The 57,671-nt window shown below is 24.5% G+C and carries 63 protein-coding genes, 1 tRNA gene, 3 rRNA genes and 4 pseudogenes (2 of these 71 cut by a window edge); 49 read left to right on the top strand and 22 right to left on the bottom strand.

All coding sequences use genetic code 4. The features are described 5' to 3' along the window. From AACL24_RS10750 to AACL24_RS10740, 3 genes are all read left to right on the top strand, one after another. On the top strand, nucleotides 1–949 hold the end of the coding sequence (locus AACL24_RS10750; protein ID WP_339046740.1) for a DEAD/DEAH box helicase. It extends 2,336 nt beyond the left edge of the window; the window shows 949 of its 3,285 coding nt (coding positions 2,337–3,285); its start codon lies off the left edge, out of view; its stop codon occupies nucleotides 947–949. A 132-nt stretch (nucleotides 950–1,081) separates the two neighbouring features. Next, nucleotides 1,082–1,540 carry a hypothetical protein gene (locus AACL24_RS10745; protein WP_339046739.1) on the top strand — a complete coding sequence of 153 codons (459 nt, stop codon included), beginning with the start codon at nucleotides 1,082–1,084 and terminating at the stop codon, nucleotides 1,538–1,540. Between the two features lie 28 nt (nucleotides 1,541–1,568). Beyond that, nucleotides 1,569–1,922: an HU family DNA-binding protein gene (locus AACL24_RS10740; RefSeq protein WP_339046738.1), complete on the top strand. Its 354-nt coding sequence runs from the start codon at nucleotides 1,569–1,571 to the stop codon at nucleotides 1,920–1,922. A 104-nt stretch (nucleotides 1,923–2,026) separates the two neighbouring features. Here AACL24_RS10740 and AACL24_RS10735 read toward each other — a convergent pair whose 3' ends face one another. Beyond that, entirely contained in the window at nucleotides 2,027–3,223 is a 1,197-nt protein-coding gene (locus tag AACL24_RS10735) for a lipoprotein (RefSeq protein ID WP_339046737.1), read from the bottom strand. Nucleotides 3,224–3,482: 259 nt separating this feature from the next. Here AACL24_RS10735 and AACL24_RS10730 point away from each other — a divergent pair. Continuing rightward, nucleotides 3,483–4,311: pseudogene (locus AACL24_RS10730) on the top strand (IS5 family transposase). Between the two features lie 288 nt (nucleotides 4,312–4,599). Here AACL24_RS10730 and AACL24_RS10725 read toward each other — a convergent pair. Both AACL24_RS10725 and AACL24_RS10720 read right to left on the bottom strand, forming a co-directional pair. Continuing rightward, complete coding sequence (locus AACL24_RS10725; protein WP_339045908.1) at nucleotides 4,600–5,007, bottom strand: transposase family protein; 408 nt, start codon at nucleotides 5,005–5,007, stop codon at nucleotides 4,600–4,602. Between the two features lie 23 nt (nucleotides 5,008–5,030). Beyond that, complete coding sequence (locus tag AACL24_RS10720) at nucleotides 5,031–5,453, bottom strand: transposase family protein (RefSeq protein ID WP_339045912.1); 423 nt, start codon at nucleotides 5,451–5,453, stop codon at nucleotides 5,031–5,033. Nucleotides 5,454–5,906: 453 nt separating this feature from the next. On the opposite strand from AACL24_RS10720, the gene AACL24_RS10715 reads away from it, so the two are divergent. Beyond that, nucleotides 5,907–7,175: a hypothetical protein gene (locus AACL24_RS10715; RefSeq protein WP_339046736.1), complete on the top strand. Its 1,269-nt coding sequence runs from the start codon at nucleotides 5,907–5,909 to the stop codon at nucleotides 7,173–7,175. Here AACL24_RS10715 and AACL24_RS10710 read toward each other — a convergent pair. Both AACL24_RS10710 and AACL24_RS10705 read right to left on the bottom strand, forming a co-directional pair. Further along, nucleotides 7,162–8,400, bottom strand: coding sequence for an IS256 family transposase (locus tag AACL24_RS10710; RefSeq protein WP_339049413.1), 1,239 nt, complete (start codon nucleotides 8,398–8,400; stop codon nucleotides 7,162–7,164). The two genes, AACL24_RS10715 and AACL24_RS10710, sit on opposite strands and share 14 nt — an antisense overlap. A 47-nt stretch (nucleotides 8,401–8,447) precedes the next feature. After that, the gene (locus AACL24_RS10705) at nucleotides 8,448–8,708 is read right to left on the bottom strand and encodes a hypothetical protein (protein WP_339046735.1); all 261 of its coding nucleotides are present in this window, start codon (nucleotides 8,706–8,708) and stop codon (nucleotides 8,448–8,450) included. A gap of 467 nt (nucleotides 8,709–9,175) precedes the next feature. Between AACL24_RS10705 and AACL24_RS10700 the strand changes: the two genes are divergently transcribed. Continuing rightward, entirely contained in the window at nucleotides 9,176–9,394 is a 219-nt protein-coding gene (locus AACL24_RS10700) for a hypothetical protein (RefSeq protein WP_339046734.1), read from the top strand. 130 nt (nucleotides 9,395–9,524) lie between these two features. Here the strand turns inward: AACL24_RS10700 and AACL24_RS10695 are convergent, their stop codons facing one another. The 4 genes from AACL24_RS10695 to AACL24_RS10680 are packed head-to-tail and all read right to left on the bottom strand — an operon-like array spanning nucleotide 9,525 to nucleotide 11,537. Continuing rightward, complete coding sequence (locus AACL24_RS10695; protein ID WP_339046733.1) at nucleotides 9,525–10,220, bottom strand: hypothetical protein; 696 nt, start codon at nucleotides 10,218–10,220, stop codon at nucleotides 9,525–9,527. A gap of 12 nt (nucleotides 10,221–10,232) precedes the next feature. Beyond that, nucleotides 10,233–10,457, bottom strand: coding sequence for a hypothetical protein (locus tag AACL24_RS10690; RefSeq protein WP_339046732.1), 225 nt, complete (start codon nucleotides 10,455–10,457; stop codon nucleotides 10,233–10,235). Nucleotides 10,458–10,488: 31 nt separating this feature from the next. Continuing rightward, nucleotides 10,489–11,259 (bottom strand): ParA family protein, encoded by a 771-nt coding sequence (locus tag AACL24_RS10685; protein ID WP_339046731.1) that lies wholly within the window; start codon nucleotides 11,257–11,259, stop codon nucleotides 10,489–10,491. Between the two features lie 8 nt (nucleotides 11,260–11,267). After that, entirely contained in the window at nucleotides 11,268–11,537 is a 270-nt protein-coding gene (locus AACL24_RS10680; RefSeq protein WP_339046730.1) for a hypothetical protein, read from the bottom strand. Nucleotides 11,538–11,694: 157 nt separating this feature from the next. On the opposite strand from AACL24_RS10680, the gene AACL24_RS10675 reads away from it, so the two are divergent. Beyond that, nucleotides 11,695–12,524, top strand: a protein-coding gene (locus AACL24_RS10675) for an IS5 family transposase (RefSeq protein ID WP_339045885.1) whose coding sequence is annotated in 2 segments (ribosomal slippage) — nucleotides 11,695–12,091 and nucleotides 12,091–12,524 — 831 coding nt in all. Because the reading frame shifts where the segments join, the coding sequence is not laid out codon by codon here. Between the two features lie 177 nt (nucleotides 12,525–12,701). Here the strand turns inward: AACL24_RS10675 and AACL24_RS10670 are convergent. Beyond that, nucleotides 12,702–12,953, bottom strand: a complete 252-nt coding sequence (locus tag AACL24_RS10670) for a helix-turn-helix domain-containing protein (RefSeq protein ID WP_339046729.1) — start codon at nucleotides 12,951–12,953, stop codon at nucleotides 12,702–12,704. Nucleotides 12,954–13,024: 71 nt separating this feature from the next. Between AACL24_RS10670 and AACL24_RS10665 the strand changes: the two genes are divergently transcribed. The 4 genes from AACL24_RS10665 to AACL24_RS10650 all read left to right on the top strand — a co-directional run bounded on the left by AACL24_RS10665 (nucleotide 13,025) and on the right by AACL24_RS10650 (nucleotide 15,290). After that, a complete protein-coding gene (locus AACL24_RS10665) occupies nucleotides 13,025–13,582 on the top strand; it encodes a hypothetical protein (protein ID WP_339046728.1) in 558 nt (185 codons plus the stop codon). Nucleotides 13,583–13,851: 269 nt separating this feature from the next. Then, the gene (locus tag AACL24_RS10660; RefSeq protein WP_339046727.1) at nucleotides 13,852–14,349 is read left to right on the top strand and encodes a hypothetical protein; all 498 of its coding nucleotides are present in this window, start codon (nucleotides 13,852–13,854) and stop codon (nucleotides 14,347–14,349) included. Nucleotides 14,350–14,436: 87 nt separating this feature from the next. Next, nucleotides 14,437–14,859 (top strand): transposase family protein, encoded by a 423-nt coding sequence (locus tag AACL24_RS10655; protein ID WP_339045912.1) that lies wholly within the window; start codon nucleotides 14,437–14,439, stop codon nucleotides 14,857–14,859. 23 nt (nucleotides 14,860–14,882) lie between these two features. Then, the gene (locus AACL24_RS10650) at nucleotides 14,883–15,290 is read left to right on the top strand and encodes a transposase family protein (protein WP_339045908.1); all 408 of its coding nucleotides are present in this window, start codon (nucleotides 14,883–14,885) and stop codon (nucleotides 15,288–15,290) included. 266 nt (nucleotides 15,291–15,556) lie between these two features. Here the strand turns inward: AACL24_RS10650 and AACL24_RS10645 are convergent, their stop codons facing one another. Continuing rightward, nucleotides 15,557–15,952: a hypothetical protein gene (locus tag AACL24_RS10645; protein ID WP_339046248.1), complete on the bottom strand. Its 396-nt coding sequence runs from the start codon at nucleotides 15,950–15,952 to the stop codon at nucleotides 15,557–15,559. Nucleotides 15,953–16,271: 319 nt separating this feature from the next. On the opposite strand from AACL24_RS10645, the gene AACL24_RS10640 reads away from it, so the two are divergent. Beyond that, nucleotides 16,272–16,460 carry a RepB family plasmid replication initiator protein gene (locus tag AACL24_RS10640; RefSeq protein ID WP_339046725.1) on the top strand — a complete coding sequence of 63 codons (189 nt, stop codon included), beginning with the start codon at nucleotides 16,272–16,274 and terminating at the stop codon, nucleotides 16,458–16,460. A gap of 52 nt (nucleotides 16,461–16,512) precedes the next feature. Then, the gene (locus AACL24_RS15600; protein ID WP_422398050.1) at nucleotides 16,513–16,815 is read left to right on the top strand and encodes a RepB family plasmid replication initiator protein; all 303 of its coding nucleotides are present in this window, start codon (nucleotides 16,513–16,515) and stop codon (nucleotides 16,813–16,815) included. A 363-nt stretch (nucleotides 16,816–17,178) separates the two neighbouring features. Here AACL24_RS15600 and AACL24_RS10630 read toward each other — a convergent pair whose 3' ends face one another. Beyond that, nucleotides 17,179–17,499 carry a hypothetical protein gene (locus AACL24_RS10630; RefSeq protein WP_339046711.1) on the bottom strand — a complete coding sequence of 107 codons (321 nt, stop codon included), beginning with the start codon at nucleotides 17,497–17,499 and terminating at the stop codon, nucleotides 17,179–17,181. A gap of 89 nt (nucleotides 17,500–17,588) precedes the next feature. After that, nucleotides 17,589–18,194, bottom strand: coding sequence for a ParA family protein (locus AACL24_RS10625; protein ID WP_339049442.1), 606 nt, complete (start codon nucleotides 18,192–18,194; stop codon nucleotides 17,589–17,591). A gap of 86 nt (nucleotides 18,195–18,280) precedes the next feature. Between AACL24_RS10625 and AACL24_RS10620 the strand changes: the two genes are divergently transcribed. The 6 genes from AACL24_RS10620 to AACL24_RS10595 all read left to right on the top strand — a co-directional run bounded on the left by AACL24_RS10620 (nucleotide 18,281) and on the right by AACL24_RS10595 (nucleotide 23,350). Next, nucleotides 18,281–18,703, top strand: a complete 423-nt coding sequence (locus AACL24_RS10620; RefSeq protein ID WP_339045912.1) for a transposase family protein — start codon at nucleotides 18,281–18,283, stop codon at nucleotides 18,701–18,703. A 23-nt stretch (nucleotides 18,704–18,726) separates the two neighbouring features. After that, on the top strand, nucleotides 18,727–19,134 hold the full coding sequence (locus tag AACL24_RS10615; RefSeq protein ID WP_339045908.1) for a transposase family protein: 408 nt from the start codon (nucleotides 18,727–18,729) through the stop codon (nucleotides 19,132–19,134). A gap of 307 nt (nucleotides 19,135–19,441) precedes the next feature. Beyond that, entirely contained in the window at nucleotides 19,442–20,032 is a 591-nt protein-coding gene (locus AACL24_RS10610) for a hypothetical protein (protein WP_339046721.1), read from the top strand. Nucleotides 20,033–20,174: 142 nt separating this feature from the next. Continuing rightward, nucleotides 20,175–21,437 (top strand): hypothetical protein, encoded by a 1,263-nt coding sequence (locus tag AACL24_RS10605; protein ID WP_339046719.1) that lies wholly within the window; start codon nucleotides 20,175–20,177, stop codon nucleotides 21,435–21,437. A 162-nt stretch (nucleotides 21,438–21,599) separates the two neighbouring features. Further along, on the top strand, nucleotides 21,600–21,815 hold the full coding sequence (locus AACL24_RS10600; RefSeq protein ID WP_339046717.1) for a hypothetical protein: 216 nt from the start codon (nucleotides 21,600–21,602) through the stop codon (nucleotides 21,813–21,815). A gap of 521 nt (nucleotides 21,816–22,336) precedes the next feature. Continuing rightward, the gene (locus AACL24_RS10595) at nucleotides 22,337–23,350 is read left to right on the top strand and encodes a DUF2130 domain-containing protein (RefSeq protein ID WP_339046715.1); all 1,014 of its coding nucleotides are present in this window, start codon (nucleotides 22,337–22,339) and stop codon (nucleotides 23,348–23,350) included. Here the strand turns inward: AACL24_RS10595 and AACL24_RS10590 are convergent. The 3 genes from AACL24_RS10590 to AACL24_RS10580 form a co-directional block, all read right to left on the bottom strand. Continuing rightward, nucleotides 23,339–23,710 (bottom strand): hypothetical protein, encoded by a 372-nt coding sequence (locus AACL24_RS10590; RefSeq protein ID WP_339046713.1) that lies wholly within the window; start codon nucleotides 23,708–23,710, stop codon nucleotides 23,339–23,341. The genes AACL24_RS10595 and AACL24_RS10590 overlap by 12 nt on opposite strands. 173 nt (nucleotides 23,711–23,883) lie before the next feature. Beyond that, on the bottom strand, nucleotides 23,884–24,204 hold the full coding sequence (locus tag AACL24_RS10585; RefSeq protein ID WP_339046711.1) for a hypothetical protein: 321 nt from the start codon (nucleotides 24,202–24,204) through the stop codon (nucleotides 23,884–23,886). Between the two features lie 89 nt (nucleotides 24,205–24,293). Beyond that, nucleotides 24,294–24,899, bottom strand: coding sequence for a ParA family protein (locus AACL24_RS10580; RefSeq protein ID WP_339049442.1), 606 nt, complete (start codon nucleotides 24,897–24,899; stop codon nucleotides 24,294–24,296). 86 nt (nucleotides 24,900–24,985) lie between these two features. Between AACL24_RS10580 and AACL24_RS10575 the strand changes: the two genes are divergently transcribed. The 5 genes and pseudogenes from AACL24_RS10575 (at nucleotide 24,986) to AACL24_RS10555 (ending at nucleotide 26,814) form a co-directional block, all read left to right on the top strand. Continuing rightward, nucleotides 24,986–25,408: a transposase family protein gene (locus AACL24_RS10575; RefSeq protein WP_339046709.1), complete on the top strand. Its 423-nt coding sequence runs from the start codon at nucleotides 24,986–24,988 to the stop codon at nucleotides 25,406–25,408. Between the two features lie 23 nt (nucleotides 25,409–25,431). Next, nucleotides 25,432–25,839: a transposase family protein gene (locus tag AACL24_RS10570; protein ID WP_339045908.1), complete on the top strand. Its 408-nt coding sequence runs from the start codon at nucleotides 25,432–25,434 to the stop codon at nucleotides 25,837–25,839. Between the two features lie 202 nt (nucleotides 25,840–26,041). Beyond that, on the top strand, nucleotides 26,042–26,314 hold the full coding sequence (locus AACL24_RS10565; protein ID WP_339046707.1) for an IS3 family transposase: 273 nt from the start codon (nucleotides 26,042–26,044) through the stop codon (nucleotides 26,312–26,314). A 69-nt stretch (nucleotides 26,315–26,383) separates the two neighbouring features. After that, a pseudogene (locus tag AACL24_RS10560) lies at nucleotides 26,384–26,515 on the top strand (transposase); the annotation flags it as partial. Next, nucleotides 26,515–26,814: a hypothetical protein gene (locus AACL24_RS10555; RefSeq protein ID WP_339046705.1), complete on the top strand. Its 300-nt coding sequence runs from the start codon at nucleotides 26,515–26,517 to the stop codon at nucleotides 26,812–26,814. The pseudogene AACL24_RS10560 and the gene AACL24_RS10555, both read left to right, overlap by 1 nt. 139 nt (nucleotides 26,815–26,953) lie before the next feature. Here AACL24_RS10555 and AACL24_RS10550 read toward each other — a convergent pair. Next, nucleotides 26,954–27,779 (bottom strand): annotated as a pseudogene (locus AACL24_RS10550) (IS5 family transposase). A gap of 340 nt (nucleotides 27,780–28,119) precedes the next feature. Between AACL24_RS10550 and AACL24_RS10545 the strand changes: the two are divergent. The 15 genes from AACL24_RS10545 to rrf all read left to right on the top strand — a co-directional run bounded on the left by AACL24_RS10545 (nucleotide 28,120) and on the right by rrf (nucleotide 48,664). Continuing rightward, nucleotides 28,120–28,195, top strand: a tRNA-Phe gene (locus AACL24_RS10545). A gap of 131 nt (nucleotides 28,196–28,326) precedes the next feature. Further along, nucleotides 28,327–29,520 carry an N-acetylglucosamine-6-phosphate deacetylase gene (gene nagA / locus AACL24_RS10540; protein WP_339046703.1) on the top strand — a complete coding sequence of 398 codons (1,194 nt, stop codon included), beginning with the start codon at nucleotides 28,327–28,329 and terminating at the stop codon, nucleotides 29,518–29,520. A 27-nt stretch (nucleotides 29,521–29,547) separates the two neighbouring features. Beyond that, nucleotides 29,548–30,297, top strand: a complete 750-nt coding sequence (gene nagB, locus AACL24_RS10535) for a glucosamine-6-phosphate deaminase (protein ID WP_339046701.1) — start codon at nucleotides 29,548–29,550, stop codon at nucleotides 30,295–30,297. A gap of 16 nt (nucleotides 30,298–30,313) precedes the next feature. Further along, nucleotides 30,314–31,063, top strand: coding sequence for a triose-phosphate isomerase (gene tpiA / locus AACL24_RS10530; RefSeq protein WP_339046699.1), 750 nt, complete (start codon nucleotides 30,314–30,316; stop codon nucleotides 31,061–31,063). Nucleotides 31,064–31,104: 41 nt separating this feature from the next. Next, nucleotides 31,105–32,481 carry a hypothetical protein gene (locus tag AACL24_RS10525; protein ID WP_339046697.1) on the top strand — a complete coding sequence of 459 codons (1,377 nt, stop codon included), beginning with the start codon at nucleotides 31,105–31,107 and terminating at the stop codon, nucleotides 32,479–32,481. Nucleotides 32,482–32,498: 17 nt separating this feature from the next. Beyond that, on the top strand, nucleotides 32,499–34,034 hold the full coding sequence (gene gpmI, locus AACL24_RS10520; RefSeq protein WP_339046695.1) for a 2,3-bisphosphoglycerate-independent phosphoglycerate mutase: 1,536 nt from the start codon (nucleotides 32,499–32,501) through the stop codon (nucleotides 34,032–34,034). A gap of 191 nt (nucleotides 34,035–34,225) precedes the next feature. Beyond that, complete coding sequence (locus AACL24_RS10515; RefSeq protein WP_339046693.1) at nucleotides 34,226–35,158, top strand: hypothetical protein; 933 nt, start codon at nucleotides 34,226–34,228, stop codon at nucleotides 35,156–35,158. A 38-nt stretch (nucleotides 35,159–35,196) separates the two neighbouring features. After that, nucleotides 35,197–37,527 carry a hypothetical protein gene (locus AACL24_RS10510; RefSeq protein WP_339046691.1) on the top strand — a complete coding sequence of 777 codons (2,331 nt, stop codon included), beginning with the start codon at nucleotides 35,197–35,199 and terminating at the stop codon, nucleotides 37,525–37,527. 119 nt (nucleotides 37,528–37,646) lie between these two features. Continuing rightward, nucleotides 37,647–38,951, top strand: a complete 1,305-nt coding sequence (eno, locus tag AACL24_RS10505; RefSeq protein WP_338957874.1) for a phosphopyruvate hydratase — start codon at nucleotides 37,647–37,649, stop codon at nucleotides 38,949–38,951. A 106-nt stretch (nucleotides 38,952–39,057) separates the two neighbouring features. Further along, entirely contained in the window at nucleotides 39,058–40,110 is a 1,053-nt protein-coding gene (locus AACL24_RS10500) for an ATP-dependent 6-phosphofructokinase (protein ID WP_339046689.1), read from the top strand. Nucleotides 40,111–40,128: 18 nt separating this feature from the next. Further along, a complete protein-coding gene (gene pyk, locus AACL24_RS10495; protein ID WP_339046687.1) occupies nucleotides 40,129–41,535 on the top strand; it encodes a pyruvate kinase in 1,407 nt (468 codons plus the stop codon). Between the two features lie 43 nt (nucleotides 41,536–41,578). After that, nucleotides 41,579–43,513, top strand: a complete 1,935-nt coding sequence (thrS, locus tag AACL24_RS10490; protein ID WP_339046685.1) for a threonine--tRNA ligase — start codon at nucleotides 41,579–41,581, stop codon at nucleotides 43,511–43,513. Between the two features lie 311 nt (nucleotides 43,514–43,824). Beyond that, nucleotides 43,825–45,345: ribosomal RNA gene (locus AACL24_RS10485) — 16S ribosomal RNA — on the top strand. 192 nt (nucleotides 45,346–45,537) lie between these two features. Continuing rightward, nucleotides 45,538–48,475 (top strand): 23S ribosomal RNA (locus tag AACL24_RS10480). 82 nt (nucleotides 48,476–48,557) lie between these two features. Continuing rightward, nucleotides 48,558–48,664, top strand: a 5S ribosomal RNA gene (gene rrf, locus AACL24_RS10475). The 16S, 23S and 5S rRNA genes sit together here, the layout of an rRNA operon. A 113-nt stretch (nucleotides 48,665–48,777) precedes the next feature. Here rrf and AACL24_RS10470 read toward each other — a convergent pair. After that, the gene (locus AACL24_RS10470) at nucleotides 48,778–49,050 is read right to left on the bottom strand and encodes a hypothetical protein (RefSeq protein ID WP_339046683.1); all 273 of its coding nucleotides are present in this window, start codon (nucleotides 49,048–49,050) and stop codon (nucleotides 48,778–48,780) included. 266 nt (nucleotides 49,051–49,316) lie between these two features. Here AACL24_RS10470 and AACL24_RS10465 point away from each other — a divergent pair, with 266 nt between their 5' ends. The 3 genes from AACL24_RS10465 (at nucleotide 49,317) to AACL24_RS10455 (ending at nucleotide 50,905) form a co-directional block, all read left to right on the top strand. Next, complete coding sequence (locus AACL24_RS10465) at nucleotides 49,317–49,739, top strand: transposase family protein (protein WP_339045912.1); 423 nt, start codon at nucleotides 49,317–49,319, stop codon at nucleotides 49,737–49,739. A 23-nt stretch (nucleotides 49,740–49,762) separates the two neighbouring features. Next, complete coding sequence (locus AACL24_RS10460) at nucleotides 49,763–50,170, top strand: transposase family protein (RefSeq protein WP_339045908.1); 408 nt, start codon at nucleotides 49,763–49,765, stop codon at nucleotides 50,168–50,170. 318 nt (nucleotides 50,171–50,488) lie between these two features. Continuing rightward, nucleotides 50,489–50,905 carry a hypothetical protein gene (locus AACL24_RS10455; RefSeq protein ID WP_339046681.1) on the top strand — a complete coding sequence of 139 codons (417 nt, stop codon included), beginning with the start codon at nucleotides 50,489–50,491 and terminating at the stop codon, nucleotides 50,903–50,905. Nucleotides 50,906–51,057: 152 nt separating this feature from the next. Here the strand turns inward: AACL24_RS10455 and AACL24_RS10450 are convergent. The 4 genes and pseudogenes from AACL24_RS10450 to AACL24_RS10435 form a co-directional block, all read right to left on the bottom strand. After that, nucleotides 51,058–51,886 (bottom strand): annotated as a pseudogene (locus tag AACL24_RS10450) (IS5 family transposase). A gap of 180 nt (nucleotides 51,887–52,066) precedes the next feature. Further along, nucleotides 52,067–52,240 (bottom strand): hypothetical protein, encoded by a 174-nt coding sequence (locus AACL24_RS10445; RefSeq protein ID WP_339046679.1) that lies wholly within the window; start codon nucleotides 52,238–52,240, stop codon nucleotides 52,067–52,069. Between the two features lie 3 nt (nucleotides 52,241–52,243). Then, a complete protein-coding gene (locus tag AACL24_RS10440; protein ID WP_339046677.1) occupies nucleotides 52,244–52,537 on the bottom strand; it encodes a hypothetical protein in 294 nt (97 codons plus the stop codon). A gap of 2 nt (nucleotides 52,538–52,539) precedes the next feature. Beyond that, nucleotides 52,540–52,731 carry a hypothetical protein gene (locus AACL24_RS10435; RefSeq protein ID WP_339046675.1) on the bottom strand — a complete coding sequence of 64 codons (192 nt, stop codon included), beginning with the start codon at nucleotides 52,729–52,731 and terminating at the stop codon, nucleotides 52,540–52,542. 344 nt (nucleotides 52,732–53,075) lie between these two features. On the opposite strand from AACL24_RS10435, the gene AACL24_RS10430 reads away from it, so the two are divergent. From AACL24_RS10430 to AACL24_RS10400, 7 genes are all read left to right on the top strand, one after another. Then, nucleotides 53,076–53,866 (top strand): IS5 family transposase gene (locus AACL24_RS10430; protein ID WP_339049441.1). Its coding sequence is split into 2 segments (ribosomal slippage): nucleotides 53,076–53,433 and nucleotides 53,433–53,866, totalling 792 coding nucleotides; the frame shifts between segments, so codons are not numbered across the junction. A 671-nt stretch (nucleotides 53,867–54,537) separates the two neighbouring features. Beyond that, complete coding sequence (gene infC / locus AACL24_RS10425) at nucleotides 54,538–55,080, top strand: translation initiation factor IF-3 (RefSeq protein ID WP_174480738.1); 543 nt, start codon at nucleotides 54,538–54,540, stop codon at nucleotides 55,078–55,080. Between the two features lie 16 nt (nucleotides 55,081–55,096). After that, nucleotides 55,097–55,285, top strand: coding sequence for a 50S ribosomal protein L35 (gene rpmI, locus AACL24_RS10420; protein WP_174480739.1), 189 nt, complete (start codon nucleotides 55,097–55,099; stop codon nucleotides 55,283–55,285). Between the two features lie 16 nt (nucleotides 55,286–55,301). Then, nucleotides 55,302–55,661, top strand: a complete 360-nt coding sequence (gene rplT, locus AACL24_RS10415; protein ID WP_252320320.1) for a 50S ribosomal protein L20 — start codon at nucleotides 55,302–55,304, stop codon at nucleotides 55,659–55,661. Between the two features lie 233 nt (nucleotides 55,662–55,894). Continuing rightward, nucleotides 55,895–56,671: a hypothetical protein gene (locus AACL24_RS10410; RefSeq protein WP_339046673.1), complete on the top strand. Its 777-nt coding sequence runs from the start codon at nucleotides 55,895–55,897 to the stop codon at nucleotides 56,669–56,671. 117 nt (nucleotides 56,672–56,788) lie between these two features. Further along, entirely contained in the window at nucleotides 56,789–57,292 is a 504-nt protein-coding gene (locus AACL24_RS10405) for a dUTP diphosphatase (RefSeq protein WP_252320316.1), read from the top strand. A 35-nt stretch (nucleotides 57,293–57,327) separates the two neighbouring features. Further along, nucleotides 57,328–57,671: the 5' end (the start) of a SprT family zinc-dependent metalloprotease gene (locus tag AACL24_RS10400; RefSeq protein WP_339046671.1), read on the top strand. The gene runs 364 nt beyond the window's last position; the window shows 344 of its 708 coding nt (coding positions 1–344); the start codon lies at nucleotides 57,328–57,330; its stop codon lies beyond the right edge, outside the window.

Genomic DNA, 57,671 nt, shown 5'->3' with positions numbered 1-57,671 from the left:
AACTGGAACCCCAATTGAAAATAATTTAACCGAATTATGATCAATTTTTGATTTTGTACTACCAGGGTTATTGCTTTCACATCATAAATTTCAAAAACAATATGAAATACCTATCACTCGTAAACAAGATAAAATATTATTAACACAATTAATTAAAAAAACAAAACCATTTATTTTACGTCGTTTAAAAAATGAAGTTATTACTGAATTACCTAATAAAATAGAAAATAAAGTTATTGTTGAAATGACTTCTCGTCAAAAAAAAATCTATGCAGCTTATGCTATGGCAGCACGCAAGGAATTAGAAGATTCTATTAATAATAAAAATTTTAATAAAAACAAAATTCAATTTCTTACTGCATTAATGCGCTTGCGACAAATTTGCTGTGATCCCAGCATTGTTGATAACAATTATGAACAAGAGAGCGCTAAACTTAATATTTTACATGATATTTTAGAAGAACTTATTTCTTTTAAACATAAAATTTTAATTTTTTCTCAATTTACTAAAATATTAAAACAAATAATACCAATTTTAAAAAAATTAAAAATTAATTATTTATATTTAGATGGTAAAACGGATTCTAAATCACGAGTATTATTGGTGGAAGAATTTAATAATAATACCAATATTAGTGTTTTTTTAATTTCTTTAAAAGCTGGTGGAGTTGGTTTAAATTTAGCATCAGCAGATGTTGTTATTCATTTTGATCCTTGATGAAATCCTTCCATTGAAAATCAAGCAACAGACCGTGCTCATCGCATTGGACAGAAAAAGGTTGTTCAAGTAATAAAATTAATTACTAAAGGAACAATTGAAGAAAAAATCATTACTATTCAAAATCAAAAATTAGACATTATTAATTCAGTATTTGATGGTAATAATGATACACAATTGATTACTAATTTAACAGAAACTGAATTAATGAATTTATTAACACCTATTTAAAATTATATAAAAACCCCAACAGCTAAGGTTGGGAACTCGAGGGCTTACTCCCCCTTGCACAGTATTATCTGTACTAAACAAATTAATTATATAATCATTTTATAAAAATGTCAAATTTGAAAGTGGAATAATATGCAATTTAAATGATGAAAATTACAAAAAGGAATGGGAATTCGTGTTATCATTTCTAATGATATTGATAACCAAACTGGTAACCAAAAGTATCGTCCAGGCATTGTTATTAAATCTTATCCAAGTCATGTAAAAGTTCAGTTAATGACTACTGAACCTAATAGTCATGATTATTTTAAAATAAAAATTGATAATCAAATTCAGTATATACGGCCAATTTATTATAGAACCATTAAGTTTAATGAGATTGCTGATATTTGAAAAGATAAATATAATAAACCTATTCAATTGGACAAAAATAGTACTTTATTTACTAAAATTCAAGAAATGGAAATTAAAGAAAATTTGGGATATGAAATTAATTTAAATAAAATACAAAGTTTAGAAAAAGAAAATCAACAACTTAAAAAGCAAATTTGTGTTCAATCTTTAAAGTTGAAAAATCGTAATCATGGATAAATATAAAGTAAAGTAAGGAAGTGAATTTATGACTAAAAATGATTTAATCAAAGAAATTCAGAAGAGAACATGAGTTGATAAAACTGATGTTCAAAAGTGTGTTAATGAATTATTTAAAATTATTATTGAAACCAATGTTAAAGGTGAAAATGTAAATATAATAAATTTTGGTAAATTTATAGTTATGAAAGTAAATGAGAGAACAGTAAGAAATCCTAAAACTGGTGAAGTTTTTGAAAATCCTGAGCATTTTATTCCAAAATTTAAGCCAATTGATAATTATAAAGAACAAGTAAAATTTGCTTTTAATTATGAGAAAAATAAATCAAATATTAAAAATAATAAAAAACTTAAATCAATTTTTGACGGTCAAAAAAGGTAATGTTTAGTAATCTGTGTAACTTACCTTTACAATATTGCAAATGAATATAAAATTTAAACATAAACACAGATTTCGGTAGAAAGGGTCTCCTTTGATAAGTTTACTTATTTTAAAGTAAATTTTAATTTTGACGTTTGACCAATTCATTTGCTATTTTTTTCAACAATAAAGATAATACAATATAAATCACCATGTTTTTGCATTTTATCGTTAATATTATTTCCTGAATTATCATAAAAATTAATTCCTCATCTATCAAAAATTTCTTGTTTATCTACAAATTCATTTGCTAATTTTCTTTTTTGTCATAATATAAAATTTTTAGTACTACTATCAGCATTTATATTTAATCCAGTTAATTTGGTAATCATACTTAAATCTTTTTTAGTTTTATCAATTGTATAATTTACAATAACATTTCCTTTATATTTTCCGTTACCAATAATAGTTGCACTTGTCGAAGTTATACTTGAAACTGATATTGCATTAATATCTAAAGCAAGATTTTTACTTTTAGTTTTATTTTTTATGATTTCACTAGTAGGATTTACTTCGGGATTAATGCCAATAATACTTAATTCTTTATTTGTAATAATTGTGCTTAAATCAGTTCTTGTATCTTTTTGTTGGATATAGTTAATTGTAATATTATCTACAACACCTTGAAATTTACTTCCTTTAGCAGTAATTTTAATATTTAAAGAATTACCTGCAGTAATATCACTATCTTGTATAGCAATTGTACTTTCTGCTTTAAAAACATCATAATCACTAATTGTTATACTATTTAAGTCTGTCATTCGTGCTAATGATATTTGTAATTTTGTTAAGAAATCTTGTACTGTATTTATATCTAATTGTCCTAAATTAATAGACTTTGCTATTTTTGTTGAAATATCAGTTCTTGTATCATTAATTGTTATAGTTACATTTATATTTTTTTCACCATTAAAATTTGTCGAAGTAGATTTAGCTTTTACTTTTGTTACTAATGTACTATCAACAATATCAGAATTTTGTATTTCAGTACTATCAGATTTAGTAATATCAACTTCTGTATCTGATAATTTCTTAAATTTTAAGTCTTCTTTTAGTTTATTAATTAATGCTGTTTTAAAATCAGCAACTGTTTCAGTAGAACTTGATAATGTTATTTCAGCATTATCTGATAAACCACTTAAATCAGTTCTTGTATCTGGAGTGGGTGGAGTTGGTTTTTCTCCCCCATCACAAGCAATAACACTGGTACTTGTTGTTCCAATTAAAGTCATTGCTCCTAAAATACTTAGTAATTTTTTCATTATTATTCTTTTTTCATTTAAATGTATATTATAATTTTACATGATTTCGGCAATAAGTTCTTCATATGCTTGTTTTTGACGTCAATAAGTAGGGTTAGTTCAAATTGTATCAAGTTATAATTTTCAAAAAAATCATTAAAAACATAACTACAAGAACATAAGGCGAGAAGTCCGTTTAATTATTAGACTTCTTGCAAAACCTATCTATTAAAAATTTAATTTTTAAAATAAAATTAAAAATAAAAAAGATAGGTAATCTATGATGTTTGATAAATTAAAAACTATTAACAATCCAGAATTATTAAGATTAACTGCTATAAATGATATTATTTTTAATAAAATTCTAGAAATTTTAAAGACAGAAGAAGTAAAAAAGTTTAAAAATGGTGGTACACCTAATAAATTATCATTAGAAAATCGTTTATTAATGACTTTAAAATATTGAAGAGAGTATCGAACTTATTTTCATATTGCTAAAAGTTATGGAATTAGTGAAAGTAGTTGCTATAGGAATATCAAGTGAATAGAAAATACTTTAATAAAACATCCTGATTTTCAACAACTTGATGGGCAAAAATCACTGTTAAATAATAATTTTAAAGATAAAACAGTTATCATTGATGTGACTGAAAGTACTATTCAACGCCCAAAAAAAGTCAAAAACAATATTATTCAGGAAAAAAGAAAAAACATACAATAAAAACTCAAGTCATAATTGAAAAAGATAGTAAAAAATTATAAGTTCTTATTTTTCTTATGGTAAAAATCATGATTTTAAAATTTTAAAAAATTCAAAAACGAAATTTTTATCAGAAACAACTATTTTAGTAGATTTAGGATATCAAGGTATACAAAACATACATAAAAATGTCTTATTACCTAAACGAAAATCAAAGAAAAACCCTTTAACTAAAGAAGAAAAGAAAAATAATAAGGCTATTTCAAAAATGAGAGTTGTTATTGAACATGTTTTTGCGATTCTTAAAAAATTTAAAATTATTAGTGAAAAATATCGAAATAGAAGAAAAAAATTTGCATTAAGATTTAATTTAATAGCTTCAATTTATAATTTACAATTATTAATTTAAATATATTTGATAATTTAATATTTTATTTTTTTATTTGAAATAATAATTTTTGTTGTATTTTAATGACAAAAAATAAAACATATTTTGGACATATTCCGTAATTAAATTTAATTAATTGTCAATAAAATTGTTTTAAAACTATTTAGTGTTATTGAATATAGAAATAAATATTTTTTGAAAAAATAGTTTAAAAAATGAGTTTACATTTTAAACAAAAAATTGTTAATAATATTTTTATATTAACTCGATAAAAATTTAAATTTTAAAAAAATATTTTTAATATTTTTTTTATTTTAATGGTTTTATTTTATTAAAAATTTCACAAAGTAAGTTAAATCTTAAGTACATAAGTCTAAATTTAGATTTTCTACATTTATTTACTAAAATTTTGAATCTTTTCAATCAAGCAAAGACATGTTCAACTTTAATTCTAATTTTAGATACAATCTTATTGTATTTTCTTTCTTGTTTAGTTAATTTTTTATTTTTAGTTCTTTTAATTGGTATTATTGTATTTTTATAAATATTTTGTATACCTTGATATCCTAAATCACCAATAATTATTGTTTTTTCTGAAAATTCAAGATTTGAATTTTTTAATATTTGAAAATCATGCACTTTACCATTATCAGCAAAAATATCAACAATTTTTTTATTAAAAAAATCATATACAATTTGAAATTTTATAGAATACATTCAACTTTTACCAGAAAAATATTCTAACTGTAGTTTTTTTTAGTTGGTCTTTCAATTTCAATCTCAGTTGAATCAATTAAATAAAATTGAAATTCATTTGAATTTTCTTGTTTTTTATCAATTTTTAATTTATATCTTTCTTTTAAAAATTGGTAATCTTTGTGGTTACTAAGTTTATTTTCTACTCAAGTAATATTTCGAAAACAACTTGATGGGCTCATTTTAGATTTAATACTCATTTGAAAAAAAGTATAATATTCTTTTCAGTATAATAAAGTCATCATTAATCTTTCTTCTACTGAAAGTTTATTTTTTCGACCTTTATTTTTTTCTAATTTTTCTATTTCAATTAATTTTTCTAACATTTCATTAAAATGAAAACGTTTTATACCAAAATATCTATAAAATTCTTCATTTTTTAATTTTTTTAAATTTTCAAAAATCATTTTTATCAACACTTTTCTAAATTTATTGTTAATAACAAAATTATAAAATAAATTTTAAAATTATTAATTGACTTTTAAAAAATTTAATTACGGAATATGTCTTTTGAACAATAATTTTTAAAAAATATTAAAAGTGTTATTAAAATAAATTTTTAAACTTAAAAAATGTGATTAATATCATAGTTTTGCAAGAAGTCTATTGTAAAAATGGATACGATGTTTTATTTCTAGTTCCAAATGAAAGCATGAAAAAATTTATTGATGAGCAAATCAAAATTTACAAATGAAAACTAGCAACTTTCAAAACCCAAATATTCAATTTTGGTTAAAACTTAACTAATTGTAAAATACACAAAATTTGATAACATATAGTTGTTATCCAATATATAAGTTTTAACCCATTACTTTATTTTAAAAGTAAATGGGTTTTAATGTTTAAAAGGAGACATTAAAATGGCAGATAAAACTAAATCACAAACATTTCAACAAATAAAAGAACACCAAGATATTAAAAATATTTTTGAACAACCAAATATCACATTAAAAAATAATAAAGAAGTTTTTAAAGAAAGACACAACGGATTAACAGTAAAATTTTCTACTTATAGTAACGAAGAACCCCCAAAAGTAGTAATAAATAATAAATTAAACCATTCTGATACAGATGAAATTTTTATTGACTCCAAATCAACTACTAAAGAAGTAACAACACAAACTGATGTGATTGAAGAAAAAACTGTTAATAATTTCACTAAATCATATAATGCTGTAACAATTTTAGAAGATAAAAAAATATTAAACACAAGAAAAGAAATTTTTAACTTAGAAAAACAATTAAAAATTCAAAAAGAAGAATATGATAATTTAAAATCAAATTGAATACAAATTGCTAATAATCTTTTAGAAAATGAATATTATGATCTTAACTTTTTAAGTAATAAGTTAAAAATAATGATAAGCAATAAAACAAACAAATGAAGAAGTGATCTCGAATTAAGAGAATTATATTCTCTTAAAGCAGATATTAAAAAAATTAAAATAAGGATAAATCAACAAGAAAAACTAAAAGATAAAATTGCAAAATCAAAGCAAGTTATTAATATTAATATTAATCAAACAGAAACAAAGATATCTCAAGTTAAAGAAAAACAAGATGAATATATTAATAAGTTAAATATACCGTCATTATCTTTAAAAAATAAAATTAATAAAAGATTAGACTTACAACAAAAATTTGAAGAAGAAAACTTAAATTTAAAAACTAAAGAAAAAATATTAGAAAATATTAATTTTTTGAATAATGAAATTGAAAACCAATGAACAGTAGAGAGTAAAAAGGTTACAAAGATTTATGAAGAAATTTTATCAATAGATAATAATTATTGTTATATAATAACTTTTGTACATGCTAATCAATCAATTTCTGAAAAAATAATATATTTTAACAATGATGAAAATAATGAAATTACTATTTGACAACAAATAAAACAATACGAAAATATTAATAAATATAAAAATGATTTTTCTTTAATTGAGAAAATTTCAAGTAATAAAAAAAATATATCTTTTTCTGAAATATCTACTAAAGACTTTATAAAACAACAAAATGATTTCAAATTAAAACCAAATAAAAAAGAAAAGAGAATATGATGAACTATTACAATAGTGAGGCTTTTATGTAATCTGTGTATCTTTGTTTTACAAAGTACTAGTTTAGATTAATTCTATCTTTAAATTTTATCATAAAATGAGCAATTGCTGTATTTCAATTTTGAATGGGCATTGTTCATTTTTTTGTTATATTTTCAATTGCTAAATAAAATATTTTAAAAACTGCCATATCATTAGGAAAAACTTTTTTATTTCTGATAACTTTTCGTAATTGACTATTTACAGATTCAATAGCATTTGTTGTATAAATCACTCTTTTGATTTCTGTAGGATAACTAATAAAAACCATTAAATTATCTCAATTTTTATATCAAGATTTAGCAATTTGAGGATATTGTTTATTTCACTTATTTTCAAAGGATTTTAAAGCCTGCATTGCTTGTTCTTCACTACATGCAGTATAAATTGGTTTTAAATCTGCAACTAGAGATTTTCTATGCTTATATGAGACATATTTCAAACTATTTCTAATTTGATGAACTATGCATAATTGATGTTCTGTTTTAAGATAAACTGATTGTATTGCTTCTGACATGCCTGTTAAATTATCACTGCAGGCAATAAGAATATCATTTAAGCCACGATTTTTCATTTCTGTTAAATTTGCTAATCAAAATTTAGCACCTTCATTTTCACTAATTCATAAACCTAAAACATCTTTTTTACCTTCTAAATCAACTCCTAAAGCTATATAAACTGATTTATTAATAATCCTTTTATCTTGTCGTACTTTCACTACTATGCAATCAAAATAAACAATCGGATAGACACTTTCTAATGGTCGATTTTGCCATGCTTTTACATCATCAATAACATCATCAGTAATTTGACTAATAACACTTTCACTAATATCAGCACCATGATATAACTCTTGTAATTGCATTCTAATATCTGATAATGTCATACCTTTTGCATATAAAGAAAGAACTTGTTGATCAAAACCATCAAATCTTCTTTGTCTTTTTGCAACTATTATAGGATTAAAATTACTATTGCGATCTCGTGGTACATCAATTTCAATTTTACCTTGTTGAGTTATTATTTTTTTTGAACTTATACCATTACGAGCATTGTCACTATTACTATGTTGATTCTTTTCATATCCCAAATAATTTTGCATCTCAGAATTCAACATTTTTTCTACTAATCTTTTTGTTAATTCTTTATACAATCCTCCCTCTTTAAAAACTGTTGTTAAATCTTCAGTATTTTCTAATAATAAATCTACTGCTTTTGATATTGGATCATTATTATTAATATTTTGCTTTTTAGCCATCTGTAACTCACTCTTTCTAGTCATTTAATTATATTTACTAGAATTAATTAAACATAGTTTTTTTGTAAGTTACACAGATTACTAAACATTACCACAATAGTTTCTTTATCCCTTATTATTTTAACTCCTATCCTTACTTTTGTTATTCCTGCACTTATACCTGCAACAGCAACAGCATTATTACTTGAAACAAAAATTATAATTGCTGTCACTGCCAGTGGTATTGGTACAATATTTAAAGGATTTGCATCAATATTTTCACCTGCAACAAAAAAAGTAGAATCTTGATGATATAATAAATTATGCAAAAATAATGAAAAAAAAGATAAAGAAAAAAAAGAACATCAATCAATAATTAAAAATTTAACTAGTGATAAACTAGAAACTAGATTACAAACACAATATGATATTTTAAAACAAGAACTTGACAATAGAAAAAATAAAAATATCGAAGAACTAATAAATCACAACACAATAAATCATAATTCAAACAGTTTTCTAGAAAATTCAATTACTCAATCAGAAAATAATCAAAATTTTGATTCATCTATACGAGATACAATAAATCAACAAGAAAAACAACCTTCAACAAGTAAAGAAATATATTATTCAAATTCCATGTTATAATTTATTTTATTTCAAATCACTATTTTCCAAAAAATAGTGATTTTTTATTATTTTTAACACATTTTTAGTTTTAAAAATATATACTTTTATTGAATATTTTAAGGGTAGAAAAAATATTCAAAAATAATAAAGAGAGGAAAAATAAATTATGCCATGAACACCATCTGAAAAATGAAGTCAAGAAAAAAAAGATGCACATGATAAAAATGCTGATAGAATGAATAAAGCTTGAGGAGAAAAAAACGAAAAAAAAAGACGAGAAAGGGTTGCCAATGCTCTTGGATTTGAAAAAGATAAATCAAAAATAAATAGTGAAGCTTCAACAAGTAAAAATCAAAGTTCTAGTAGTAAATCACAAAAAATGTAAATCTTAAATACTTTAAAACTACCCAATTGTAGTTTTTTACAACTTTAGACATATTATTGGTAATGTTTAGTATTCAAAAAATAAACATCCCTAATTAGGGATGTTTTAAATTAATTTAAGATATAAACAACTAATCACCAAACATTGATTTATTTCCAATTTCTTTTTTAACATTTTGTAAAATTTTAAACATTTTACCATTAAATTTTTTAATATGATAATCACATAAATGAAAAATTTTATTTTCTATCTGGTCACATTTTACAAAATGTATTCATTGCTTTCTGCAAAATTCTTCATCACAAAAATGATTTTTATTTTCATAACTATTTCGTAGTTTATATGTATCATTTAGTTCTTCATTTAAAGATAATGTTAACTCTAACTGTTCATTTTCTGAAATTCAAAAGTTTCAATTTTTAACTCATTTATTTTTAATAGTTTTAAATTCTTTGGCAATTCTTTTATTTATTGTATCTTGTTCTTTTCATTCGTCTTCTTTTTTTTGTTCTATTTTAGTTATTCCATTTATATTTTTTTCATTTTTAGTAGTTTTTAAAATATGTTCTCTTGTTTTTTTAAAAGTAAATTTGGGATTTACTTTTAAATTTTCTTGACAAATAAACTCTGCTGCTCTTTCATTAGCTCAATTTTCATGTAATTTCGGATATTTTCTTCATTTTTCTATTGTTGCATTTGGAATTCATTGTCTACCAAGAAAATCTTGAAATTTTGTATAATGTTCTTTACAAAAAATACTACAAGATTTAATTTTTTTTATTTCTGTATTACAATGATTGATTAAACATTTATTTTCTTCATTCATAATTTAGAATCTCTATTTTTGAATTTCACTTTCATATATTTTTTTATTTTCTTCTGCCATTTTTACATATTTAGATTTTTCTTCATTTGCCATTTCTTTTCATTGATTGCCAATCAATTTGGCAACTTCTGCCACTTTTGGTTTAAGTTCTGGTTTTTGTTGGATAATCTCTGCTCTTTTTTCTTTGTTAAAAAGCATATAAGCATTCATTGGTTTTTTAATTTTATTGTTAGTCATATATAAACCTCCTATTTTACTTAATATAATTTTACAATATTTCTGCAATTAATTCTTCATATGCTTGTTTTTGACGTCAATAGGTAGGATTAGTTCAAATTGTATCAAGTTTGACAGTATTTTTTGCAAAAGTATCTGAATGTTTAATTTGTGATTTTAATAATAATTTTTCTAAACTATCATCTTGTAATCATTTAAAAATAGTTGCACTTACATCATTATTTTTAATATTATTTAACAAAATTTTAATTGGTGGTATATCTTTGTTCAGAATACGACAAGCCATATTTAAAGTATTTTTTAAATCTAATAGTCCTTTATAGCAACCACCATCATCAGTTAAAGGGATAATTATCAAATCAGAAAGTGTTAAAAAATTTAAAGCTAATTCTTGCATAGTTGGTGTATAATCAATTAAAACATAATCATAACTATCAAATATTTCTTGATTATTTTGATAAATAACTTCTGCTAATAAAAGTTGTTCTTTTTCATTTGGATAGTTAAGATTTATTAATGATGAAGTTTTATTTAAATTTTCTCCACCTACAATAATATTAATATTCTCATATTTGGTTTTTTGTACTATTTGATTTAAAAATATCATTGTAGGTTCTGTTAAAATTGCTTTTAAGGTTTTGTTTTTATTATATTCTGGATTACTAAAATTTAAAGTAAGGGTTGCTTGAGGATCTAAATCAATAAGTAAAACTTTTTTATTTTCTAAAGCTAATTTATAAGCAATATTTTTACAAAGGGTAGTTTTACCAACGCCACCTTTTTTTACTGCAAATGAAATCATTTACATAATTATTCACTCTCACTTTCATTAATAATCTTGCCATATCTTTCTTCTAAAATTTCATTCATTAAAGTTGTTAATAATCATTTTTTATGTTCTGCTTCTTCTCTAAATTTTTTAACCAATATAGAATTACATTTCATTCTTGGCATAAATTCTTCATTTTTAATTTTTTTAAAGTCAGAAGTTTTATTGAAAGAAGCGGAATTAGTAATTAATTCTTTAACTCCTTTTGTATTGATAATTTTTGTTCCATTTTTTTTAGAAATATTGGGCATGTTTGATTCTCCTTATTTAATCATTTATACTGCTTGTACTTTTTATACTTTAAATACTATAATTATAATTTAAGTATTTAATAGACTTCTTGCAAAACCTATCTATTAAAAATTTAATTTTTAAAATAAAATTAAAAATAAAAAAGATAGGTAATCTATGATGTTTGATAAATTAAAAACTATTAACAATCCAGAATTATTAAGATTAACTGGTATAAATGATATTATTTTTAATAAAATTCTAGAAATTTTAAAGACAGAAGAAGTAAAAAAGTTTAAAAATGGTGGTACACCTAATAAATTATCATTAGAAAATCGTTTATTAATGACTTTAGAATATTGAAGAGAGTATCGAACTTATTTTCATATTGCTAAAAGTTATGGAATTAGTGAAAGTAGTTGCTATAGGAATATCAAGTGAATAGAAAATACTTTAATAAAACATCCTGATTTTCAACAACTTGATGGGCAAAAATCACTGTTAAATAATAATTTTAAAGATAAAACAGTTATCATTGATGTGACTGAAAGTACTATTCAACGCCCAAAAAAAGTCAAAAACAATATTATTCAGGAAAAAAGAAAAAACATACAATAAAAACTCAAGTCATAATTGAAAAAGATAGTAAAAAAATTATAAGTTCTTATTTTTCTTATGGTAAAAATCATGATTTTAAAATTTTAAAAAATTCAAAAACGAAATTTTTATCAGAAACAACTATTTTAGTAGATTTAGGATATCAAGGTATACAAAACATACATAAAAATGTCTTATTACCTAAACGAAAATCAAAGAAAAACCCTTTAACTAAAGAAGAAAAGAAAAATAATAAGGCTATTTCAAAAATGAGAGTTGTTATTGAACATGTTTTTGCGATTCTTAAAAAATTTAAAATTATTAGTGAAAAATATCGAAATAGAAGAAAAAAATTTGCATTAAGATTTAATTTAATAGCTTCAATTTATAATTTACAATTATTAATTTAAATATATTTGATAATTTAATATTTTATTTTTTTATTTGAAATAATAATTTTTGTTGTATTTTAATGACAAAAAATAAAACATATTTTGAACAATAATTTTTAAAAAATATTAAAAGTGTTATTAAAATAAATTTTTAAACTTAAAAAATGTGATTAATATCATAGTTTTGCAAGAAGTCTATTGAATTAATTCTTGTTTTGTCATTTCATTAAAATTTAAAGATTTGGTTCGACCTGTTCTTTTGGTTTTTTTAGCACGAATTCCATTGCCATATTCTAAACCTTCTTCACCTAATAATTTGTATGCTTTAATTCATTCTTTTATTGATGATCGGCCAATACCATATTCTAATGCAGTTTTATCAATCGTTTTAATTTTACTTATTTTTATTATTTTTAACTTTTCTTCTTTTGATAGTCATTTAGCCATAAAAAAAATTAACACCTTCCTTAAAGTATTTTTAACACAAAGGTTACAATTCTGTGTCTACTTTATTCTAGATGTTCACAAATGCATTTATTAATAATGTAGATGGCATGTGATGAGAAGGAGAATTCCAAGTAACTTATACAAGTATTCCATATACAAAAAACAATTTGACAGATGTAATTAAAAAAACAAAATATAATGTTAATTTATTAAATAACCAATTAACTAAAAATGAAATTAGTTATGTTGTTAATAATGACCCAATGAATATTCGTGATAAGTCAATAACCTTTGATATTGAAAAATTTGATTTAGCAAATAAAAAAGTTATTTTGAAATGTAATGGTTATTTTCAAGGAAAAATAACATTAGATTTAATAATTGATAGCAATATTACTAATCCTGTTGATTTAAACAATATTATTAAGAAAAAAAATATTGGCGAAATAAAACAAGGAACAAAAGATTTACCGGTAATAATTGTTGAGCGAATTAATAATATTAATAATACTAATTTAATATTTAGTAGAGATATTTGAATTAAAGGTCTTGTTGGTTCAAATGCTATTTGTATAGGTGAAACAAAATACAAAGGAGAAATTGCAATAAGTTGAAAATGAGTCAATTAAAAACGATTGTGTTAATACTAAACCATTCACAAAGATAAAAATGCTGTAATTAGCAAATATGAGCGTTTTAAGACTATATCAATAAAAATGATAATGTTGATTAAATATTCAAAAAAAATATCAAAAATTTCCAAAATTTTTAAAAAAGATGGAAAATAAAGAAATAAGGTGATGTAATAAATAATCAAAGTGAACTACAGATAATACATCAACCAATAAAGCATATAAAAGTTAATTTAAAAAATCATTTATCAATTTCAACAAAAATAATGGATTCTATATCATTAGTAACTATTGCTACAATATATACATACTTAATTAGTGTTGGTTATTATATGGGAATTGTATTCTTAACTATTCCATTAATATTTTTACTGATTATAAATAGTAATAATCTTATTTTTATCAGAAATAATAGAAAAACGGAATATTGATTAATTACTAATAATATATTTAAAAAGTACTTATTCATAATATCACTTTCATTAATTTTTATTCTATTAATAGCAATTCTATTTAGTGATAGAACTATAACCTTTTTATTTGATAATTGAAAAACTAAATTTAATAACTTATTAGACTTTATTGTTGCTATTAGTATTGTTCTAGGTATTATATTCTTAATCGAAATGATTAGTTTTATCTGTACTTTAAAATTAATTGATAAACATGATAACAAAGAAACAATACTTGCTAGTAAAAGTGTTATCAATTTAAAAAAGACTTTATTATGAATAACAATAATTTATTATAGACATATTCCGTAATTAAATTTTTTAAAAGTCAATTAATAATTTTAAAATTTATTTTAAAATTTTGTTATTAACAATAAATTTAGAAAAGTGTTGATAAAAATGATTTTTGAAAATTTAAAAAAATTAAAAAATGAAGAATTTTATAGATATTTTGGTATAAAACGTTTTCATTTTAATGAAATGTTAGAAAAATTAATTGAAATAGAAAAATTAGAAAAAAATAAAGGTCGAAAAAATAAACTTTCAGTAGAAGAAAGATTAATGATGACTTTATTATACTGAAAAGAATATTATACTTTTTTTCAAATGAGTATTAAATCTAAAATGAGCCCATCAAGTTGTTTTCGAAATATTACTTGAGTAGAAAATAAACTTAGTAACCACAAAGATTACCAATTTTTAAAAGAAAGATATAAATTAAAAATTGATAAAAAACAAGAAAATTCAAATGAATTTCAATTTTATTTAATTGATTCAACTGAGATTGAAATTGAAAGACCAACTAAAAAAAACTACAGTTAGAATATTTTTCTGGTAAAAGTTGAATGTATTCTATAAAATTTCAAATTGTATATGATTTTTTTAATAAAAAAATTGTTGATATTTTTGCTGATAATGGTAAAGTGCATGATTTTCAAATATTAAAAAATTCAAATCTTGAATTTTCAGAAAAAACAATAATTATTGGTGATTTAGGATATCAAGGTATACAAAATATTTATAAAAATACAATAATACCAATTAAAAGAACTAAAAATAAAAAATTAACTAAACAAGAAAGAAAATACAATAAGATTGTATCTAAAATTAGAATTAAAGTTGAACATGTCTTTGCTTGATTGAAAAGATTCAAAATTTTAGTAAATAAATGTAGAAAATCTAAATTTAGACTTATGTACTTAAGATTTAACTTACTTTGTGAAATTTTTAATAAAATAAAACCATTAAAATAAAAAAAATATTAAAAATATTTTTTTAAAATTTAAATTTTTATCGAGTTAATATAAAAATATTATTAACAATTTTTTGTTTAAAATGTAAACTCATTTTTTAAACTATTTTTTCAAAAAATATTTATTTCTATATTCAATAACACTAAATAGTTTTAAAACAATTTTATTGACAATTAATTAAATTTAATTACGGAATATGTCCTATGTATTAATATTTATATTTGCTTTATTCTTTTTATTAAAAAAGATAAGAAAAAATAATGGTTTTATAAACTATTAAGATTATTGTAATTAGAAGAAATATTTGTATTTGATAAATTTTGTTCATTATTTATATTTATTATGTGTTCTTGCAATAAAGGTGTTGTTTCATTTACTAATTGATTTAAAATAGGTTCAATTCTTTGACTTTCAAAGAATTCTCTATAAGCATTTGTTTCTGAACGCTCCTCTATACAATTAGAAACAATTTGACCAAACATCAAACCTATCATTCCTCCTATAATAGAACCTACAATAGCAGTACACAATAAAATACTATTCAAATCTTGAACGTGTTCATTTTTATTATCATTATCAAAAGAATTTTCATAAAGTAAAGTTAATCCTATGCCTCCGACTAATATTCCTGATAAAGTTCCAAATAATTCTTTTTTATTCATAGTTAATTTCATCCTTTCAAAATAAAAAAACTCAATTATTTATAAAAAAATAATGAGTCTAAAACTTATATTAATATAATTAATTGTAATATAAAAAAGTAATTATATTACAATTATTTTTCCTTTTAATTACTTTTATAATACTTTTAATATCTTTTAATATCTTTTAGAGACCAAAAATACCGCATAAATAAAGGGAAAAATGAACATAATTGTACCCTCAAAGTACGTCTATTGTACCCTCAAAGTAATATAATGTAACTCATTTATAATAAAGGGTACAATTATATTAAATAAAATCATAAAAAGGAGTTAAATTATGGAACAAGAGTTAAAACCAAAATCAATGATTTTGTATGCTAAAAACGAAATTAATACTGTACCTTTAAAAAAATTAACTTTGAAAGAAATAGATTTATTTTTTTATTTATGTTTTCGTTTAAACGAAAAAGAATCAGAAAGAGTTACATTAACTTTTAGCGAAGTAAAAAAAAATTTTAGATTTTAAACCTAATGATATTGAAAGATTAAGTAAATTATTTTTAAGAACTCATCAAAAAATGTTAGAAATTAATTTTACAGTAAAAGAAAATAATAAAATAATTTCCTTTCCTGTATTTTATAAATTCGGAATAGATAAAGATGATAAATGCGTATCTATTCAGGTACATCCACGTTTTCAACATGTTTTAAATTATTTTAAATTTGGTGGTCAATTTACAAGAATTAATTTATTAGAAATAATTTCTTTGAAATCAGATTACGCAAAGAAGCTATATCCAATTTTAAAGCAGTTTGAGTCAACTGGTGATGAAAGATACACAGATTACATAAAAGCCTCTGAATTTGATTATCAATTTTAATTTTAAAATAATCATGACCACTTGGTTCAGTAGTCATTAACTGTACTTTCACATGGCTTGGATAAGACTTAATAACTATTGCTGGTCTATATTTTTGTTTACCAGTTTCTTTATCAATATCATTGGGAATTTGAACCTTAATACCACGCCCTTTTTGTAATTTTTTTCAATCTCAATTATGTTTTTGCATATGTATTTAAATTCCTAACTTTTTAAAAATATCTTTAAATTGTTATTACAATATGATATAATATTATTTGTAAGAAAGAGTAAGCCTTCGCATTCCCAACCTTAGCTGTTGGGCTTTTTTATTTCAAAATTAATTTTACTAAATGTTCTACTTTATAATATTAAAAATTATTATTAAAATTTTTCTGGTGCATTATCAATTAACATTTGAATAATTTTAGAGTTACTATAACCTTGTTTATTTCATTGATTTAATTTTTTGATATGACCACTATGTAAATAAAAAGTTTTTAATCCACCTGATTGTTCTTTATTTTTGTTATTTTTTAATAACAATTTTTCTTTATTAAAATTTAATTTTATTTCATTTTCATTTAACCGGCTATCATCTAAATCAATTTCGGTTGTTTTTCTTAATTTCTGAGCTCTTTGCGCTGCTTCTTTAGTTTTATATAATTCTTCTTTACTGCTTAATTCATCAAAAATATTTTTCATATCATTTATTCTCCTTACAATTAATTACAACATATATTATAACATGTTATTATTAGTACTACTATTATAATTATTTTTATAACTAGTAATTATAATATTTTTTTGTTAAATAATTCTTGAACTATTTTTTCTATAGGATTACCTAAATTTACAATTGATTTATTTTTTGAAAGTGTTTTATTATTGTTTATGGCATTTTTAATGATGGCATATTCTCTCAAGGTATTTTCTAGAACAATATCTGAAAATTCACGGTTCATAAAATCTACAATTTGTTTACTTGCTGATTTGTTTTCTAAACGATTTAAAATAATTGTTCTAATTGTGTTTTTTATTTCAAAATCATGACAAATTCCAGATCAATCAGAAATTAAATTCATAATGCCTTTTACAGAATATCTACTTTCATCACAAATTAAAATAATTTCATCTGAAATTAATAACATATTTTGATTTATTAAATTTAAACTAGGATTAGTATCAATTAATATATAATCATAATTATTTTTTAATTCATTAAAAAACGGTGTAATATTTTTAAATAAAACTTTTTGTTTAATATTATAATTTAAAATTAAATTATTAATCTCATCTAAATCAATATTCGAACTAATTATCTCTAAATTTTTAATACTCGTTTTTTTAATTATTTTAAATAAATTAAATTTATTTTTACTAAAGACATATTCCGTAATTAAATTTTTTAAAAGTCAATTAATAATTTTAAAATTTATTTTATAATTTTGTTATTAACAATAAATTTAGAAAAGTGTTGATAAAAATGATTTTTGAAAATTTAAAAAAATTAAAAAATGAAGAATTTTATAGATATTTTGGTATAAAACGTTTTCATTTTAATGAAATGTTAGAAAAATTAATTGAAATAGAAAAATTAGAAAAAAATAAAGGTCGAAAAAATAAACTTTCAGTAGAAGAAAGATTAATGATGACTTTATTATACTGAAAAGAATATTATACTTTTTTTCAAATGAGTATTAAATCTAAAATGAGCCCATCAAGTTGTTTTCGAAATATTACTTGAGTAGAAAATAAACTTAGTAACCACAAAGATTACCAATTTTTAAAAGAAAGATATAAATTAAAAATTGATAAAAAACAAGAAAATTCAAATGAATTTCAATTTTATTTAATTGATTCAACTGAGATTGAAATTGAAAGACCAACTAAAAAAAACTACAGTTAGAATATTTTTCTGGTAAAAGTTGAATGTATTCTATAAAATTTCAAATTGTATATGATTTTTTTAATAAAAAAATTGTTGATATTTTTGCTGATAATGGTAAAGTGCATGATTTTCAAATATTAAAAAATTCAAATCTTGAATTTTCAGAAAAAACAATAATTATTGGTGATTTAGGATATCAAGGTATACAAAATATTTATAAAAATACAATAATACCAATTAAAAGAACTAAAAATAAAAAATTAACTAAACAAGAAAGAAAATACAATAAGATTGTATCTAAAATTAGAATTAAAGTTGAACATGTCTTTGCTTGATTGAAAAGATTCAAAATTTTAGTAAATAAATGTAGAAAATCTAAATTTAGACTTATGTACTTAAGATTTAACTTACTTTGTGAAATTTTTAATAAAATAAAACCATTAAAATAAAAAAAATATTAAAAATATTTTTTTAAAATTTAAATTTTTATCGAGTTAATATAAAAATATTATTAACAATTTTTTGTTTAAAATGTAAACTCATTTTTTAAACTATTTTTTCAAAAAATATTTATTTCTATATTCAATAACACTAAATAGTTTTAAAACAATTTTATTGACAATTAATTAAATTTAATTACGGAATATGTCCTTTCTTTTGTAAAAGAAAGAAAAAGTCCGCGCGAAAGCGCTTCCCAAAAAGAAAGAAAACGTTTTTCAAACGTTATCACATTAGCCATTAAGGAGATGAAACAAAATGGAACAAATAAAAATTATAGAAATCATCAACCGCTGAGGGTACTTAAATACTTATCAGATTTCATTATTACTAAATAAAGAAATTAACGCTGTTGATTGATTAATCAGAGCCTTAATAGACAAAAAATTAATTCGTGTAGACCAACTAACCAGAAAAAACATCTACATGCTCTCAAGTCTAGGAAACCGAAAACTTGGCAAAAAAAGTAAAAGCATAAGAATTAATTACAATGAATTAAAACATCAAGATTTACTCATCAAATGACTTTGTCAACAAACTGACATAATTTCTTATCAAACCGAAAGAGAACTAAAAACAGAAAGCTATCGAGAAAAAGGATATCCTGACTTATTAGTTCACTATGAAAATAAAATTATGATTATTGAATTCGAAAGAACTAGAAAAACTAAACAACGAATGAGACAAAAGTTTGATGGATTACGACATTATTGTAAAAACGGATACGATGTTTTATTTCTAGTTCCAAATGAAAGCATGAAAAAATTTGTTGATGAGCAAATCAAAATCTATAATTGAAAAATCGCAACTTTCAAAACCCAAATATTCAATATTAATATAGATAATTAATAACTAAATTTTGGTTAAAACTTTAACTAATTGTAAAATACACAAAATTTGATAATATGTAGTTGTTATCCAATATATAAGTTTTAACCCATTATTTTGGTATAAAAGTAAATGGGTTTTAATGTTAAAAGGAGATATTAACATGACTGACAAAACAAAATCACAAACATATAATTTTCTATCAGAAAATAAATCCATAGAAGATATTAAAAAGCAAGCAAACATTGAGGTTAAAGAAAAAAGTAGACATGGTGGAAAAACATTTAAAATAATTGAAAAACCCATTTTAAGTTTGGCAATTCATAATTCAAATAATGACCCAAATAGTGCTGATGAAAATTTAGAACCAATTGCTATTAGTTTAACAGATAACGAAAAAATACAAGAAACAAATAATTATATATGAACAAAAATTAAAAATTACTTAAATTTACCAACAGCAAATACAGAAGAAATATCAAAATTACATACAACAATTCAAGAACAAGCAAAGGAAATTCAGAAACTTATAAAAGAAAATGAAAAATTAAAACTAAAGCAAAGCAATGATAATTTGGCAAAATTTTCATATAACGCAATAACAATTTATGATGAAAAACAAAGAAAAAAAACGGGAATTGAAAAAATGTACGAAGAAATTTTACCAATTAATAATGAACTTTATTTTATTACAACTTTTCAAAATATCAATAATTCACTTACTGAAGAAATAATATGTTTTCAAGAACTTATAAATAGTGATATACAAGTTGTTCAACAAATAAAAAATTATAAAAATATCAGTGAATATAAAAAAGATATTGTACTAATGGAAGACACTTCAAAATATAATAATTGTCAGTTTTTACCAATTAAAGACTTTTTAAAAAAACAACAAGATTTTAAACTAAAACCAACTAAAAAAGAAATAGGTATATGAATAATTAGTTGGTTAATAATACCCTTAGGTGTAGTGGCTATTAATCTTATTCATCCTCCATTATTAATAATGAGTCTTGTAATTGGTGGTATTGCTATAGTCCTTAGAGGAGGGGCAGAATTATTTTCACCAAAATCAAAAAAAGTTTGATCATGAATTTCTAACAAAATATGTAAAAATGAAGAATTAAAAGAAAAAAATAAAAAAGAACGTCAATCAATAATTAAAAATTTAACAAGTGATAAACTAGAAACTAAATTACAAACACAATATGATATTTTAAAACAAAAAATTGATAATAGGAAAGAAGAAATTCCAAATCAACTAATAAATAGTAATTCAAATAGTATTCTAAAAAATTCAAATATTGAAAATAATCAAAATTTTGATTCATCTATACGAAATACAATTAATAACCAAAACCAACAACCTTCAACAATTTCAAGAAATAATTGAAATAAATTAAAGTGTTTATTAACAACATAATTAACAAATTTAATTAAGTAATAAAGTTCTAATCGCTATTTTCAGAAAATAGCGATTTTTTATTATTTTTTACACATTTTTCGTTTTAAAAATATATAATTTTTCTTGGATATTTTAAAAGTAGAAAAAAGTATTCAAAAATAATCAAAGGAGAATATAAATATGTGAAGATCATCTAATGAATGAAGCCAAGCGGACAAAGACAAATGAAACAAAAGAGTTGCCGAAACAAATAAAGCATGAGGAGAAAAAAACGAACGTGAAAGACGAGAAAGAGTTACTAATGCTCTTGGATTTGAAAAAGACAAATCAAAAATAAACAGTGAAGCTTCAACAAGTAAAAGTCAAACTTCTAGTAGTAAATCACAAAAAATGTAAATATAATAAATACTTTAAACTGCACAATTGTGCAGTTTACTTAACAATTTTATTTGTATAATTTTAATGAAAATATTTAACTTAAATAAGTGTTAAATATAAAATTTAAACATAAACACAAATTCCAAATAACCTTTAAAACTTTAGTTCCAAATTTTTATTTAGGAACTTTTTTTGTATATAACTATTGTAATAAATAAATTTTTATTTTAAAATTTTTAATATTTATAAATAAAAATTACGAGAAAATTATGCAAATAAAATTAATTGATATTGCTATTAACCCAATTAATGAATTATTTAAGTTTATTAGTTATATATTCTAAAATATAAGGAGATTTAAAAATGCAAAATTTAAACAAAAAAAAGCATCAATTTCAAATTTTAAAATAGTAAATAATGAAGATAATTTAACAGAAAATATGAGTTTAAAATGTCCAAAATGTAAAACTGTATTTACTATAAGTGAGTTTGAAAATAGTGAATTTTCAAAAACTCATTACGAACAATTTGTAAAAAAAATGGTAGAACTTACAAAAACAAAAATAGAAAAGGATTGCGAAAAAAGGCTTACTGAAAAATTTGAAATAGATTTAGAAAATAAGATTAAAGATATTAAATTAAAAAATATTAATGATTTTAATGTTGAAAAAGAAAATTTAACAAAAAAATATAATGATGAATTAAATTTAATTAAGATAACTAATCAAGAATTAAAAGCAAAAATAGATCAGTTTAAATTAGAAAAAGACAAAGAAATTGCTGAACAAATAAATAAAAAAATTGAAAACTTTAATGTTGAAAAAGAAAATTTAACAAAAAAATATAATGATGAATTAAATTCACTGAAAGAAGAATATCAAAAATTACAATTAGAGAACCAAAAAAATAAGTTAATTAATAATAAAATACAAGGTGATAATCTTGAGCAAGAAATAGAAGAAATTTTAACAAATACATTTTTAGTAGATTCTATTTCAAAAATTACAATGTTAGGAAAAAAGGCGGATATATTGCATAAAATTAAACTTGATGGCTCAGATAAGCATATAGGTATTATAACTTATGAAATAAAGAATACAAAAGAATGAAGTGATACTTGAGAATCAAAATTTGCAGATGATATGCGCAAAACAAATGCTAGATATGGAATAATTACTGCAACTGCTTTTTCTGTAAGATATGGTAAAAAGATATTTGCAGTTTCTGAATTTAATCCAAATATTTATTTCTGCAGTCATGAAAATGTATCTTTGGTTGCACAAATTGTTAGAATGTTAGTACTAACAGAATACAGATTAGAAAATGATAATAAAAATAATAGCGAACTAGAAAAAAAGATACACAAATTAACAGAGTGAAAAAAAATTGATTTTCCAAATTTTTCTTCAAAAATTAAAGCTGCCATTGATGGCTTAGAAAAAGTTCAATCAGCTATTGCAAATCAAATGAATCCCTTGGACAAAAATATTAAAATTATAAAAGAAAATTTTCTTAATGAAATAGAAAAAAGTCTAAATTTATTAATAGTTTAAATTGAGGTTTTCTTTTATTTCCATTTCTTGTATTTTAGTAAATAAAGTACTATTTTTATCCAATTGAATTGGTTTATTAAAATTATCTCTTCAAATACGATTAATTCATTCAAGTGGTATAGTTCTATAATAAATTGGCCGTATGTACTGAATTTGATTATCAATTTTAATTTTAAAATAATCATGACCACTTGGTTCAGTAGTCATTAACTGTACTTTCACATGGCTTGGATAAGACTTAATAACTATTGCTGGTCTATATTTTTGTTTACCAGTTTCTTTATCAATATCATTGGGAATTTGAACCTTAATACCACGCCCTTTTTGTAATTTTTTTCAATCTCAATTATGTTTTTGCATATGTATTTAAATTCCTAACTTTTTAAAAATATCTTTAAATTGTTATTACAATATGATATAATATTATTTGTAAGAAAGAGTAAGCCTTCGCATTCCCAACCTTAGCTCTTGGGCTTTTTTATTTCAAAATTAATTTTACTAAATGTTCTACTTTATAATATTAAAAATTATTATTAAAATTTTTCTGGTGCATTATCAATTAACATTTGAATAATTTTAGAGTTACTATAACCTTGTTTATTTCATTGATTTAATTTTTTGATATGACCACTATGTAAATAAAAAGTTTTTAATCCACCTGATTGTTCTTTATTTTTGTTATTTTTTAATAACAATTTTTCTTTATTAAAATTTAATTTTATTTCATTTTCATTTAATCGGCTATCATCTAAATCAATTTCGGTTGTTTTTCTTAATTTCTGAGCTCTTTGCGCTGCTTCTTTAGTTTTATATAATTCTTCTTTACTGCTTAATTCATCAAAAATATTTTTCATATCATTTATTCTGCTTACAATTAATTACAACATATATTATAACATGTTATTATTAGTACTACTATTATAATTATTTTTATAACTAGTAATTATAATATTTTTTTGTTAAATAATTCTTGAACTATTTTTTCTATAGGATTACCTAAATTTACAATTGATTTATTTTTTGAAAGTGTTTTATTATTGTTTATGGCATTTTTAATGATGGCATATTCTCTCAAGGTATTTTCTAGAACAATATCTGAAAATTCACGGTTCATAAAATCTACAATTTGTTTACTTGCTGATTTGTTTTCTAAACGATTTAAAATAATTGTTCTAATTGTGTTTTTTATTTCAAAATCATGACAAATTCCAGATCAATCAGAAATTAAATTCATAATGCCTTTTACAGAATATCTACTTTCATCACAAATTAAAATAATTTCATCTGAAATTAATAACATATTTTGATTTATTAAATTTAAACTAGGATTAGTATCAATTAATATATAATCATAATTATTTTTTAATTCATTAAAAAACGGTGTAATATTTTTAAATAAAACTTTTTGTTTAATATTATAATTTAAAATTAAATTATTAATCTCATCTAAATCAATATTCGAACTAATTATCTCTAAATTTTTAATACTCGTTTTTTTAATTATTTTAAATAAATTAAATTTATTTTTACTAAAGACATATTCCGTAATTAAATTTTTTAAAAGTCAATTAATAATTTTAAAATTTATTTTATAATTTTGTTATTAACAATAAATTTAGAAAAGTGTTGATAAAAATGATTTTTGAAAATTTAAAAAAATTAAAAAATGAAGAATTTTATAGATATTTTGGTATAAAACGTTTTCATTTTAATGAAATGTTAGAAAAATTAATTGAAATAGAAAAATTAGAAAAAAATAAAGGTCGAAAAAATAAACTTTCAGTAGATGAAAGATTAATGATGACTTTATTATACTGAAAAGAATATTATACTTTTTTTCAAATGAGTATTAAATCTAAAATGAGCCCATCAAGTTGTTTTCGAAATATTACTTGAGTAGAAAATAAACTTAGTAACCACAAAGATTACCAATTTTTAAAAGAAAGATATAAATTAAAAATTGATAAAAAACAAGAAAATTCAAATGAATTTCAATTTTATTTAATTGATTCAACTGAGATTGAAATTGAAAGACCAACTAAAAAAAACTACAGTTAGAATATTTTTCTGGTAAAAGTTGAATGTATTCTATAAAATTTCAAATTGTATATGATTTTTTTAATAAAAAAATTGTTGATATTTTTGCTGATAATGGTAAAGTGCATGATTTTCAAATATTAAAAAATTCAAATCTTGAATTTTCAGAAAAAACAATAATTATTGGTGATTTAGGATATCAAGGTATACAAAATATTTATAAAAATACAATAATACCAATTAAAAGAACTAAAAATAAAAAATTAACTAAACAAGAAAGAAAATACAATAAGATTGTATCTAAAATTAGAATTAAAGTTGAACATGTCTTTGCTTGATTGAAAAGATTCAAAATTTTAGTAAATAAATGTAGAAAATCTAAATTTAGACTTATGTACTTAAGATTTAACTTACTTTGTGAAATTTTTAATAAAATAAAACCATTAAAATAAAAAAATATTAAAAATATTTTTTTAAAATTTAAATTTTTATCGAGTTAATATAAAAATATTATTAACAATTTTTTGTTTAAAATGTAAACTCATTTTTTAAACTATTTTTTCAAAAAATATTTATTTCTATATTCAATAACACTAAATAGTTTTAAAACAATTTTATTGACAATTAATTAAATTTAATTACGGAATATGTCCGATGTCTAGAAGAGGTAATTCTTGTGATAATGGTGCTACTGAATCTTGATTTGGAACAATGAAAACAGAATTTCTATATCAAATTCTAAGAAAAAACAGAACTATTGAATGAATAAAAGAAAATTTACCCAAATATATTTACTTTTATAATAACGATAGACCTCAAATAAAATTAAAAGGAATGAGTCCAATCGAATATCGATTAGCTCATTCCAAATCAACAAATAATTACTTCATATCTACAAATTTAACACTTACAAACACTATTTTATAAAATTTAATAAAAGGTTACTTTAATTGTCCACTTTTCTTGACAAATTCATCCTTTGAAAATAAGTGAAATAAACAATATCCTCAAATTGCTAAATCTTGATATAAAAATTGAGATAATTTAATGGTTTTTATTAGTTATCCTACAGAAATCAAAAGAGTGATTTATACAACAAATGCTATTGAATCTGTAAATAGAATAATATGAGAAAAGTATGACGTAATGTTTGAAAAGAAATATTAACTTATTATTGTGATGGTGATTTAACTAAGACAATTAATTCCGAAGAGTTTAAAGAATGACAGGATAAATTTATCGAAAATTGTGAATCATTAATTGAAAAATGAAAAGGTAAAGAAAAATATAAATTTATATTAGATACTTGTAAAAAATTATGTGAGATTGTCAAAAGTTTAGTAAATGATGTATGTAGTGATCATGAATTTCAAAGAAGTGAATCATTAGACTTCTTGCAAAACTATGATATTAATCACATTTTTTAAGTTTAAAAATTTATTTTAATAACACTTTTAATATTTTTTAAAAATTATTGTTCAAAATATGTTTTATTTTTTGTCATTAAAATACAACAAAAATTATTATTTCAAATAAAAAAATAAAATATTAAATTATCAAATATATTTAAATTAATAATTGTAAATTATAAATTGAAGCTATTAAATTAAATCTTAATGCAAATTTTTTTCTTCTATTTCGATATTTTTCACTAATAATTTTAAATTTTTTAAGAATCGCAAAAACATGTTCAATAACAACTCTCATTTTTGAAATAGCCTTATTATTTTTCTTTTCTTCTTTAGTTAAAGGGTTTTTCTTTGATTTTCGTTTAGGTAATAAGACATTTTTATGTATGTTTTGTATACCTTGATATCCTAAATCTACTAAAATAGTTGTTTCTGATAAAAATTTCGTTTTTGAATTTTTTAAAATTTTAAAATCATGATTTTTACCATAAGAAAAATAAGAACTTATAATTTTTTTACTATCTTTTTCAATTATGACTTGAGTTTTTATTGTATGTTTTTTTTTCCTGAATAATATTGTTTTTGACTTTTTTTGGGCGTTGAATAGTACTTTCAGTCACATAAATGATAACTGTTTTATCTTTAAAATTATTATTTAACAGTGATTTTTGCCCATCAAGTTGTTGAAAATCAGGATGTTTTATTAAAGTATTTTCTATTCACTTGATATTCCTATAGCAACTACTTTCACTAATTCCATAACTTTTAGCAATATGAAAATAACTTCGATACTCTCTTCAATATTCTAAAGTCATTAATAAACGATTTTCTAATGATAATTTATTAGGTGTACCACCATTTTTAAACTTTTTTACTTCTTCTGTCTTTAAAATTTTTAGAATTTTATTAAAAATAATATCATTTATACCAGTTAATCTTAATAATTCTGGATTGTTAATAGTTTTTAATTTATCAAACATCATAGATTACCTATCTTTTTTATTTTTAATTTTATTTTAAAAATTAAATTTTTAATAGATAGGTTTTGCAAGAAGTCTATTAAATATTATTGGTAATAATATATTTTTACAAGCAAATATTGCTAAAGAAAATGGGTCTACTGATTTATCAAATAATAATTGAAAAGAAGAAATTAGAAGAGACTCAAATCACTTAATGCCAAAAACTGAAAAACCTTGTTGAAGAAGATATGTAATTAGAAGATAATTAGTAAAAAAATAAATATATATTTAAATAAATTAAAAAATAAGTTTTAACCCCTTGTTATTTTTTACTTTTATATGCTATTATTGTATAGGTAACGGCTCGGTAGCTCAGTTGGTAGAGCATTCGCCTGAAGAGCGAAGTGTCAGTGGTTCGAATCCGCTTCGAGCCACCATTATTTAAAATATAGGCAATTAAGCCTTTTTTTAATTATTTTTCTTAGATTTAGGTTTAAGTTAAAATTTTAGGTATAATAGTGTCATTAGCAATTTTAAACAATTAATAATTCTAGAAAGAAGGGTATTAGTGTCTAAAATTTTAGTTTTAAATAATGCGAAAATAATTAGCATTAAGAAAATAATAAATAATGGTTTTTTAGTAATTAAAGATAATTTAATTTTCCAAATTAATGAAGGAAAGTATAATTATGAATTTCAAGATGCTCACGTTATTGAATGTCATAATCAAACAATAATACCTGGTTTTATTGATTTACATGTACATGGAGGTTATGGCTATAGTTTAATGGATGGTACCATTGAATCAATTAATAATTTTGCAAAATTAGTTCCAAAAGAGGGAGTAACAAAGTTTTGTTATGCAACAGTTACTGCCAGTAAAAAAGAAATTGATAATATTCTTTCAGTATTTGCTAAGTATATGAAAACAGAAAATAAAGGTAACAAGGCACGAATTATTGGTGCATATTTAGAAGGACCTTTTATCTCAGAATTACAAAAAGGAGCACATACTCCGTCATTACTTCATGTTCCTGATCTTAATTTAGTAAAATCTTGAAATATAATTAGTAACAAAAATTTAAAATTTATTGTTTATGCTCCTGAGATAGATCCTAATTTAAATAATAAAAATTCAAATTTTATTTCTTCATTAATTAAAAATAATATTATTCCTAGTGTTGGTCATAGTAATGCTACTTTTAAAGAAATAACTAAAACTATTGAATATGGTTTAACGCATATTACCCATCTTTATAATGCAATGAGTCCCTATAATCATCGCGATCCTGGTGTTGTTCCAGCATCATTATATTATGATCAATTAGTTACTGAGTTAATTTGTGATGGAATTCATGTTGATATTGATATTTTAGCAATAACATATAAAATTAAAGGTGCCGATGGAATTTGTATGATTACTGATGCCATGAGTGCAAAGGGACAGCCTGATGGTAAGTATTTATTGGGACCATTACCTGTCATTAAAAGTAATAATAAGGTTACTGTTGAAGCAACCAGAAAATTGGCAGGCAGCATTGCAACAATGATTGCTGGTTTTAAAAATTTATTAAAAATTACTAATAATAATTGACAAGATTGCATCAAAATGGCCTCTTATAATAGTGCTAAACAAGTAGGAATTGCAAATAAAACGGGTAATATTGTTATTGGTAAATTAGCAGATATTATTGTATTAACTAAGAATAATGATATTTTTTTAACAATATGCGAATGAAAAATTGCGTATCAACAAGAATAAGTAAGTAATGTAAGGGGTTTTTAAATTATGAAATTAATTATTTTAAAAGATAAAACTGAGGTTGCTCAATTATTAAGTAAAATTATTATTGATATTATTAAAGTTAAACCAAATGCTATTTTAGGATTAGCAACAGGAAGTAGTCCAATTGAAACATATAATTTATTAATAGCAGATGCAAAAAATAACAAAAGAGATTGATCAAAAGTTGTAACATTTAATTTAGATGAATATGTTGGTTTAACTCCAGATCATGTAAAAAGTTATAGTTATTTTATGAATCATCAATTATTTAATCATATTAAAAGTCTTAATTTAAAAAATACGTATGTTCCTAAAGGTATTGGTGATTTAGACCAAAATGTGGAAGAATATGAAAAATTATTAAAAGAAAAAGGACCAATTGATTTACAAATATTGGGTTTAGGTACTAATGGTCATATTGCTTTTAATGAACCAGGTACTCTTGGAAGTAGTAAAACACATGTTGTTAATTTAACTAAAGAAACAATTGAAGCTAATAAAAGATTTTTTTCTAAAGTTGAAGATGTACCAACCAAAGCTGTTACGATGGGCATTCATACTATTTTACAAGCTAAATTGATTGTTTTAATTGCTACAGGAACTAATAAAGCACAAGCTATTCGAGAGTTAGTTGAAGGTAAAGTTTCTCCAAATTATCCATGTACTTTTTTACAAAATCATGATGATGTTACAATTATTATTGATGAAGAAGCAGCAGCATTATTAAAACCAACTATATCAAAAAAAAATTAACTTAAAGGAGAAACAAATGGAACGTAAAAAGATTATTATTGGAAATTGAAAAATGTATAAAAATATAGAAGAAACTCAATTTTTTTTAAATGAATTTAATAAATTAATAAAAACTAAAAATATTAAATATGATTATGGAATAGGAGCTAGTTTTACTAATTTACCCTTATTAAAAATGAACAAAACTTCTACTTTAATTATTGCAGCTCAAAATTGTCATTATGAAACCGAAGGTGCATATACTGGTGAAATTTCAATTAAGATGCTAAAAGATATGATGGTTAGTCATGTTATTATTGGTCATTCTGAACGCAGAATGTATTTTAATGAAGTAGATGAAACAATAAATAAAAAAATACATTCACTATTTAATGCTAATATTATACCAATTTTATGTTGTGGTGAAACTTTAAACCAATATGAAAATAAAGAAACTAATGAAGTAATTAAAAATCAAATTAAGTTAGCATTAAAAAATATTAAAACAGAAAATATTGCTAAGTTAGTAATTGCCTATGAGCCAATATGAGCAATTGGTACTGGTAAAACAGCAACAGCTCAACAAGCCCAAACGGTTTGTAAAATGATTCGTGAATTTATTAGTGAATTATATAATAAAAATGTTGCAGAACAAGTACGTATTCAGTATGGTGGTTCAGTAAAACCCGATAATATTAAATTAATACTTTCTGAACCCGACATTGATGGTGCATTAGTTGGAGGTGCTTCATTAGTACCACAATCTTTTTTTGATTTACTAATTTAACTCTATTTAAATTACTAATAAAAATAAGGAGTTAACTAAACATGGAATTATCAAAGATACAAATTAAAAGTATGTGAACAAAACTAACAAAAAAAATTAAACATCGTGCCTTTCCGGCAACCACTTTTGTCAATGCTTTTAGGAATAAGTCAGAAATTTTAGCATTGTTTAGTAAAAATGGTGAAGACACTAATCAATTAGAACAAATTGGCTTTATTATTTGTACTAAAACTATTTTTGCTCCTAGTAGTGATAGTATTGTTAGTGACAAAGGTATTATTACTAATGAATATTTTACTGGTGAAGTAATTGATGTTAATAATACTCTTATTCCTAATACTTATATTCATTTAGTTAATGTTAATAGTGGACCAATCGTTATTAACGATATTCCATTGTATTTAACTATCAATGAAAGTCATCATCAATCATTAGTTAATAATAAAATTGGTGCTAAATTATTTACAAATAGTTTGATGAAACAATTAAATTATAAAACTTCTAATTTTAGTTCTATTTCTATTACTGAACAAAATTTTATTGTTGCTCTTAATAATTTAAAGATAAATAGAAAACAAATATTGCAAAGTGAATTTATCATTAATTCTTTATTAGAACAAAAATTATCATTAGAACAGTTAATTTTATTGCAAAATAAAAAAGAATATAGTTATTTAAAAAAATTTAATGAAGTTGAATTACAAGAAATTATTAATTTGCAAAAAATAGCAGTTGTTGCTATTAAAACTAATAAAGATCAGCGAAAAATAACATTAATAGCAGGTAATAAACAACGAATTGAAAACTTTTTTATTAATGCTAAAAAACCAATCATTATTGCTATTAATGCTATTAATAAAAAAATTAGAGCAATTAATCAGCCCGAAAATATTCAACCAATAGCACCGATAACTAATATTACTAATTATCAAGATTTATGACAATTACAAAAAATTCATAAAGAACTATTGAAGTCATTTTCAAAATGGCGGATAGTATCTCAAGATATATTAGAAAATTTATCACAGACTTTTCCTTATGGTTATTATTCAGAAGTCATTGATAATTTGAAAATTACTCATTATTCTTTTAATAATGATTTATTAGATTATAATTTAATGGAAATTAAAGGACACAATTTATTAGCTAATAGTAGTAATACTATTTTATTTCTTTCTAATAATATTAGTGATAATCCTAGTATGGTTATTTTATTAAGTGAAAATTTAAAATCAATTTGTGATTTAAAAACAATAATTACTAAAATTACTAAAAAGCAATCTATTAAAATAGTCTTTAAAAAAGATATTGTTATTTTGAGTACTGTTCATTATCAATGTATTACTGATTTTATTACTAAAATGATTACTATTTTTAAATCTGATAATTTTAAACATCAGTTACAAGTTATTAAATAAAATATGAGGTGAAATTTATGAAAACAAAACAACCAATATTACTATGTATTTTAGATGGTTTTGGTATTGCAAAATCTAGTTCAACTAATGCTATTAGTTCTGCAACAAAACCTAATTTGGATTATTTATTAAAAACTTATCCGCATACTGAAGTTTCAGCTTCTGGCCTTGCAGTTGGTTTACCAGAAGGACAAATGGGCAACTCTGAAGTTGGACATTTACAAATTGGTGCCGGTAGAGTAATTTATCAGTCATTAACATTAATTAATAAGTCAATAAATGATAAAACATTTTTTAAAAATGAAACAATATTGTCAGCAATTAATCATGCCAAAAAGAATAATAGTAATGTTCATATTATTGGTTTACTAAGTGATGGTGGAGTACATGCTCATATTAATCATATTTTAGCATTATTAGAAATTGCTAAACAACAAAATTTTAAGAATGTTTATGTTCATGCTATTTTAGATGGTCGTGATACAAAAGCTGATATTTCTAAAATTTATATTGAACAGTTATTAAAAACTATGAAACAATTAGGCATTGGTATGCTTGCTACTATTTCAGGAAGATATTATGCTATGGATCGCGATAAACGTTGAGATCGTTTAAAAATAGCATATGATGTAATAGTTAATCATGAAGGTGCTTCATTTATTGATCCTATTGCTTATGTTAATGCAGAATATAGTGCTGGTCGTAATGATGAATTTATTATGCCTGCTTATAATTCTGAAATTAATAATGGTAATATTAGGAATAACGATAGCATTATTTTTGCTAATTTCCGTCCTGATCGTGCAATTCAATTAGCATCAGCATTAACAAATAATAAATATGATTTTAATATTAGTATGAAAATACCAACATTAAAAAATACTTTTTTTATTTCAATGATGGAATATGCTAAAAGTGTTAAACCACAAGGTGTTATTTTTCCACCTATATCAATGCTTGATGCTTTAGGGGAATGATTAAGTAAAAATCAATATCATCAATTACGAATTGCTGAAACTGAAAAATATGCACACGTAACTTATTTTTTTGATGGTGGTGTTGATGTTGAATATCCACTATCAACAAGAATTTTAATTCCTTCACCAAAAGTAGCAACTTATGACTTAAAACCAGAAATGAGTGCTCGCGAAATTACTACTCGTTTAGAAAGTGAAATTTCTAAAAACATATATGATGTTATGGTTTTAAATTTTGCTAATCCTGATATGGTTGGTCATACTGGTGTTTTAAATGCTGCCATTGATGCAATTGATGTTATTGATGAATGTATTGGAAAATTGTTTCAAGCAATGAAAAAAGTGAATGGTATTTTAATGATTACTGCTGATCACGGTAATGCTGAAATCATGATTGATAAAGAGGGTAATCCTAATAAAAAACATACATCGCAACCAGTACCATTTATTATTTGTAAAACAGGATTAAAATTAAAATCAGGTGGTTGCTTAGCAAATATTGCTCCAACGCTATTAGACGTTTTGGGTTTAGTTAAACCAACTGTTATGACCAGTGAGTCTTTAATTATTAAATAAAAATATATTGATTTTTCTTTTTATTGATAAGTGCTTGTTTTAAGAATATAAAAGTATTAAAATACAGGCATATGAATTAAATATAGTGTTTCCCCTTTTATTTTTTTAAATAAATATAAGGGGTTTATTATATTTAGTTCCTATATTATTTTAGAAATCTATACATTTATTAAAAATTATGGAGGTAAAGTATGCCATTATCAGAAACAGTAGAATATCAATATCGAGAACTTAATGACTTTCTACAAAAATCATTAAGTTGTAAAAAAGATGAATCATCACCCAATATAACTTTAAATAGTTTGGAAGTTAAGATTGATGATATAAAAACACAATTAGATAGTAGTTTAAAAGAATATATTATTGAACTTGTATATGTAGATGAAAAGGGACGTTTAGTAAAAAATACTAATGATGAAAATGTTAGTATTATTCAACAACCACCTTTAGCAATTAATAGTGATCAATTACAACAACTAGTAATAGTAAAAGAAAAATTAGATAGTTCTCTAGTACATTTATATCGAACTAAAAAAGAAAATGATAAGATTATTCTTGAATATTTAGGTAAAAAAGAATTACCGGCATTATTATTAAAAACTCAATCAGAATCCAATAATTTAAATAATGAAGAATATAAAGAAGAGTTAGATGATCTTAATGTTAATATTATAAAAAGATCTGAAGAGCCTATGAAATTATCATTTGCTGAAAATGGAACGTGTTATTTATTTATTGATAATAAAAACAAAACAATTGTTCCTGTAGATGTAAATGATGCTAAGGAATTTAAAAACTTTGTAGCCAAAAAATGTCCTCGTAATGGTAGTATAAATATTGAAGTTGATAAAAATGGAAAGATTTTGTTTGCATATATTATTGATAACCAGACTCATAAGAGGAAAGATATAAAAATTGATGAAAAATTAATTGATACTCTTGAAAGAGTAATTAGTACAGCCTCTTCTTTACATTCACAACATTTACAAAATAATTCTGTTGCACCTAAAAAAGAAGTACAAAGTAATAATTTTTTTCCTGCAAAGGAAATTAATGGTACTGAAGCACCATCAAAACCAGTAGAACAAAATGTTAAGTCAGTTTTATCTACACCAACACCATAAATGTAATAATTAAAGGAGAAAATATAAAAATGCCACTAATGGAAAATTTTAAATGATTTACAAACATTATGAGAAGTATATATCAATCAGAAATAAGTGATTTTGAAGATATTGCTATTGAAGTAGAGGATGACCTATATTCAAAAAAGAATATACTTAATATTTTGAAGAATTCTTCTTTCAATATTAATCCATTAAAAGTAAAAAAAATAGTTAGTTTAAATCAAGATGGAAAATTTGTTGTTGATAGTGGTTCATTAGTTAATACTATATTTATTAGTGATGAATCATTAATTCAAAATGATCAAAGTATATTTAAAAAAGACCAATTAGTTTTCGTTGAGGATGAAACTGACAATACTAAAATTAAAGTATATAAAATTTTATTTGATGAATCTGAAGGTGAAATAAGACCTGAATTAGGATTATTAGGAAGTATAAATTTATTAAAATTTAATGAAATTTTTATAAATTCTGGACTGTTTAAAGAAAATGATGTTTTAATTAATCAAAAGATTAAAAGTTTATTAGATACTCCACAGTTGCGAAATCCATTTGAACAACCAAACCCAGTTTGAGATGTGGAATACTATAAAATTAATGATTATTCTTCAAATAGTACAATGATCGAAGATTTTAAAAAACATTTAAATTTAGTGAATGTTGAAAAAGACTATTTTATTTATTGTCAAGGAAATGAAATTTTTATTAAAAATGTTACTGATCCAAATGATACTTTTATAATCTCAACAACTGCTCAAAGTATTACTGATAATGATATTTTTTATTTAAATAAAAAGATTAACGAAAATGGAGAAATTTTTTGAGAAAGCTATAAAATAACAAAAAAACCTGTTCTAGGACGATTATATGATAATGTAAAATATCAAGCACATAAAGTTAAATTTTTAACCGACCAGCAATTTGATGATTTAAAAGCATTAAGTACTCCTCCAGAATTAGGATTTACTATAGAACCAACAAATAATATTGGATTAGCATCTGTTATTAAAGCAGAACAAGAAGAAATTGATTTAGATGCTATGCTTTTTTTACTTATTGTACCAGAAGTATTACCAGAAGATTTACCTGAACCTTTACCGATTACAAATAATATCACTGAAACATTACAAAATAATAGCATAGAAGGTTTGTATAGTTTAGTAATAGAAGATGGTAAAATAAAAATATCAGATGCTAAATCAGATCCAGAAAATGTAATTTTTGAACAAGAACTTTCTCTGGATAATAAAAAAATATGAAATAATATAGAAGTTGCTAGTAAGTATCAAAAAGTATACTTTGCAAAAAACCCAAGTAATAATTTAGTAGAAAAATGAGTAGTTATTGCTGATCAAAATCAACTACAATGTATTGGAACACTTTCTTTATTAGAGTTAAGAAAAAGTTTTGCAAATAATAATTTATTTCCTAATGGATTAAAGGGTATTCACTGTGGAGAAAATGGATCACAAGTTAAAGTGGCAAGAGCTGCTGCTGAACAGGTAATATCACCAAAACCATCAGCTACAAAATTATCTCCAGTTATCGTTAAAAATGTTATTAATTTAAAATGAGATGATAGTAGAGAATTATGAGATTTAAACATAACAACTGATGAGCAAACATTGGATAAAAAATTAAAATTAGAAAAAGATGAAAATGATATTTTGAAAAATTTAATAGATAAAAATAATAATGCAAATACTGTTATTTTATTTAATAAGTATGATGGAAAATTTTTAAGAGCATATTATTTTGATGAAAATAATAAAAAAGTAAATTGCTCTAATAAGTTAAGTGATGAAGATAAAGAACAACTTAGTATCATAAATCAGAAAGCAAAAGTAAGAGTATCAGAAACAAGAACAGTAAGACCAATACCTGATTTAAAATCAAACTTATTTTCAAAAAATATTAAAACTTTTAATTTTAATATTTTTAATGGAAAATGTTATGTTTTATGTAATGATGAACTTGGAATTCCATTAAAAGCAGAAGTGAAACTTAGTCCTGAACAAATTCGTGCATTATCATATTTAACTAAAAATGAAGTTGATTTTTCTTTAACTTTTGATAAAGATGATAATTTTAAAAGTATAAGTTATATCTTTTATAGAGATGAAGTAAAACAAAATGTAACTATTAACAGAAAAGATTTATCTAATGGTAATAATTTTAATCAAAAAACGATTGAAACTGATGAATTAATGAAAGCAATAATTACTGCTCTTAATAATCCTGAAAGTTTAATACCAGAGGATGATGGAGTAACTCCAAAACCATGAAATAGTGATACTGCTGCTAAAGTTAATGATACATCATCACCAAGTAGTACAACTCAACATTCACAACAACAACAAATGTAATTAAATCATCATTATTTTAGAAGCACAAATAAAAAATATTTGTGCTTTTTTGATTCTAAACAATATTTTTTTCTGTATAATAATTAGTGAAATATTAAAGAAAGAAGGAATTAACAAATATGTCTTGCATTATTGATATTAGAGCACTACAAGTAATAGACTCAAGAGGAAATCCAACTATTCAAGTTGAATGTTGAACTGAAGATGGTGGATACGGGATTGCTTTAGTGCCATCAGGTGCTTCAACAGGTACTAGAGAAGCTTTAGAACTACGAGACAAAGATACTAAAGTTTATGGTGGACTTGGTGTTATGAAAGCTATTAAAAATATTAATGAAAATATTGCCGAAGCCATTATTGGTTTGGAAGTTACTAATCAAAGATTAATTGATCAAACAATGATTAAGTTAGATGGAACAGAAAATAAAACAAAATTAGGTGCCAATGCTATTTTAGGGGTATCATTAGCAGTTGCTAAAGCTGCCGCTGATGAATTATATGTGCCCTTATATACATACTTAGGTGGTACTAATGCTTGTCAGTTGCCAGTCCCAATGTTAAATGTAATTAATGGTGGTGCTCATGCTGATAATAATATTGATTTTCAAGAATTTTTAATAATGCCAGTTGGTGCTAAAACATTTTCAAAGGCAATCCAAATGGCTGCTGAAACTTTTCATGCTTTAAAAAGTATTTTAAAAGGTAAGGGTTTAGTTACTGCAGTTGGTGATGAAGGTGGTTTTGCTCCTAATTTAAAATCAACTGAAGAAGCATTAGATTTAATTGTCGAAGCTATTAAAAAAGCGGGTTACACTCCAAATAAAGATATAAAAATTGCTATGGACTGTGCATCATCAGAGATTTATAAAAATGGTAAATATGTTTTTGGCAATAAAGATGGTAAAAGTAAAAATACTGAAAAATTATTAACTTCAGCGCAACTAGTAGATTATTTAGTTGATTTAACTAAAAAATATCCAATTATTTCAATTGAAGATGGTTTGGCTGAAGGTGATTGAGAAGGATTTAAATTATTATTAGAAAAATCAGAAGGTAAATTCCAAGTTGTTGGTGATGATTTATTCGTTACTAATCCAAAAATTATTAAAGAAGGAATTATTAAAAACGTTGCTAATTCAGTATTAATTAAACTAAATCAAATTGGAACATTAACTGAAACTATGGAGGCTATTGAAATGTGTCAAAAAGCTGGGTGAACAGCAGTAGTATCTCATCGTTCTGGGGAAACTGAAGATACAACGATTGCTGACTTAGCAGTAGCTTTTAATACTGGACAAATTAAAACAGGTTCAATGTCAAGAACTGATCGTGTTGCAAAATATAATCGTTTATTAACAATTGAAGCCGATTTAGCAGATCAAGCTAAATTTTTAGGTGACGATGTATTTTATAATATTAATTAATTAAAATCATATTTTATGGTTAAATTTACTGATATCCTTTTTAATTTTAAACAAAGTATAATAATTATCACTAAAATAATGTAATTAGAAGAGAGGATGACTAAATATGCAAGAATTAAATAAAAGAAGAATTGGAATCTTAACTTCTGGTGGTGATTCACCAGGTATGAATAATGTTATTAATGCAGTATATAAAACTTTTCGTGGTATAAATCATGAAAATAGTAAAATTGCTACTGCTGATAAAAGACCATTTGAATTAGTTTTAATAAAAAATGGTTATAAAGGAATAATGACAAATGACATTCACGTTATTGATAACAATTGAGCAAATTTAATTGATCTAGGAACTGAGATGGGGGGAACAATCATTGGGTCTGCTCGTTTTAGAGAATTTGAGCAAGAAGAAACTCGTAAAAAATGTATTGAAATTTTAAAATCTAAAAAAATTGAAGGTTTAATTGCTATTGGTGGTGATGGCACATATAATGGTTTGCAAAAATTAAGTAATGAAGCAGCTATTCAATGTGTGGGTATTCCAGGTACTATTGATAATGATATTAGTTCAAGTGAGTTTACTATTGGTTTTGATACCGCTCTTAATACAATTGTTGAAAATCTTGATAAAATTCGTCAAAATGCTAATTCTCACGGAAGAATTATGATTGTTGAAGTAATGGGTCGTAATTGTGGTGATCTTGCTCTTCACAGTGCTGCTGCTGCAAATTGTGATTTAGTTGCAACTAAAGATTTAGGAATTGGAGAACAGTCATTGATTGATATTATTAAACAGTTGTACACTAAAAAACAACGTCGTTCATTAGTAATAGTAGTAACTGAACGTCAATATGATGTTAATAAAATAGCTAAAATCATTGAAAAGGATACTGATTGTGAAACAAGAGCAGTAATATTGGGTCAAATTCAACGTGGGGGAACACCAAGTGCATTTGATCGTTATTTAGCAACAATGATGGGTATTTTTGCTGCTGAAAGATTTGCAAATAGTAATAAATCTAGTATTTGTATTGGATTGCAAGATAATAAATTAGTAGCTATTGAAATTCAAGATGCATTAAACACACCTTCAATAAATAAAAATAACGTTGCTAATAAAATTTTACGTTTGTCAGGAGTTATTTTTAAAAAAAATACTTAATAAAAAGAGGTGAATAATTTGATATCAATTATAAAAAAAACTAAATGTGTAACTACTTTAGGACCTGCTTCAAATTCTGCTGATGTTATTAAACAACTAATAGAAAATGGCTCAATTTGTGGGCGTTTAAATTTTTCTCATGGTACTCATGATGAACATTTCGCAAGGGTTTTAATGATTAGAGAAGTATCTAAACAATTAAATGTACCAGTTGCTATTATGTTAGATACTAGAGGTCCAGAAGTTAGAACACATACCTTTACAAAAGGTAGTGTAGAAATCAAAAAAAATGAAATTATTACGATAATTGATAATAAAGAGATTATTGGTACTGCGGATAAGTTTTCTGTAAATTATGGTAATTTAGCAAAAGATATTAAAGTTAATGATAATTTACTAGTAGATGATGGTAAATTATCATTAAAGGTTACAGCGGTTAAAGACCATACTGTTATTTGTCAAGCTTTAAATACACATACTATTAAAGATCGTCGTGCTATTAATATTCCAAATGTTAAATTGTCTTTACCTTTTATTTCTGAAAAAGATAGAGCAGATTTAATTTTTGGTTGTCAGCAAAAAGTAGATTATGTTGCTGCATCATTTGTTTGTTCAGCAGCTGATATTAAAGAAATCCGCAAAGTTTTAGATGATAATGATGGTAAACATATTCAAATCATTGCTAAAATTGAATCACAATTAGCAGTTAATAATTTTGATGAAATTTTAAAAGAATCAGATGCTATTATGGTTGCTCGTGGTGATTTAGGAGTTGAAATTCCTTTTGAAAAAGTTCCTTTTTTAGAACGTGAATGAATTAAAAAATGTCTTACTGTTAACAAACCGATAATTGTTGCTACGCAAATGCTAGATTCAATGATAGATAACCCTCATCCAACACGTGCTGAAGTTACTGATGTTTGGGTTGCTATGGATTGGGGAGCAACATGTACAATGTTATCGGGTGAATCTGCTAATGGTAACTATCCTGTGTTATCAATTGCAACAATGAGTAAAATTCTTGTTGATGCTGAAAGTCATCAAGAACAGAGTAAAATTGCTACTGATTTATTGCATACAAAAGATCAATTGGTTGCTAAAACTATTAAAAAAATTATTGAAGAAAAACCACAATATTTAATTACTAATAGTCAAGATAGTAATTATATTAGAACTATTGCTAATGCTCATTTGCCAGTTTATATAATTCCTATTGTTAATAATGTTATTGATTATAATAAATTTGCAATAAACTTTGGAATTTATACTTTTTTAGCAACTGAAGGAATTCCAGTAGAATTAAGTAATTCTTCGCAATTAGTTAAAAGCATTAGTAGCACTTATATAATCCCTACTAAATCAAAAGTATTAGTAGTAGATATTAATAATAATACTAATCCTTTTACAACTTTTATTGTTAAATAACCTAGTACTACTGAGGTAAATTAGAAAAGGAATTAGGTAAAACATGAAAATTAATGTAATTAAATTAAATGGCAAAACGATGACTTATAATATTGAAAATCCAATTACTGGTTATCAATTATTAAAACAGGAAAATGAAAATATAGATTCTTCAATTATTGCTTTTACTCTGAATGGACAATTAAAAGATTTATATTGAGAAATTAAAGAAGATGCTGAAATCAAGTTTATTAAAAAAGATGATGCTTTAGGATGAACTATTTTAAATTATGGATGTGCTATGATTTTAGCTCATACTATTAAATTAATGTATCCACAAGCGTTAATTACGATTGCTAATACTAATGATAATGGTTTTTATTTAGATTTTGATTATGAAAAACGACTTTCTAATGATGAATTAATTAAAATTGAAGAGAAAATGCGTGAAATTTTAATAAAAAATATTGAAATTAAAAGAGTTTGTCAAACTAAAGAAGAATCTTTAAAAACTCATAAAGACAATCCTTTTGCTTTAGAATATATTAAATTAAATCATGTTAATGGATTAAAATGCTCTTATTTAGTTGATAATAAGACTTTAGTAGTAGCATCGGGTGTTGCTATTAATAATTCTTCATCAATAAAAGATTTTAAATTATTAAGTATTACTGGTGCATATTGATTAGGAAATGATAAAAATAAACAATTACAGCGCATTTCTGGAATTTGTGATTATTCAAAAGTAAAATTAGTAGATAAACTTAATGAACTTGAAGAACGAAAAAATCGTGATCATCGCAAACTAGGTAAAGAATTAAGTATTTTTACTTTTAATGATGATTGTGGTAAAGGATTACCTATATTTTTACCAAATGGTATGGTTATTAAAAAAGTTTTGCAGGAATATTTGAGAAAACAAGAATTTATGTGAGATTATCAAGAAGTAGCAACACCAGTTTTAGGTTCTGTTGAATTATATAAAAAAAGTGGTCATTGAGATCATTATCGTGAAAATATGTTTACTCCAATTAAAAAAGAAGAAGAACAATTGGTATTAAGACCAATGACTTGTCCTCATCACTGTATGATTTATAAAAGTGCTCTTCGTAGTTATAAAGATTTACCTTTGCGTTTAAGTGAGCATGCTTTATTATATCGTTATGAAGCAAGTGGGGCTTTAACTGGTTTAGAACGAGTAAGAAGTATGGAATTAACTGATTCTCATATTTTTGTTAGATTTGATCAAATGAAAACAGAGTTTAAACGTTGTTATCAGTTAATTGCTGAGGTTTTAAAAACTTTAAATATTAAAATTGATTATTTATCATTATCTTTACGAGATCCTGCTGATAAAGAAAAATATTTTAATGATGATAAAATGTGAAATCAAGCAGAAACAGCATTACGTGAAGTATTAGATGAATTACAATTAGAGTATAAACCAATGATTGGTGAGGCTGCTTTTTATGGACCAAAATTTGATGTTCAAATTAAAACAGCATTAGGTCATGAAATTACAATATCTACTATTCAATTCGATTTCTTATTACCGAAAAAGTTTAATTTAACTTATATTGATGAAAATAATAATGAAACAAATCCAGTTATTGTTCATCGAGGATTAATTGGTACATATCAACGTTTTATTGCCACATTATTAGAACAAAATAAAGGTGTTTTTCCACTATGATTAGCACCAAGGCAAATTGCAATTTTACCAATAAATGAAAAAGAAAAAACCTTAGAATATGCTAATAAATTATTGCAAACTTGTAAACAACATAATTTACGAACTGAAATTATTAGCAGTGGAACTATTGGCAAACGTATTGTTGAAACACAAACTCAAAAAATTCCTTATCAAATTATTATTGGTGATAAGGAAATAGAAAATAATAATTTAAGTTATCGTCAGTATGGTCAAAAAGAAAGTAAAATTGTTACCTTATCAGAATTTTTAAAATTATTAACAAAACAAGTTGAGAATAAAATATAACTATAAAAATTAAAAAACCATTTAAGGTTCTAATTCTTAAATGGTTTTTTAGTTAATTAAGCAATTTAAATTTTACTAATATACTTAGTAAAATTTAAACCATTTTTTTATACGAAAAAAATATTTATATTTTTACTATTATTTTCATTGACATTGGGTTTTGTTTTCTGTAAGATACTTATTGTGCCCGAAAATAAATGGGTTACAAACTAGAAAAAACGATCTTTGAAAACTAAATAGAACAAGAATTAATCCGTCAATTTTTTATTAAAAATTAAATAAGTCAGACATCATTTTTTAACAAAAACAATTTTATTGAGAGTTTGATCCTGGCTCAGGATTAACGCTAGCGGCATGCCTAATACATGCAAGTCGAACGAAAGTAGCAATCTTTAGTGGCGAACGGGTGAGTAACACGTATCTAACCTACCATTTAGTGGGGAATAACTGTTAGAAACGACAGCTAATACCGCATATGTTATTTATTTGCAATGATAAATAATGAAAGGAGCATTTGCTTCGCTAATTGATGGGGATGCGGCGCATTAACTAGTTGGTAAGGTAATGGCTTACCAAGGTAACGATGCGTAGCCGATCTGAGAGGATGAACAGCCACATTGGGACTGAGACACGGCCCAAACTTCTACGGAAGGCAGCAGTAGGGAATTTTTCACAATGGGCGAAAGCCTGATGGAGCAATGCCGCGTGACTGATGAAGGTCTTCGGATTGTAAAGGTCTGTTGTAAGGGAAGAAGTGCTAGAATAGGAAATGATTTTAGTATCGACCATACCTTACCAGAAAGCCACGGCTAACTATGTGCCAGCAGCCGCGGTAATACATAGGTGGCAAGCGTTATCCGGATTTATTGGGCGTAAAGCGTGCGTAGACGGTTTTGCAAGTCTGAGGTTAAATTTAGGGGCTCAACCCCTAACCGCCTTGGAAACTACATTACTAGAGTATAGGAGAGGTTAGTGGAATTTCATGTGTAGCGGTGGAATGCGTAGATATATGAAGGAACACCAGTGGCGAAGGCGGCTAACTGGCCTATTACTGACGTTGTGGCACGAAAGCGTGGGGAGCAAATAGGATTAGATACCCTAGTAGTCCACGCCGTAAACGATGAGTACTAAGTGTTGCCATGAGGCAGTGCTGTAGCTAACGCATTAAGTACTCCGCCTGAGTAGTATGCTCGCAAGAGTGAAACTCAAAGGAATTGACGGGGACCCGCACAAGCGGTGGAGCATGTGGTTTAATTCGAAGCAACGCGAAGAACCTTACCAAGTTTTGACATACCTTGCGAAGCTATAGAGATATAGTAGAGGTTAACAAGGATACAGGTGGTGCATGGTTGTCGTCAGTTCGTGTCGTGAGATGTTTGGTTAAGTTCAGCAACGAACGCAACCCTTGTCCTTAGTTGCCAGCATTAAGTTGGGGACTCTAAGGAGACTGCTAGTGTAAGCTAGAGGAAGGTGGGGACGACGTCAAATCATCATGCCCCTTATAACCTGGGCTACACACGTGCTACAATGGCTGATACAAAGAGTCGCTAAACCGCGAGGTCAAGCAAATCTCAAAAAGTCAGTCTCAGTTCGGATTGAAGTCTGCAACTCGACTTCATGAAGTCGGAATCGCTAGTAATCGCGAATCAGCAATGTCGCGGTGAATACGTTCTCGGGTCTTGTACACACCGCCCGTCAAACCACGAGAGTTGGCAATGCCAGAAGTCGGTGTCCTAACCGTAAGGAGGGAGCTGCCAAAGGCAGGGTTGATGATTGGGGTTAAGTCGTAACAAGGTATCCCTACCGGAAGGTGGGGATGGATCACCTCCTTTCTATGGAGTTTAGTTTCTAATAAGAAACCAAGACAACAAGAAAAATTAGATGGATGATTTATTGGATTACTTCTTTTGTTCTGTTTAGTTTTCAGGGATTGTTTTCTCTGAGCAATTGTTCTTTAAAAACTGGATAATAGACATCTTTTAAAAAAAATAAGATAATTTTTATCTTGCAATAGGATATTCTAAAAATAAATTATTAAGAGCCTATGGTGGATGCCTTGGAATTGGAAGACGATGAAGGACGCGATTACCTGCGATAAGCTTCGGGGAGCTGGAAATAAGCTTTGATCCGGAGATGTCCGAATGGGGAAACCCACTATCTTTAATCAGATAGTACTGTACAATGAATTCATAGTTGTGCAGAGTGATACCTAGAGAATTGAAACATCTTAGTACCTAGAGGAAAAGAAAGCGAATGCGATTCCCTTAGTAGCGGCGAGCGAAAAGGGAGCAGCCTAAACCAGTCGTCAGACTGGGGTTATAGGACTGTCTATTAGGTTCGACCTATGAAGAGTTACAAAATTTATATATAGCAGAAGTTGTTGGGAAGCAACGCCATAGATGGTGAAAGCCCAGTATGCGAAATGTATAAATCTCTTGACAGTATCCTGAGTACGGCGAGGCACGTGGAACCTTGTCGGAATTTGCGCAGACCACTGCGTAAGGCTAAATACTAACCAATTACCGATAGTGAACCAGTACCGTGAGGGAAAGGTGAAAAGTACCCCGAGAGGGGAGTGAAATAGTTTCTGAAACCATATGCTTACAACAAGTCGGAGCCCGTTAATGGGTGACGGCGTGCCTTTTGTAGAATGAGCCGGCGAGTTACGATTACATGCAAGGTTAAGTTGAAAAGACGGAGCCTAAGTGAAAGCGAGCCTGAATAGGGCGTTTAGTATGTGGTCGTAGACCCGAAACCAGGTGATCTAGCCATGAGCAGGTTGAAGTTAATGTAACAGTTAATGGAGGACCGAACCAACGTTCGTTGAAAAGACCGTGGATGACTTGTGGCTAGCGGTGAAATTCCAATCGAACCTGGAGATAGCTGGTTCTCCCCGATATAGTTTTAGGACTAGCGTCAGAATTAGTGCAATGGAGGTAAAGCTCTGAATGTATGATGGCCCCACCTCGGGGTACTGAATGCAATTAAACTGCGAATGCCATTGTTACATATCTGGCAGTCAGTCTATGGGTGATAAGGTCCATGGACGTGAGGGAAACAGCCCAGATCATCAGCTAAGGTCCCCAAATCAATGCTAAGTGGAAAACGATGTGGAATTGTTCAGACAGCTAGGAGGTTGGCTTAGAAGCAGCCATCCTTTAAAGAGTGCGTAACAGCTCACTAGTCGAATGATTCTGCGCGGAAAATGTACCGGGGCTAAGCATTGTACCGAAGCTATGGGTCTATATATATGTTTACATATATTGTGGGCGGTAGGGGAGCGTTCTAATCTGCGGCGAAGTTAGACCGGAAGGACTAGTGGAGCGTTTAGAAGTGAGAATGCCGGCGTGAGTAACGATTGAAGGTGAGAATCCTTCATGCCGATTGACCAAGGTTTCCTGGGCTAGGTTCGTCCACCCAGGGTTAGTCAGGACCTAAGGCGAGGCCGAAAGGCGTAGTCGATGGATAACAGGTTGATATTCCTGTACCACCATGGTGACTGATGGAATAACGGAGAAGGCTAAAATGTCCCAGTGATTGGTAGTGCTGGGCTAAGTACAAAGAGGGTTGTGTAGGCAAATCCGCACAGCATTAACCTTGAAGTACGATGGGGAGTGAACGGTTCGCTTAGTAACGAAGCATTTGATGCCATACTTCCAAGAAAAGTTTCTAAAGACATCACCATGGTGCCTGTACCGAGAACGGACACACGTGGTCAAGGAGAATATCCTAAGGCAAGCGAGATAACTATAGCTAAGGAACTCTGCAAAATAACCCCGTAAGTTAGCGAGAAGGGGAGCTCATAGCAATATGAGTCGCAGTGAAGAGGTCCGGGCGACTGTTTAGCAAAAACACAGCTCTCTGCTAAGTCGTAAGACGATGTATAGGGGGTGACGCCTGCCCAGTGCTGGAAGGTTAAAGAGATTTGTTAGCGTAAGCGAAGCTTTGAACTGAAGCCCCAGTGAACGGCGGCCGTAACTATAACGGTCCTAAGGTAGCGAAATTCCTTGTCAGGTAAGTTCTGACCCGCACGAAAGGCGTAACGATCCGGACGCTGTCTCGGCTATAGACTCGGTGAAATCTTAGTACCTGTGAAGATGCAGGTTACCCGCGATTAGACGGAAAGACCCCGTGGAGCTTTACTACAACTTGATATTGAATTTTGGTGTAGTTTGTACAGCATAGGTGGGAGACGTTGATATGCAGACGCTAGTAGGCATGGAGTCACCATTGGGATACCACCCTTGCTATATTGAAATTCTAACTTGAGACCATAATCTGGTCTAAGGACAGTGTCTGGTGGGTAGTTTGACTGGGGCGGTCGCCTCCTAAAAAGTAACGGAGGCGCCCAAAGGTACCCTCAATATGAATGGAAATCATATGTAGAGCGCAAAGGTAAAAGGGTGCTTGACTGCGAGACATACAAGTCGAGCAGGAACGAAAGTTGGGCTTAGTGATCCGGCGGTGCTGTGTGGAAAGGCCGTCGCTCAACGGATAAAAGTTACCCCGGGGATAACAGGCTAATCTCTCCCAATAGTTCATATAGACGGGGAGGTTTGGCACCTCGATGTCGGCTCATCGCATCCTGGAGGTGTAGTCGCTTCCAAGGGTTGGGCTGTTCGCCCATTAAAGCGGTACGCGAGCTGGGTTCAGAACGTCGTGAGACAGTTTGGTCCCTATCTGTCGTGGGCGCAAGAAATTTGAGGAAAGCTGTTCCTAGTACGAGAGGACCGGAATGGACCTACCTCTGGTGCACCAGTTGTCACGCCAGTGGCACAGCTGGGTAGCTATGTAGGGCATGAATAAGCGCTGAAAGCATCTAAGCGCGAAGTCAGTTCCAAGATGAGATTTCTCATTCGAAAGAAGTAAGATCCCTTGAATACTACAAGGTTGATAGGTCAGGTGTGTAAGCATAGTGATATGTTCAGCTTACTGATACTAATAGATCGAGGATTTATTGAAGAATATATTCTCTATTGCAAATCAAAAGTAATCAAATTTAAAGATGTCTGTTTCTAGTTTTTAGGGAGCAATTGCTAAACTATTTGGTGTCCATGGCTGAGTGGTCACACCTGTTCCCATCTCGAACACAGCAGTTAAGCACTCCAGCGCCTAAAATACCAGCAATGGGAAAATAGCACGATGCCAAATTTTTTTTACTTATTTTAATGTAAAAATTAAGATTTTTTTAATTTTTACATTAAAATAAGTAAATAATTTTATTAATAAAAATAAAAGGGTTTTTTCACCCTTTTATTTTTAATTTATGATTGTTTTAATCCACTTATAGGCTCTGGTATTGATAAATCATTTTTTATTCATCAATAAATAGTAATAATAAATCCAATTAATGATATATAAGTTATATATTGTAGTAAACTGCAAAGTCCATAGATTAGTTTTTCTTTACGATTTGATCCAACATTAATTCCGGTGACGATTTCACCAACGGATCTAATATTAAAAATTCATAAAATAGCATTAATAATAAATAAAAAATTATTAATTAAACTTTTAATTAAACGTTTTGTTTGCATATTATTCTCCTTTAAACTAAAAATATTAACAATAATAATTTTAACATTTTAGCGATAAAATATATTATTTTAAACATTACCTTTATTATTGATATTAAAATAATATTAAATTAAAAATAATCTTGATGCTTTATCATAAGAAATGTAACAAATATTAATATAAAAGAAATATTCCGTAATTAAATTTTTTAAAAGTCAATTAATAATTTTAAAATTTATTTTATAATTTTGTTATTAACAATAAATTTAGAAAAGTGTTGATAAAAATGATTTTTGAAAATTTAAAAAAATTAAAAAATGAAGAATTTTATAGATATTTTGGTATAAAACGTTTTCATTTTAATGAAATGTTAGAAAAATTAATTGAAATAGAAAAATTAGAAAAAAATAAAGGTCGAAAAAATAAACTTTCAGTAGAAGAAAGATTAATGATGACTTTATTATACTGAAAAGAATATTATACTTTTTTTCAAATGAGTATTAAATCTAAAATGAGCCCATCAAGTTGTTTTCGAAATATTACTTGAGTAGAAAATAAACTTAGTAACCACAAAGATTACCAATTTTTAAAAGAAAGATATAAATTAAAAATTGATAAAAAACAAGAAAATTCAAATGAATTTCAATTTTATTTAATTGATTCAACTGAGATTGAAATTGAAAGACCAACTAAAAAAAACTACAGTTAGAATATTTTTCTGGTAAAAGTTGAATGTATTCTATAAAATTTCAAATTGTATATGATTTTTTTAATAAAAAAATTGTTGATATTTTTGCTGATAATGGTAAAGTGCATGATTTTCAAATATTAAAAAATTCAAATCTTGAATTTTCAGAAAAAACAATAATTATTGGTGATTTAGGATATCAAGGTATACAAAATATTTATAAAAATACAATAATACCAATTAAAAGAACTAAAAATAAAAAATTAACTAAACAAGAAAGAAAATACAATAAGATTGTATCTAAAATTAGAATTAAAGTTGAACATGTCTTTGCTTGATTGAAAAGATTCAAAATTTTAGTAAATAAATGTAGAAAATCTAAATTTAGACTTATGTACTTAAGATTTAACTTACTTTGTGAAATTTTTAATAAAATAAAACCATTAAAATAAAAAAAATATTAAAAATATTTTTTTAAAATTTAAATTTTTATCGAGTTAATATAAAAATATTATTAACAATTTTTTGTTTAAAATGTAAACTCATTTTTTAAACTATTTTTTCAAAAAATATTTATTTCTATATTCAATAACACTAAATAGTTTTAAAACAATTTTATTGACAATTAATTAAATTTAATTACGGAATATGTCCAAAGGAAATTGATATTAATTATTTTTTCATTGGTTTTTTATATATAAAAAAGAAGGAAAAACAATGATAAAATATTATTAATAATTTTTATTAATAAAAATTAAAAGGAAAATAGTATGCCAAAATTATTAAAAAACAGGTATAATTACCATTCACTTCAAGATCTGGCTGTAACTATTAGAACCATATACCCTCTATTTAAAATTGATGAGTTTATCAATGACATTATAGATGAAACATGAGATAAGTTAGAATTGAAAGCCCGTATGAGGAAAATTGCTATTAATTTAGGAAGATATTTACCAACCAGTTATGAACAGGCACTTGCTATCATTGATAAGATCATTGATCTTTATCCTGTAGGATTTAATGATTTTTCACTAATGTATTTTCCAGATTTTGTTGAAATCTATGGACAAAATGAACATCATTGGGATTTGTCAATAACTGCATTAGAAAGGTATACTCAATTTTCATCTTCTGAATTTGCAGTGAGACAATTTATTAGACTTCTTGCAAAACTATGATATTAATCACATTTTTTAAGTTTAAAAATTTATTTTAATAACACTTTTAATATTTTTTAAAAATTATTGTTCAAAATATGTTTTATTTTTTGTCATTAAAATACAACAAAAATTATTATTTCAAATAAAAAAATAAAATATTAAATTATCAAATATATTTAAATTAATAATTGTAAATTATAAATTGAAGCTATTAAATTAAATCTTAATGCAAATTTTTTTCTTCTATTTCGATATTTTTCACTAATAATTTTAAATTTTTTAAGAATCGCAAAAACATGTTCAATAACAACTCTCATTTTTGAAATAGCCTTATTATTTTTCTTTTCTTCTTTAGTTAAAGGGTTTTTCTTTGATTTTCGTTTAGGTAATAAGACATTTTTATGTATGTTTTGTATACCTTGATATCCTAAATCTACTAAAATAGTTGTTTCTGATAAAAATTTCGTTTTTGAATTTTTTAAAATTTTAAAATCATGATTTTTACCATAAGAAAAATAAGAACTTATAATTTTTTTACTATCTTTTTCAATTATGACTTGAGTTTTTATTGTATGTTTTTTCTTTTTTCCTGAATAATATTGTTTTTGACTTTTTTTGGGCGTTGAATAGTACTTTCAGTCACATCAATGATAACTGTTTTATCTTTAAATTATTATTTAACAGTGATTTTTGCCCATCAAGTTGTTGAAAATCAGGATGTTTTATTAAAGTATTTTCTATTCACTTGATATTCCTATAGCAACTACTTTCACTAATTCCATAACTTTTAGCAATATGAAAATAAGTTCGATACTCTCTTCAATATTCTAAAGTCATTAATAAACGATTTTCTAATGATAATTTATTAGGTGTACCACCATTTTTAAACTTTTTTACTTCTTCTGTCTTTAAAATTTCTAGAATTTTATTAAAAATAATATCATTTATACCAGTTAATCTTAATAATTCTGGATTGTTAATAGTTTTTAATTTATCAAACATCATAGATTACCTATCTTTTTTATTTTTAATTTTATTTTAAAAATTAAATTTTTAATAGATAGGTTTTGCAAGAAGTCTATTATCTAATACCCTTTCTATGTTCTCTTACATGTTCAATATTTTCTTCATCACCAATCATTATTTCTCCACAAAAAACACATTTATACTTTGTTCAATATCCCATTATTTATTCTCCTTATTTTTATCTTTCTTTTCTAAATCTTTTGCAATTGAATTTAATAGATTTAAAACTTTATATTCATTTTTTAAATCTATAATTATATAAATTAAAAATATTAAAATAGTTATACTTGTTATTAATATTGGTACTATTAATAAAATTTTTCATAATATCATTTTTTACTCTTTTCATTTTTTAAATCATTTAACATTAATTGAACAAAATGCACGATTTATATTCATATTTCAATTATTAAAGATTTCACCAGTTACTAAAATTTCATCATTTTTGTTTAATAAAATACATCGATTATAAAGTTTTGGGTTATTAAAAATTAAAGTAACATAATTTAATCTATTTCATTGACCACGAACACTATAATATAATTCTTTATTACCTTTTTCGTAATATTTTGCTTCAATACTGTTACTCAGTTTTACTCTTAATTTGACATAATTTGCTTTATCTTTCATGTTTATAATTTCTTTAAATAATTATCAAAAATTAATATTTTTTTATGATTTTTTAAATAATATTTAATATGCTTAAAAGCATCTTGTTCATGTTTTGTTAATTTTATATTTCCTTTATAATTTTCTATTTTAGTTTTATTTTTTGGGTGATTTTCGAAATAATCTCAGTTGAAAACATCTTGTACTAATACCATTAATGAACCAATAATTTTAGGAGTTGCTAATGGATTAGTTAATAATTGTTTTGAATTTAAAAAGAAATTTTCTATAATAACTAATATTTTTTTATCAATAAATTTTTCTTTAATTAATTGAAATTTTTCTTATATTGATTAATAACTTCTTTTTTAAAATCTTTTTTTAATTTTTCTTTATATTTATTAATAATTTCTTTTTTAAAATCTTCTCTTAATTTTTCTATATTAGACTTCTTGCAAAACCTATCTATTAAAAATTAAATTTTTAAAATAAAATTAAAAATAAAAAAGATAGGTAATCTATGATGTTTGATAAATTAAAAACTATTAACAATCCATAATTATTAAGATTAACTGGTATAAATGATATTATTTTTAATAAAATTCTAAAAATTTTAAAGACAGAAGAAGTAAAAAAGTTTAAAAATGGTGGTACACCTAATAAATTATCATTAGAAAATCGTTTATTAATGACTTTAGAATATTGAAGAGAGTATCGAACTTATTTTCATATTGCTAAAAGTTATGGAATTAGTGAAAGTAGTTGCTATAGGAATATCAAGTGAATAGAAAATACTTTAATAAAACAGCCTGATTTTCAACAACTTGATGGGCAAAAATCACTGTTAAATAATAATTTTAAAGATAAAACAGTTATCATTGATGTGACTGAAAGTACTATTCAACGCCCAAAAAAAGTCAAAAACAATATTATTCAGGAAAAAAGAAAAAACATACAATAAAAACTCAAGTCATAATTGAAAAAGATAGTAAAAAAATTATAAGTTCTTATTTTTCTTATGGTAAAAATCATGATTTTAAAATTTTAAAAAATTCAAAAACGAAATTTTTATCAGAAACAACTATTTTAGTAGATTTAGGATATCAAGGTATACAAAACATACATAAAAATGTCTTATTACCTAAACGAAAATCAAAGAAAAACCCTTTAACTAAAGAAGAAAAGAAAAATAATAAGGCTATTTCAAAAATGAGAGTTGTTATTGAACATGTTTTTGCGATTCTTAAAAAATTTAAAATTATTAGTGAAAAATATCGAAATAGAAGAAAAAAATTTGCATTAAGATTTAATTTAATAGCTTCAATTTATAATTTACAATTATTAATTTAAATATATTTGATAATTTAATATTTTATTTTTTTATTTGAAATAATAATTTTTGTTGTATTTTAATGACAAAAAATAAAACATATTTTGAACAATAATTTTTAAAAAATATTAAAAGTGTTATTAAAATAAATTTTTAAACTTAAAAAATGTGATTAATATCATAGTTTTGCAAGAAGTCTAATAATTTATTTGTTGGTATTGACTCCAATAAAGTATATAAAAAAATAGAAGTTACAGATTTATGTTCTGAATTATCTGGAATAAAAAATACTGATGATCATATTTTTGCTTTAGCAGTTGGTCCAGATGATTCAATTTATGCTGCTGGATCGCAAGGAATCTTATATACAGCTAAAAATTTTAATAAAAAATAGGTTATATATAAGTAATTAGTATTAAAATTAATAAAAATAAAAGACTTGCTGGCTAATTATATAGTAAGTTTTTTTATTTTTATTTAAATTTATGTATTAACATATTAAAAAAATCTTGTAATTTATTAAAAATCTAATATAATAATACTTGACATAAAGAAAGTAGTTTTTACGCTCACCTGATAGCTAAGTTGTTATAGGTTCAATGCTTTAAATTTTTATTTTTAAAATAAAGTTTTGTAGTGGTGAGTGTGCGTTTTAGCACACTTTTATTTATGCAAATTAAAGGAGGTATGTATGGCTTTTAAAAATAATGATAATTTATGAAATAGTAATATTCCCTTTTATGAATTTTTATTAATTGGTAATGATGGTACTAATTATGGTTTAATGAAAAAAAATGATGCTTTAAAAAAAGCAGAAGATTTAGGATATGACCTATTATGTATATCACCAAATGCTAAACCACCTGTTTGTAAAATGTTTAAATTTGATACATATCGTTTTGAACAACAAAAAAAGGAAAAAGAAGTTAAAAAAGCACAAAAATTAACAATTGTTGAAGAAAAAGAAATTCGACTAAGTGTTGTTATTGATAACAATGACATTAAAACAAAGGCAAATAAGGCTCGTAAATTTCTAAGTAATGGTAACAAAGTAAAAGTTACATTAAAATATCGTGGTCGTGAATTACATAATCCTGAAGCAGGATTTGAAGTAATTACAAAATTTTATAAAGAATTAGAAGATATTTGTATTTATGATAAAAACTTTGATAAAAAAGAAAAAAATATACAAACTATTTATCTTTTTCCAAAAAAGAAAAATCAAGAAAATTAACAATAGGAGGTAAAATATGCCAAAAATGAAAACAAAAAAAGCTTTAAAAAAAAGAATTAAAGTAACAGGAAGTGGTAAATGAATGCGTAGTGGTGCTTTTGTTTCTCACTTAGCTCAAAATAAAACAACAAAACAAAAACGTCAATTACGTGGGTGAAGTGAAGTATCTGCTTCTGACTATAAGCGTTTAAAAGATTTAATTTAGGAAGGTGACAAAATAAATGGCTAGAGTTAAAGGCGGTTATACAACTAATCATCGCCGTAAAAAAATACTAAAAGCAGCAAAAGGATATTATGGAGCAAAACATAGTTTATATCGTACAGCAAATGAACAAGTAATGAACTCATTAGCATATGCTTATCGTGATCGTAAAAATTGTAAACGTGAGTTTCGCAAGTTATGAATTCAAAGAATTAATGCAGCTGTTCGTAATTATGATTTATCATATTCACGTTTTATTGATGGCTTAAATAAAGCTAATATTAATCTTAATCGTAAAATATTGTCTGAGTTATCAATTAATCAACCAGAAGAATTTGAAAAATTAGTTTTGGCATCAAAATCTGCTTTAGCAAAATAATTAATTGCAAAATTTTATATAAATTAAAAACACTTGAAATAAATTAAATTTATTATAAGTGTTTTTAATTTATATAATTATGATAAGTTTTTGAAATTTATTTAATATAAATTTCAAAGAATATTTTTTTATCACAAACTTTGTTTTATAATATATTTAATGGTAAAATTAAAAAATAAATTCGCTTCTTAGTATAAAAATAAGAAAGAAATTTAAAAAAAGAGGGGGCCATTATGCAATTTGTTTTTCTTGGATTTTTTGATGGTAATCCACAAGCAGTTATTAATCCTTTATTTGGTATGTATTATTGAATTGGCTTATCTATATCATTATTCTTGATAATTAGTTTATTTATTTTTAAAAGGTTTTATGCTAATTTAAGTAAGTGCTATAGTTTTAAATGTAGTTTAGGTATTTTTCAAATACTTTTATATATTAGTTTTTATATTGTTCATGGATTGAATGGTGATAATTATCAATGGTATGATTATTTTCCTTTTCAATTATGTTCGGTATTAAATATTACTAGTGGTATACTATTAATTATTCCTAATAAAAGTTTATTTAATATTACTTTTCCTTTAATTGGTCCTGTTATTTTGGCATTTTTATTACCAGATAAAACAAAATGAGTTTTTGGTCCACAACATTTTCTTTATTGAAATTATTATTTTATTCATATTATTATTCTTTTTTCTTATTTACTTTTATATTTATATGGTCATATTGAATATGACAAAATATATATCAAAAAAAGTATATTATATTTAACTTTATTTGGTAGTGGTTTTTTTATTTTTAATACTTCTTTTGGTACAAATTACTTATTTATTGGTAATGCTGGTTATACAGCAAGTTTTGGTAAAAAAGTATTAGACACTTCAGTGTGGTTACCAATTTTACGTTTTACATTTATGTCTGTTGTTGGTATTTCATTACTAGTTTTAACATATATTTTTTATTATAAAAACTTTATCTCCTTTTTATTTAGAAAAAGGAACAAAAATTAATCCTATTTACAAAGATAAAAAATCATTAATTACAAAATTTTATAAAAAATTAAATTTAAAAGATAAGAAAATAATGAAATCTTAATTAATAATTAAAAAAAAGAAAGTGAGTTAATTATGTTAAATTCAAAACAATTTTCAACAATTATCCAACTTCAAAATGAGTTAGATAAAAAAATAATTATTAATCGTGGTGTTAGCGATATTAAAACATTAAATTCTAGATTTTTAGCACTTTTAGTTGAATTAGGTGAATTTGCAAATGAACAAAGATGTTTTAAATATTGAAGTTCAAAACCAAGTAGTGAAAAATCAGTAATGCTTGAAGAATATATTGATAGTCTTCATTTTATTCTTAGTATCGGTAATAGCCTTAATATTGATTTTCAAAATTTTAGTTTTTCAGAAAAAACAAATTATCAAGATCTTAATCTTGCATTCATTGATTTATTTGCTTTTGTTACAACTCTTTTTAAATCAAAATCAAGTAATGATTTTTTTGAATTATTAAATATTTATTTTACAATTGGTAAAAAATGTAATTTTAATAGTGAAGACATTATTTCTTGTTATATTTATAAAAATGAAATAAATCATTTACGACAATCACAAAATTATTAATGGAAATAAGTGATCGTTTTATTTAGGAGATTAAAATGACTAATGTTAAAATTTTCAATTATAATAATACAAAATGAGAGTACATTATTACATATAAACAACAAAAACATATGTATTTAAAAGTGCGCAACGATCAAATTATTATTAGTGCTCCATTTTTTATGGAAGAAAAATTAATTGAAGATTTCATTTTAAAAAGTTTACCTAAAATTTTAAAAAAGAAAACTATATTAAAACCTAATATTGTTATTAATAATAATGACAGTTATCTTTATTTTTTAAGTAAAAAATATCAATTAATTACTAAGTATCATTCAAAAAAAACCATTATTTATTTTGAATTTAATAATTTGGTAGTATGCACAAATATTCAAGATGA

It is taken from the genome of Spiroplasma endosymbiont of Colias croceus (genome assembly GCF_964020095.1).
Classification (GTDB): Bacteria; Bacillota_I; Bacilli_A; order Mycoplasmatales; family VBWQ01; genus Spiroplasma_E.
This window is presented reverse-complemented; position numbering and strand designations above follow the sequence as displayed.